The sequence below is a fragment of the Nostoc sp. genome (assembly GCF_036916735.1).
In the GTDB taxonomy this organism is placed as follows: Bacteria; Cyanobacteriota; Cyanobacteriia; order Cyanobacteriales; family Nostocaceae; genus Nostoc.
The window spans coordinates 57,672-115,342 of record NZ_JBALFV010000101.1 but is presented as its reverse complement, the minus strand read 5'-3'; the positions used below and the strand labels follow the sequence as shown (position 1 = coordinate 115,342).

General features: G+C 41.0%; 42 protein-coding genes and 1 pseudogene. 22 read left to right on the top strand and 21 right to left on the bottom strand.

The genetic code is table 11. From position 1 onward, the window contains the following. Window positions 1-312: 312 nt before the first annotated feature. The 13 genes and pseudogenes from V7L20_RS23990 (at window position 313) to mnmE (ending at window position 13,715) form a co-directional block, all read left to right on the top strand. A complete protein-coding gene (locus V7L20_RS23990) occupies window positions 313-621 on the top strand; it encodes a carbon dioxide-concentrating mechanism protein CcmK (RefSeq protein WP_012410633.1) in 309 nt (102 codons plus the stop codon). Window positions 622-712: 91 nt separating this feature from the next. Beyond that, window positions 713-1,057, top strand: a complete 345-nt coding sequence (locus V7L20_RS23985) for a carbon dioxide-concentrating mechanism protein CcmK (RefSeq protein WP_039748664.1) — start codon at window positions 713-715, stop codon at window positions 1,055-1,057. 7 nt (window positions 1,058-1,064) lie between these two features. Continuing rightward, window positions 1,065-1,367 (top strand): EutN/CcmL family microcompartment protein, encoded by a 303-nt coding sequence (locus V7L20_RS23980; protein ID WP_334746484.1) that lies wholly within the window; start codon window positions 1,065-1,067, stop codon window positions 1,365-1,367. 100 nt (window positions 1,368-1,467) lie between these two features. Then, window positions 1,468-3,132: pseudogene (locus V7L20_RS23975) on the top strand (ribulose bisphosphate carboxylase small subunit); the annotation flags it as partial. 90 nt (window positions 3,133-3,222) lie between these two features. Beyond that, window positions 3,223-3,480, top strand: a complete 258-nt coding sequence (locus V7L20_RS23970; protein ID WP_334746657.1) for a ribulose bisphosphate carboxylase small subunit — start codon at window positions 3,223-3,225, stop codon at window positions 3,478-3,480. A 129-nt stretch (window positions 3,481-3,609) separates the two neighbouring features. Further along, window positions 3,610-4,392, top strand: a complete 783-nt coding sequence (locus V7L20_RS23965) for a transferase (protein WP_334746483.1) — start codon at window positions 3,610-3,612, stop codon at window positions 4,390-4,392. 52 nt (window positions 4,393-4,444) lie between these two features. Further along, entirely contained in the window at window positions 4,445-5,233 is a 789-nt protein-coding gene (locus V7L20_RS23960) for a BMC domain-containing protein (protein WP_334746482.1), read from the top strand. 250 nt (window positions 5,234-5,483) lie between these two features. After that, complete coding sequence (locus tag V7L20_RS23955) at window positions 5,484-6,425, top strand: LysR family transcriptional regulator (protein ID WP_334746481.1); 942 nt, start codon at window positions 5,484-5,486, stop codon at window positions 6,423-6,425. Window positions 6,426-6,600: 175 nt separating this feature from the next. Continuing rightward, on the top strand, window positions 6,601-8,226 hold the full coding sequence (locus V7L20_RS23950; RefSeq protein ID WP_334746480.1) for a mucoidy inhibitor MuiA family protein: 1,626 nt from the start codon (window positions 6,601-6,603) through the stop codon (window positions 8,224-8,226). Between the two features lie 1,072 nt (window positions 8,227-9,298). Next, entirely contained in the window at window positions 9,299-9,823 is a 525-nt protein-coding gene (locus tag V7L20_RS23945; RefSeq protein WP_334746479.1) for a hypothetical protein, read from the top strand. A 23-nt stretch (window positions 9,824-9,846) separates the two neighbouring features. After that, window positions 9,847-10,980, top strand: a complete 1,134-nt coding sequence (locus V7L20_RS23940) for a GUN4 domain-containing protein (protein ID WP_334746478.1) — start codon at window positions 9,847-9,849, stop codon at window positions 10,978-10,980. Between the two features lie 278 nt (window positions 10,981-11,258). Then, entirely contained in the window at window positions 11,259-12,200 is a 942-nt protein-coding gene (locus V7L20_RS23935) for a GUN4 domain-containing protein (RefSeq protein WP_334746477.1), read from the top strand. A 75-nt stretch (window positions 12,201-12,275) separates the two neighbouring features. Beyond that, window positions 12,276-13,715: a tRNA uridine-5-carboxymethylaminomethyl(34) synthesis GTPase MnmE gene (gene mnmE / locus V7L20_RS23930; protein WP_334746476.1), complete on the top strand. Its 1,440-nt coding sequence runs from the start codon at window positions 12,276-12,278 to the stop codon at window positions 13,713-13,715. A gap of 95 nt (window positions 13,716-13,810) precedes the next feature. Here the strand turns inward: mnmE and V7L20_RS23925 are convergent, their stop codons facing one another. The 6 genes from V7L20_RS23925 to V7L20_RS23900 all read right to left on the bottom strand — a co-directional run bounded on the left by V7L20_RS23925 (window position 13,811) and on the right by V7L20_RS23900 (window position 20,057). Further along, on the bottom strand, window positions 13,811-14,377 hold the full coding sequence (locus V7L20_RS23925; protein ID WP_334746475.1) for a Uma2 family endonuclease: 567 nt from the start codon (window positions 14,375-14,377) through the stop codon (window positions 13,811-13,813). A 47-nt stretch (window positions 14,378-14,424) separates the two neighbouring features. Next, the gene (locus tag V7L20_RS23920; RefSeq protein ID WP_334746474.1) at window positions 14,425-16,005 is read right to left on the bottom strand and encodes a DHA2 family efflux MFS transporter permease subunit; all 1,581 of its coding nucleotides are present in this window, start codon (window positions 16,003-16,005) and stop codon (window positions 14,425-14,427) included. Window positions 16,006-16,103: 98 nt separating this feature from the next. Then, on the bottom strand, window positions 16,104-17,357 hold the full coding sequence (locus V7L20_RS23915; protein ID WP_334746473.1) for an MFS transporter: 1,254 nt from the start codon (window positions 17,355-17,357) through the stop codon (window positions 16,104-16,106). 354 nt (window positions 17,358-17,711) lie between these two features. Further along, window positions 17,712-19,184 (bottom strand): HlyD family secretion protein, encoded by a 1,473-nt coding sequence (locus tag V7L20_RS23910; protein WP_334746472.1) that lies wholly within the window; start codon window positions 19,182-19,184, stop codon window positions 17,712-17,714. Between the two features lie 161 nt (window positions 19,185-19,345). Further along, window positions 19,346-19,813, bottom strand: a complete 468-nt coding sequence (locus tag V7L20_RS23905; RefSeq protein WP_334746471.1) for a MarR family winged helix-turn-helix transcriptional regulator — start codon at window positions 19,811-19,813, stop codon at window positions 19,346-19,348. A 76-nt stretch (window positions 19,814-19,889) separates the two neighbouring features. Further along, complete coding sequence (locus V7L20_RS23900) at window positions 19,890-20,057, bottom strand: hypothetical protein (RefSeq protein ID WP_334746470.1); 168 nt, start codon at window positions 20,055-20,057, stop codon at window positions 19,890-19,892. Window positions 20,058-20,287: 230 nt separating this feature from the next. Between V7L20_RS23900 and V7L20_RS23895 the strand changes: the two genes are divergently transcribed. Then, window positions 20,288-21,007 carry a hypothetical protein gene (locus V7L20_RS23895; RefSeq protein ID WP_334746469.1) on the top strand — a complete coding sequence of 240 codons (720 nt, stop codon included), beginning with the start codon at window positions 20,288-20,290 and terminating at the stop codon, window positions 21,005-21,007. 40 nt (window positions 21,008-21,047) lie between these two features. Here the strand turns inward: V7L20_RS23895 and V7L20_RS23890 are convergent, their stop codons facing one another. Then, window positions 21,048-22,709, bottom strand: a complete 1,662-nt coding sequence (locus tag V7L20_RS23890; protein ID WP_334746468.1) for an ArnT family glycosyltransferase — start codon at window positions 22,707-22,709, stop codon at window positions 21,048-21,050. 137 nt (window positions 22,710-22,846) lie between these two features. Between V7L20_RS23890 and V7L20_RS23885 the strand changes: the two genes are divergently transcribed. Further along, window positions 22,847-23,491: a class I SAM-dependent methyltransferase gene (locus tag V7L20_RS23885; protein WP_334746467.1), complete on the top strand. Its 645-nt coding sequence runs from the start codon at window positions 22,847-22,849 to the stop codon at window positions 23,489-23,491. A 1,649-nt stretch (window positions 23,492-25,140) separates the two neighbouring features. On the opposite strand, the gene V7L20_RS23880 is transcribed toward V7L20_RS23885, so the two are convergent. The 3 genes from V7L20_RS23880 to V7L20_RS23870 all read right to left on the bottom strand — a co-directional run bounded on the left by V7L20_RS23880 (window position 25,141) and on the right by V7L20_RS23870 (window position 29,327). Then, the gene (locus tag V7L20_RS23880; protein ID WP_334746466.1) at window positions 25,141-25,965 is read right to left on the bottom strand and encodes a zinc-dependent peptidase; all 825 of its coding nucleotides are present in this window, start codon (window positions 25,963-25,965) and stop codon (window positions 25,141-25,143) included. Window positions 25,966-26,460: 495 nt separating this feature from the next. Next, on the bottom strand, window positions 26,461-28,407 hold the full coding sequence (locus tag V7L20_RS23875; protein ID WP_334746465.1) for an Hsp70 family protein: 1,947 nt from the start codon (window positions 28,405-28,407) through the stop codon (window positions 26,461-26,463). Between the two features lie 14 nt (window positions 28,408-28,421). Continuing rightward, the gene (locus tag V7L20_RS23870) at window positions 28,422-29,327 is read right to left on the bottom strand and encodes a hypothetical protein (protein WP_334746464.1); all 906 of its coding nucleotides are present in this window, start codon (window positions 29,325-29,327) and stop codon (window positions 28,422-28,424) included. A gap of 277 nt (window positions 29,328-29,604) precedes the next feature. Here V7L20_RS23870 and V7L20_RS23865 point away from each other — a divergent pair, with 277 nt between their 5' ends. Continuing rightward, complete coding sequence (locus tag V7L20_RS23865; RefSeq protein ID WP_334746463.1) at window positions 29,605-30,396, top strand: SAM hydrolase/SAM-dependent halogenase family protein; 792 nt, start codon at window positions 29,605-29,607, stop codon at window positions 30,394-30,396. 596 nt (window positions 30,397-30,992) lie between these two features. Here the strand turns inward: V7L20_RS23865 and V7L20_RS23860 are convergent. After that, the gene (locus V7L20_RS23860) at window positions 30,993-31,316 is read right to left on the bottom strand and encodes a hypothetical protein (RefSeq protein WP_334746462.1); all 324 of its coding nucleotides are present in this window, start codon (window positions 31,314-31,316) and stop codon (window positions 30,993-30,995) included. Window positions 31,317-31,587: 271 nt separating this feature from the next. Between V7L20_RS23860 and V7L20_RS23855 the strand changes: the two genes are divergently transcribed. From V7L20_RS23855 to V7L20_RS23840, 4 genes are all read left to right on the top strand, one after another. Beyond that, complete coding sequence (locus V7L20_RS23855; RefSeq protein WP_334746461.1) at window positions 31,588-31,881, top strand: hypothetical protein; 294 nt, start codon at window positions 31,588-31,590, stop codon at window positions 31,879-31,881. 416 nt (window positions 31,882-32,297) lie between these two features. Further along, window positions 32,298-33,740 carry an ATPase domain-containing protein gene (locus V7L20_RS23850; protein WP_334746460.1) on the top strand — a complete coding sequence of 481 codons (1,443 nt, stop codon included), beginning with the start codon at window positions 32,298-32,300 and terminating at the stop codon, window positions 33,738-33,740. 78 nt (window positions 33,741-33,818) lie between these two features. After that, a complete protein-coding gene (locus V7L20_RS23845; protein WP_334746459.1) occupies window positions 33,819-34,079 on the top strand; it encodes a hypothetical protein in 261 nt (86 codons plus the stop codon). Between the two features lies 1 nt (window position 34,080). Then, a complete protein-coding gene (locus tag V7L20_RS23840) occupies window positions 34,081-34,941 on the top strand; it encodes a sensor histidine kinase (RefSeq protein WP_334746458.1) in 861 nt (286 codons plus the stop codon). A 287-nt stretch (window positions 34,942-35,228) separates the two neighbouring features. Here the strand turns inward: V7L20_RS23840 and V7L20_RS23835 are convergent, their stop codons facing one another. After that, window positions 35,229-35,972, bottom strand: a complete 744-nt coding sequence (locus V7L20_RS23835) for a response regulator transcription factor (RefSeq protein ID WP_334746457.1) — start codon at window positions 35,970-35,972, stop codon at window positions 35,229-35,231. A gap of 157 nt (window positions 35,973-36,129) precedes the next feature. Between V7L20_RS23835 and V7L20_RS23830 the strand changes: the two genes are divergently transcribed. Next, window positions 36,130-37,194, top strand: a complete 1,065-nt coding sequence (locus V7L20_RS23830) for a YheT family hydrolase (RefSeq protein WP_334746456.1) — start codon at window positions 36,130-36,132, stop codon at window positions 37,192-37,194. Window positions 37,195-37,306: 112 nt separating this feature from the next. Here the strand turns inward: V7L20_RS23830 and V7L20_RS23825 are convergent, their stop codons facing one another. After that, window positions 37,307-37,474, bottom strand: a complete 168-nt coding sequence (locus tag V7L20_RS23825; RefSeq protein ID WP_334746455.1) for a hypothetical protein — start codon at window positions 37,472-37,474, stop codon at window positions 37,307-37,309. Between the two features lie 41 nt (window positions 37,475-37,515). Continuing rightward, window positions 37,516-37,785 carry a hypothetical protein gene (locus tag V7L20_RS23820; protein WP_334746454.1) on the bottom strand — a complete coding sequence of 90 codons (270 nt, stop codon included), beginning with the start codon at window positions 37,783-37,785 and terminating at the stop codon, window positions 37,516-37,518. Between the two features lie 558 nt (window positions 37,786-38,343). Here V7L20_RS23820 and hetI point away from each other — a divergent pair. Then, on the top strand, window positions 38,344-39,063 hold the full coding sequence (hetI, locus tag V7L20_RS23815) for a 4'-phosphopantetheinyl transferase HetI (RefSeq protein ID WP_334746453.1): 720 nt from the start codon (window positions 38,344-38,346) through the stop codon (window positions 39,061-39,063). A gap of 192 nt (window positions 39,064-39,255) precedes the next feature. Here the strand turns inward: hetI and V7L20_RS23810 are convergent, their stop codons facing one another. From V7L20_RS23810 to V7L20_RS23780, 7 genes are all read right to left on the bottom strand, one after another. Beyond that, window positions 39,256-40,059: an SDR family NAD(P)-dependent oxidoreductase gene (locus V7L20_RS23810; protein WP_334746452.1), complete on the bottom strand. Its 804-nt coding sequence runs from the start codon at window positions 40,057-40,059 to the stop codon at window positions 39,256-39,258. Between the two features lie 610 nt (window positions 40,060-40,669). Further along, window positions 40,670-42,184, bottom strand: coding sequence for a thioester reductase domain-containing protein (locus tag V7L20_RS23805; RefSeq protein WP_334746451.1), 1,515 nt, complete (start codon window positions 42,182-42,184; stop codon window positions 40,670-40,672). Window positions 42,185-42,186: 2 nt separating this feature from the next. Beyond that, window positions 42,187-43,863: a PfaD family polyunsaturated fatty acid/polyketide biosynthesis protein gene (locus V7L20_RS23800; RefSeq protein ID WP_334746450.1), complete on the bottom strand. Its 1,677-nt coding sequence runs from the start codon at window positions 43,861-43,863 to the stop codon at window positions 42,187-42,189. Window positions 43,864-44,092: 229 nt separating this feature from the next. Continuing rightward, window positions 44,093-48,844 (bottom strand): PfaB family protein, encoded by a 4,752-nt coding sequence (locus tag V7L20_RS23795; protein ID WP_334746449.1) that lies wholly within the window; start codon window positions 48,842-48,844, stop codon window positions 44,093-44,095. Window positions 48,845-49,210: 366 nt separating this feature from the next. Then, complete coding sequence (locus tag V7L20_RS23790) at window positions 49,211-50,938, bottom strand: SDR family NAD(P)-dependent oxidoreductase (RefSeq protein ID WP_334746448.1); 1,728 nt, start codon at window positions 50,936-50,938, stop codon at window positions 49,211-49,213. 113 nt (window positions 50,939-51,051) lie between these two features. Further along, on the bottom strand, window positions 51,052-56,454 hold the full coding sequence (locus V7L20_RS23785; protein WP_334746447.1) for a beta-ketoacyl synthase N-terminal-like domain-containing protein: 5,403 nt from the start codon (window positions 56,452-56,454) through the stop codon (window positions 51,052-51,054). Between the two features lie 281 nt (window positions 56,455-56,735). After that, window positions 56,736-57,005, bottom strand: coding sequence for a hypothetical protein (locus tag V7L20_RS23780; protein WP_334746446.1), 270 nt, complete (start codon window positions 57,003-57,005; stop codon window positions 56,736-56,738). Window positions 57,006-57,671: the final 666 nt, after the last annotated feature.

Here is a 57,671-nt window from a genome sequence, read left to right as displayed (position 1 = left end):
TTGTCCTCCCTCCCCAGATAAAATTACCCTTGGTTATGAATCTCGTTTTGTAAATGTGATAAAGAAATTATAAAGCATAAGTGCCTCCTCTAGGAATCAGTGAACTTTTATTGCTTAGGAGGACAGATAAATTTTTGTTAAGTTTTTTAAAACTTTCTTATCATAAACTATTATAGTAATTTATATTGCCAGGAAGGCCAACCTTTCCTATGCTTAATTTGGAAGTGTTTTCTTAGCTATTAAGATAAAGCTCTCCCCGTCAAAAATTTCAAGCGACAGTACAGATTGGATTAATATTGTAGGAGTTCTGCGATGCCAATTGCAGTTGGGATGATTGAAACGAAGGGCTTTCCAGCAGTAGTGGAAGCTGCTGATGCGATGGTGAAAGCCGCCCGTGTGACTTTAGTAGGGTATGAAAAAATTGGTAGCGCTCGCGTCACCGTGATAGTTAGGGGAGATGTATCGGAAGTACAAGCTTCCGTAGCTGCTGGGGTTGAAGCGGCAAAAAGAGTCTTTGGTGGTGAAGTGTTATCTACTCACATCATTGCTCGTCCTCACGAAAACCTTGAATACGTCTTGCCGATACGTTACACAGAAGCAGTGGAACAATTCCGTACTTAAAAGCTGTTTAAACAAAGTAATTAACGCTCTTTGCCTAATTGAGCATCACTTTTGTCCAAGGCTAAAAACTTTGAAATAGGGATTAAAACTAATGTCAATTGCAGTAGGAATGGTTGAAACGCTAGGCTTTCCAGCAGTAGTGGAAGCTGCTGATGCAATGGTGAAAGCTGCCCGTGTTACTCTAGTAGGCTATGAAAAAATCGGCAGTGGTCGAGTTACCGTGATTGTTCGGGGTGATGTGTCGGAAGTACAAGCTTCTGTAGGTGCTGGTGTTGAATCAGTCAAGCGAGTCAACGGCGGACAAGTGTTATCTACTCACATCATTGCTCGTCCTCACGAAAACTTGGAATACGTCCTACCAATTCGTTATACCGAAGATGTAGAGCAATTCCGGGAAAATGTAAATGCAATTCGTCCTTTCGGTAGAAGACCGTAATTAAAGAATGCAAGTCGCCAAAGTTCGCGGCACAGTAGTTAGTACACAAAAAGATCCAAGTCTTCGAGGTGTCAAACTACTGTTGTTACAATTAGTGGATGAAGACGGCAACATCCTGCCACAATACGAAGTAGCAGCAGATATTGTAGGAGCAGGAGTAGATGAGTGGGTACTTGTCAGTACTGGCAGTGCCGCTCGTCAAGTTATTGGCAATGAACAACGACCATTAGATGCAGTGGTAGTAGCGATCATAGATACAATTCACGTTGAAGATCGCCTCATTTACAGCAAAAAAGATCAATATCGATAAGTCATTAGTCATTTAGTCATTAGTCACTTGCTCTCGACAAAAGACAAATGACAAAAGACAAATGACAAATGACAAATGACAATACAGGAGGAATCTCGAAATGGCAGTCCGCAGCACGGCGGCACCTCCAACCCCGTGGTCGAGGAATTTATCTGAAGCCCAAATCCATGAAACAGCCTTTGTACATTCATTTTCCAATCTGATTGGAGATGTACGCATAGGTGCAAATGTAATCGTTGCTCCGGGGACTACGATTAGAGCGGATGAAGGCACACCTTTTTATATTGGTGAAAACACTAATATTCAAGATGGTGTTGTGATTCATGGATTAGAGCAAGGTCGAGTCATTGGCGACGATCAAAAGAAATACTCGGTTTGGGTAGGTAAAAACACTTGCATTACCCACATGGCTCTAATTCACGGGCCAGCTTATGTAGGAGATAATTCCTTCATTGGCTTTCGCTCTACGGTGTTTAATGCCAGAGTGGGTGCAGGTTGCATCGTGATGATGCACGCTTTGATTCAAGACGTAGAGATTCCCGCAGGTAAGTATGTACCTTCGGGAGCGATAATTATCAATCAGCAGCAAGCTGACCGCTTGCCAGATGTGCAAGATCAGGATAAGGACTTTGCTCATCATGTGGTTGGGATTAATCAAGCGCTGCGAGCTGGTTATCTTTGTGCTGCGGATAGCAAATGTATTGCACCAATTAGGGATGAGAACACTAAATCTTATACAGGTAATGGTGTTACTGTTTTAGAGCTAGAAAGGAGTAGTGAAGTGTCGAGCAATAGCTTGGGTGCAGAAACAATAGAGCAGGTGCGCTATCTATTGGAGCAAGGGTATAAGATAGGTACAGAACACGTAGACCAGAGACGGTTCCGCACGGGTTCTTGGACTAGTTGCCAACCAATTGAACCGAGATCCATTGGTGAAGCGATCGCAGCATTAGAAAGCTGTGTCAGAGAGCATAGTGGTGAGTATGTCCGCCTATTTGGTATTGACAAAGATAGACGACGTGTGTTAGAAAACATCATCCAACGCCCGGATGATGATTTTAAACCAGCTAGCAATTTTAAGGCTCCGGCTAGTAGTCATAGCAATGGCAGCTACAGCAGTAGCTACAGCAGTAATGGTAATAGTAACGGCTCTAGCAGTGGCAAAGTTAATGGCGAAACTGTAGAACAAATCCGCCATCTGTTGGCAGGTGGTTACAAAATTGGCATGGAACACGTAGACGAGCGCCGTTTCCGCACTGGTTCCTGGACTAGCTGCAAGCCAATTGAAGCAACTTCCATCAATCAAGTAATTTCTGGCTTGGAAGAATGTATAGAAAGCCATCAAGGCGAGTATGTGCGTTTAATCGGCATTGATACCAAAGCCAAACGGCGGGTATTAGAGAGCATAATTCAACGTCCAAATGGTCAAGTAGCCTCCTCTGGTAGTCAGAAATCATTTACTAGCAGTGGGAGCTATGCCAATACTACGGCAACAGCTACCAGTAACCATTTGAGTAGAGAAGTTGTAGACCAACTCCGGCACTTATTGGCTAGTGGGCACAAAATTAGCCTTGAACACGTAGATGAAAGACGCTTCCGTACAGGTTCCTGGACTAGTACCGGTCAAATTCAAGCCTCCTCAGAAAGAGAAGCGATCGCAGCCGTAGAAGGACACCTTGGCCAATACCAAGGGGAATATGTACGCTTAATTGGTATTGACCCCAAAGCCAAACGGCGGGTATTAGAAACAATTATTCAACGTCCAAATGGTCAAGTAGCTTCCTCTGGCAGTCAAAAATCTACTACTAACAGTGCGCCTTATGCTACTGCTACAGCAACAGCTACCAGTAACCGCTTGAGTACAGAAGTTGTAGACCAACTCCGACAATTATTGACTAGCGGCTCTAAAATTAGCCTTGAACACGTAGACCAACGACGGTTCCGTACAGGTTCTTGGACTAGTACCGGTCAAATTCAAGCCTCCTCAGAAAGAGAAGCGATAGCAGCTGTAGAAGGACACCTTGGCCAATACCAAGGGGAATATGTACGCTTAATTGGTATTGACCCTAAAGCCAAGCGTCGGGTATTAGAAACGATTATTCAACGGCCTTAAAAAGTTAGGAGTTAGGAGTTAGGAGTTAAAAAAATTGTTAATTCATAACTCTAAACTTAAAATTTCTAACTCCTCACTTTTAATGAACTCCTAACTCTCTATTTTCCGGCTTCTGAGGTTAAAATTTCCATGTCTGTGCCGCTACTGCGCCTCAGCAATAACTTTGATTCTTACATTAGTGGTGAGGTGACTATTCATCCAAGCGCAGTACTTGCACCTGGGGTGATCCTCCAAGCGGCTGTAAACAGCAAGATCATCATTGGGCCAGGGGTCTGTATTGGGATGGGAGCAATTCTCCAAGTCCATGAAGGAACCCTAGAGGTAGAAGCAGGCGCAAACTTGGGAGCCGGTTTTTTGATGGTTGGCAAAGGCAAAATTGGCACAAATGCTTGCATTGGTGCAGCGACAACAGTTTTTAACTGTTCAGTTGATCCTGGACAAGTAATTCCACCTGGTTCAATTTTAGGAGACGCTAGTCGGCAAATTGCCCAAACAGCCGAAACAAAAGAACCAAAACCATTTACGAATAACCCTACGGCTACAAGTGCGCCACCGCAGAAGGAAGAGGAAAATGGCTTAAGGGGAGTTAAGCAAAAGGAAACCTCCTCAACTAACTTCTCTACTTCAACTTTTGTGGATTTCAAACAAAATAAGTCGCTTTCTTACTTTAAATCTCCAGCCACTCCAGAAAGCCAGCCTCCTCCTGTAGAGGAACCCGCCAATGATCCTGACTCCACATTGCAACAAACCGTCCGAGAGTCTACAGAACATGACTCAGACCCCAATCAGCTAGCTACAGAATCCTCTAACGGTTTCGGGACTCAAATTTATGGGCAAGGGAGCATAAACAGGCTGTTGACTACACTGTTTCCCCATAGACAATCATTGAGCGACCCAAACTCTGACGATTAGTCTGAGTAAGTGTTAATTGTAAGTTGTTAGCGATTATCTGGGAAAGTTCATAATGGAAACATCTAATCAACGGTCTATGATTACCAGACAGCGAGTGAGTAGTCAAGAAACCTTCCAGGACACTGCTTTGGGTTTAGTTTCTACCCGTAGCTTTCCAGCAATAGTTGGAACAGCAGATATGATGCTCAAATCAGCAGGGGTTCACCTAGTTGGGTATGAAAAAATTGGTGGCGGCCATTGTACTGCGATCATCCGGGGTGGAATTGCTGATGTGCGTCTTGCTGTAGAATCTGGTGTCCAAACGGCTGAACAGTTTGGTCAGTTGGTTTCTAGCTTGGTGATTCCGCGACCTTATCCTAACCTAGATATAGTACTTCCTATCACAACTCGTTTTACTAAATTGATGGAAGAGGGAAATTACAGCCGTCTGAGTAATCAAGCAATTGGCTTGGTAGAAACGCGAGGATTTCCAGCGATGGTAGGAGCATCTGATGCCATGCTTAAAGCTGCTGATGTTCATTTAGCAGCTTATGAAAAAATTGGTGGAGGATTGTGTACAGCGATTATTCGGGGTTCCGTAGCAAATGTAGCAGTAGCAGTGGAAGCGGGAATGTTTGAGGCAGAACGCATTGGAGAATTAAATGCAGTAATGGTAATTCCCCGACCACTAGACGAAATGGAGCAAACCTTGCCATTAGCAAGTTGCTGGATAGAAGAACGTGAACCGTTAAACTTACCAGTGAATATTAAAGAACAAGTTGCCGAAATTGAGGTACTAAGATTACCAGATTTGACCAAGCTACCGACAAAAATTGCCGAAGAATTATGGAATGATGAATGATGATAGATGAATTTGGGAAAATCATCATTCAGCATTCATCGGGAAGTGGAAGGAATCTTACGCTTTTCTTGTTGTTCTGATAATAGCTTCTTAAATCCATAAATAAAATACTTTTCTTTTAATAGAAGTAATAGAGTTTTGTCTATAATATATAAAACTCATAACTTTCTATGAGCATCGCTATAGCATTTGCAAGTGTTTAGTAATCTAGTTTTATATCGATGAATAGCTATATACAGGAGAACCATCTTTGAAGCAAGCGACGCTGCACCAGTTAAAGGTATTCGAGGCTGCGGCACGGCACAGTAGCTTTACTCGCGCTGCTGAGGAATTGTTTCTCACTCAACCTACCGTTTCGATGCAGATCAAGCAACTAACAAAATCGGTAGGTTTGCCATTATTTGAGCAAGTAGGGAAGCGGTTGTATCTCACCGAAGCAGGACGGGAATTATTTGCTACTTGTCGGCAGATTTTTGAAAATATAGCCCAGTATGAAATGAAGGTAGCAGATTTAAAAGGGCTAAAACAAGGTCAATTACGTTTGGCAGTGATTACAACAGCAAAATATTTTATCCCACGTTTGTTAGGGCCGTTTTGTCAACTTTATCCAGGGATTGATATCTCGCTGCAAGTAACGAATCACGAGCAAATCTTGGAACGGATGAGTAATAATCTGGATGACTTATATATTATGAGCCAAGTTCCAGAGAATATGGATGTGACTTATGAACCATTTTTAGAAAACCCTTTGATAGTTTTTGCACCAGTTAATCATCCGTTATCTAAGGAAAAAAATATTCCGATCCAACGCCTGTCTAACGAACCTTTTATTATGCGGGAACCAGGTTCAGGAACTCGTCGCGCCGTCCAAAGTCTATTTGAAGAAGAAAGCGTTACAGTAAAAGTCAAGCTGGAATTGGGAAGTAACGAAGCAATTAAACAAGCGATCGCAGGTGGTTTAGGAATTTCTGTTTTATCCCGTCATACCTTACTATTAGACGCTTCAGAGTTTAGCATTTTAGATGTACAACACTTCCCCATTCAGCGAAATTGGTACATGGTTTACCCATCTGGCAAGCAGCTATCGATCGTCGCTCGTGCCTATTATGAATATCTCCTGGGTGCAGCGAAGAATTTTGTAGAGCAAAACGCTGATAATGCTTCTAGTACGCTTGAACCAACTCACGGGTAATTCATAATTACGAATTACGTTAACGTAGCGGTAGCGAGTCCGCGATAGCGAAGCGTTAGCGACGCAGGAGCGTCGCGTCATTACGAATTACGAATTACCTAAAGGGGTTGACGGCTAGACCGGGAAGCATTGACAATTAACCAGCAGAACCATTAAAAATGGGGGAAAACTGGCAGTGGTTAACCCGGAAACACCGTCTTGGCGCAAAACAGTACAAAGCGAGATTGTAGCTGTTACCATGTATGCTGACAGAGCATTGGTTACACGGCGGGGTGTAGTTGATTTAACAGGAATTGAACAAGAACTAGTAATTAGCCCAGTACCAGAGATGGAAACTGAGTCTGTCAGAGTTAGTGGTACTGGTACGATAGGGGTGCGTTTGCTGGGAGTAAGTAGCGATCGCATCTACACCACTGAACCTGTAGCGGAGCTTGCACATTTAACAAGGCAAATTCAGCAGTTAGAAGCAGAAAAACGCCACCTGCAAGCTCAAGTAGATGCTTTAGCATTGCAGTCTAGTTTTATCGACGGGTTGCGTGAAAAAACAGAGGAACCCTTTGCACAGAGTTTGTCTCGGAAAAATCTCAGTCTTAGCGAAACTTTAGATTTTTTGAACTTTCTCGGAAGCCAGTATAGTGAGTATGCGATCGCATCTGGAGAGTGCAAAACTCAACAGCAAGAATTAGATAAACAACTACAAGCCCTCCACACCTCATTGCAAATAATCCAAACACCCCATCCTAAAGAGAGTTTTAGCTTAATTATAGGAGTTGAAGTTGCAGATGAAGGTGAGTTTGAGTTAGAAGTATCATATTTGGTGAATCGTGCCAGTTGGACTCCGTTATATGACTTGCGCTTTAGCACCACCAGCGATATTGTACATCTGAGCTACCTTGCAGAAATCACTCAAAGCACCGGCGAAGATTGGATTGGTACAAATCTCACCCTTTCTACCGCTAAACCGGGATTAGGTACACTCCCACCCAAACTTGAACCCTGGTATATTGATGCTCCACGTCCACAACTGTTACGACAACGACGATTTGCTGCCCAGCCACCACTCCTACCTACCATAGCAGAACCGCCTGCTTCTGTTCCTAGAGCAGATTGGCAAGAACAAGATGAAGTTGCAGAGGATAGTCTGATTCCAGCAGAAACCATTACAGCAGAAGTATCCAAAGAAGGGAGTATAGTTACCTTTAAATTGAATAGTGGCGGTAACATTCCCAGTGATGGCGCACCTCATAAAACTACAATTTTTAATGATGATTATCCTTGTAGCTTCGATTATTTAGCAATGCCACGCTTGGTAAGCTTTGCTTATTTGCAAGCTAATGTAAAAAATAATCCCAACGGTGCAACTCTGTTACCAGGCAAAGCAAATATTTTCCGCGACAATGTTTTTATTGGTACAACTCAGTTAGATAATATTGCACCAGGGCAAGAATTCAAACTGAACTTAGGGATTGATGAAGGCTTGAAAATTGAGCGTGATTTAGTTGAACGTCAGGTAGACAAAAGATTGATTAGCAACCAACGCCGGATTACTTATAGTTATCGTTTGTTCATTACTAATTTATTAGAGAAAGAAGTAAATCTGGAAGTAACTGAACAATTGCCAGTTAGTCGCAACGAGCAAATTAAGGTGCGCCTCAGCCGCAGCAATCCGCAAATTCAACTTGGTGAAATGGGGATTTTGGAATGGATTTTAACGATTTCACCCCAAGAGCGACGAGAGATATATTACCAGTTCATTGTTGAACATCCGCCTGAGTTAATGGTTGTTGGATTAGATATTTAAACAACGGAGGCTGGGGAGGTTGGGGAGGCTGGGGAAGTGAAGAGGTTAAATTTAAACATAGCGTTTGGCGATCGCAACTAAAATTCTGTCTGCTGGATCTTTGTGAAACGTGCCTGGTATTAGTGTACTTGCGATCGCGATTATGAATGTATAGCCGTTCTTAGTTGGATGCAATACAAAATTATATCGTCGCGTGTAGGGGCACGGCACTGCCGTGCCCCTACAAGTGTATTGGATTCAACCGAGAACCGCTATATTTTGCCAACACTGGAGTCAAGTTGATAAATAAAACCAAAATCAGCGTAGGTTGTGGAGCCACTTTGCCCTTGTGGTTTCCCGACTTGTACCCCTGCTCTTAAGCAAGCTAGCAAGAGCGTCTCCCCTTTTACCAAAGCGAGAGGCTAGCGCCAAGGGACTACCCAACTACTGACTACCACCATTTTTCAGACACTGGCAATACTCAGTTTGTTTTAGTTATTTTTAAATTGTTTCTATATTGAATTCGGGCAGTGGTTTATTGAATTCGGGCAGTGGTTTATTGAATTCGGGCAGTGGTTTATTGAATTCGGGCGATCGTTTATTGAATTCAGGCAGTCGTTTATTGAATTCAGGCGATCGTTTATTGAATTCGGGCAGTCTTTTATTGAATTCAGGCGATCGTTTATTGAATTCGGGCAGTTGTTTATTGAATTCGGGCTGTCGAAAAAGACTAGTGCTGTCAACTTTGTGGTACGACAAATCATCTATTATATTTCTGGCAAAACGCAATACTATATTCGGCAGGTCTACCTGCTACATCTAGCAACCGCTTTGGGGGTGGATTCAGCTTTGCCCACTTCAGTACATTTGGGGCGCTTTGCTGTCCACTGCTTTTAAGCATTTTGTAGTAGTTGGCAAAACAAGTAGCAGATTGAGGATTAAGTAGAACGAGGTGAAAAAACCAAAGTGTGTAAAGATAAGTAAATACGTATAATGTGTCTACCGAGGTAACAGAGATATCGGCAGCCGTTTAAGGGTATTTCTAGCTCCAGAAGAAGATAAGTTAGTACTACCAAAATTTTAGTAAATTATTATGTGGTCTTGGTTAAAAGAGTTTTTAGGATTGAGAGAAGATTCTGCTTTCTTAAAGAAAGTATCCGTAAGTCTTCCTTTTGGGATTGGTTCTGCTGAGTGGGAAACAGACCCCGCAGAACGCAAAGCAGCATGGTCACTTTACATTGAACTGGTAACACGCATTGCTGTGCAACCTTTGGAAGTTGACACGGGGCTTGTACGTGAGGCTTTGAACTCTTTGTATAGCTTGTTTGGGGTCACACGCCAAGTCCTGAAAGAAGCCGGTCCAAATGTTGGTGCATCTCGTGAGTCAGTAGGAGGTATTGCGATCGCCGTCCTCAATAATGGTCTGCGTCCCTTCCTTGCAAAATGGCATCCACTACTGCAAACTTGGGAAGCGCAGCGCCCACCTCACCTGAGTCCAAAAGAGCACGAGCGCAATTGGTCTGAAGAGCCGAAGTTGCGTGCTGAGTTGGAATTGCTGAGAAGAGATTTGGAAAAGTATGCCCATGCATTGGCAATTATTGTAGGTGTAAACGAGTAGTAAAGAAAAGCTGAGGTATAATTATGTCCCAGTATAAGGTATTTATTTGTCATAACAGTGACGACAAGCTAGAGGTAAGAGAAATTGAACAGAAGCTACGCCAACAAGGACTTGAAACTTGGATGGATGAGAAGCATATCTTGGGGTTTGAGGATTGGAAGAAATATATAACAAACAATATTATTAAGATGGATGCTATTGCTGTATTCCTTGGTTCGTCAGGATTTGGAGAGTGGCAAAAAGATGAAATAAGAACCGTTTACGACGAAATCTCTCGGCGTAAAGAGAACGAACTACCTCAGCTTCGCGTAGGATTGGTAATACTACGAAACCGCAGAGGAACATTACAAGATATTCAGAACAAGTACTACAATTTACCGCAAGGGTGGTTATTTGATTATCAAATGGTTGATGTGCGTAAATCTGACTTTTCAATTAGAAAACTAATTGTAGCTATAACAGGACAGCCGTGGCAGGTATATGACTCTAATAATTTTCCTGATGAGCGCAATAATGTAGATTACACCAAACTCCGTGACTTGCTAGCAGAACAGAAGTGGAAAGAAGCAGATAAAGAAACTTTGGCTGTCATGCTTAAAGTAACTGGTAGAGAAAAAGATGGCTGGTTAGATTATAAATCTATCGAAAACTTTCCCTACAAAGACTTACACACTATTGACCAACTTTGGGTAAAATATAGCGATGGACGCTTTGGCTTTAGTGTGCAAAAGCGCATCTGGGAAAGCGTTGATGAAAACTACAAAGAGTTTGGCGAACTCGTCGGATGGAGATACGGAAGGGGAATTTTGGGAAATTGGCTCAAGTACTCTGATGTAACCTTTAATATCTATTATGCACCGGAAGGGCATCTCCCGATTGTTTTAAGAAAAAAGAGAGTTGGAGTAGTTTATCAAGAACTGAAACAGTTGATGACAAATTGGCAGAATCCAACGAGAATTACCTCCCAGCAATGGCAAAATTTCTGGCTCACATTAGAAAATGAATTGCGCGGAGAAATCGCCCGTGGGATTGCGAAATCTTTGGTAGGAGGCGATCCCTCGTTAAAATTCGACCCCTCCCGGATGAAAATTCTTTTATCTCACATCCAGACTTTTGAAAGTGTAATCGATGACGATGAGGGCATCCGAGTGCTATAAAGATTTATTACAATGCCCTTTTTCACGATATAATCAGCAATCCACCCATCCGATACCTGGCATTAAGCAGTCTTTAAGAGCGATGCCTGGAAACCAAGCTATCAAAAATCTACTGAGACTGATAACATCTTTCTGGAATAGTAACTTGTACATTTATAGATTTGTGCAGATACAATTTCTATAGAACCATCATCTCTAAAAAGCGATGCACTTAAGTGTACGCCAGTGCGTTGGCAATTATTGCTGGTGTAAACAAATAGATTTAGAGGTAAGTAATTATGGCATACAAACATGATGTATTTATCTCTCATGCAAGTGAAGACAAAGATAGCTTTGTTACACCTCTAGCTAAAAAGTTAAAAGACATAGGTTATGAGGTCTGGTATGATGAGTTTTCTTTGAGGCTGGGAGACAGTCTGCGCCGTTCAATTGACTATGGTCTTGCAAATTCAAAATATGGAATTGTTGTAATTAGTCCTAATTTCTTAAGAAAAGAATGGCCACAGCGAGAATTAGACGGGCTGATGGCAAGGGAAATAAATGGTTCAAAGGTCATACTACCCATTTGGTATGAAGTGAACTTTGATGACGTTTTAAGGTACTCTCCCACTTTAGCTGACAGGTTAGCAGTGAAGACTTCTCACGGGATGGATTATGTTGTAAGTAAAATTGTTGAAGTACTACAACAGCAATTTTCTGACACAACCGCTCCAAAGTATGAAGATATTACTCAACATTTATATACTCAGCTTGAATACTTTTTGAAGGTTAAAAACTGGCTAGAAGCTGATAACCAAACATACCGACTCATACTCAATATCGCTAAAAAAGAAAAATATTTAGATTATGACAGCATTAATAGTTTTTCTTGTCCGGACTTACGGAAAATAGACCAGCTTTGGGTTGCTAACTCAGACAAACGTTTTGGCTTTAGTGTGCAAAAGGAAATATGGATTAAGACAGGGAATAGCTTGGGTATCCAACCGCAAAACTGGACTGACAAAGATTCTAAAAATTATCTTCAGTTTGCCAAAGCAGTTGGATGGTATAAAGGAGATACAGACAATGAAATGAGAAATTGTTGGGCGAGTCGCGATCAAGTACTTAAGCGTATAGAAGAAAATGGTGGAGATATGGGGAGCCTACCGTGGCATAACTTTTTTAGTGAGCGATGGTTGCGGCGCATTCTCTCTTCTCGCGTTGAGGCTTGCCAATTGTAACCTTATATATAATACCTGGCACTTGTATGATTTTCACTCCTAACTCTTAACTCCTCATTTTGATCAAGAGCGCTCATGTCGGAACTCTTTGCCACTACTGGAACCATCGCTGCGATCGCTACTGCTGTTGTCCCCCAACAGGGTAGCGTTGGCATTGTGCGGGTATCGGGTTCCCAAGCAATGGTGATTGCCCAAACTCTCTTTCACGCACCAGGGCGGCAAGTTTGGGAAAGTCACCGAATTCTCTACGGTTACATTCGCCATCCCCAGACGCAACAATTGGTGGATGAAACGCTGTTGCTGATCATGAAAGCACCCCGTTCTTACACCCGTGAAGATGTGGTGGAATTCCATTGCCACGGGGGAATTATGGCAGTACAGCAGGTGTTACAACTATGTTTGGAAAATGGCGCGAGGTTAGCACAACCGGGAGAATTTACTCTCCGTGCCTTTTTAAATGGACGATTAGATTTAACTCAAGCCGAAGGTATTGCTGATTTAGTGGGAGCGCGATCGCCCCAAGCTGCCCAAACTGCCTTAGCTGGTTTGCAGGGAAAATTAGCTGATCCGATCCGGCAGTTACGCGCCAACTGCTTAGATATTTTGGCAGAAATCGAAGCTCGAATCGATTTTGAAGAAGACCTGCCTCCGTTGGATGATAAAGTCATAATATCAGAAATTAAGAAAATTGCCGCAGAAATAACTAGGTTATTGGCAACTAAAGACAAAGGTGAGTTGCTACGCACAGGTTTAAAAGTGGCAATTGTGGGGCGTCCGAATGTGGGTAAGTCGAGCTTATTGAACGCTTGGAGCCAGAGCGATCGCGCCATTGTGACTGACTTACCCGGTACAACTCGTGATGTGGTGGAATCTCAGTTAGTTGTTGGGGGAATTCCCATACAAGTGCTAGATACTGCCGGAATTCGGGAAACAACAGACCAAGTGGAAAAAATTGGTGTCGAGCGATCGCGTCGTGCCGCTAATGCAGCTGATTTAGTCTTGCTTACCATCGATGCTTCAGCCGATTGGACGCAAGGCGATCAAGAAATTTACGAACAAGTGCAACACCGTCCATTAATTTTAGTTATTAACAAAATCGATTTAGTAGAAGAAAGGGAAAGCAAAAATCTTCAATCCCAAATTGTTCGACTGAGCGTTCGCGCAGCGTCTCGTAGAGAAGTCGAAGTCCCAAATCTAAAATATAAAATTGTCACAGCAGCAGCCCAAAATCAAGGCATTGATGCTTTAGAAACAGCAATTTTAGAGATAATTAAATCGGGAAAAGTCCAAGCTGCTGATATGGATTTAGCCATTAACCAAAGGCAAGCAGCAGCATTAACTCAAGCGAAAATTTCTTTGGAACAAGTACAAGCAACAATTGCCCAACAGTTACCTCTTGATTTTTGGACAATTGACTTACGGGGTACGATTCAAGCACTAGGACAAATTACTGGAGAAGAGGTTACAGAATCAGTTTTAGATAAGATTTTTAGCAAGTTTTGTATTGGAAAGTAATTTATCTATAAATAGACTACCTTACAGCCAAGGTTTGAGCGTACTCTTTCTCCTAAACAACTCAATACTTTAGGAATTGACCTCGAAATATTAGATTAGGGTACTAATACTACATCTTCATATATTTCTGCGATCGCACACCGAAAATCAACGCTAGTTAAATGCACTTCTTCTTTCTCATAAGGGTAAAGTACCCAATGTCCTTCCTGATTGCGACGGAAGCATTCAACACTCATTTGGTCTGGTGAAATTAGCACATATTCTTGTAGTGATTTTAAGTGTCGGTAACTAGCGAATTTCTTGCCTCTATCATAGCTTTCTGTTGACTCAGAAAGCACTTCGATAATTAAACAAGGATGAGACTTAAAATATTCAGATTCTCTATCTTGTGGATCACAACTTACCATTACATCAGGATAAAAATAGCGATTTATCACATCAATTTGTACTTTCATGTCTAACATGTAGACACGGCAATCACTACCTCGGAGATGATTGCGTAATAGCATTGAGACATTCATGCTAACTGTGACATGAGCATCATTTGCCCCTGCTATTGCGTAGACTTGCCCATCAATATACTCGTGTTTGATTTCACTTCCTTTCTCGCCTTCTAGATATTCTTCTGGAGAGATATAGTACTCACTTTGGCTAATGACCATTTTAGTACCTTAGAGTTTTATCAAACATTTTAACTTATACAACAAATTTAATGAGCAACAGCGCCACCAGTTGCCTTGACCTTTTTAAGGAATAAAATAGCAAGACCACTAAGTAATAAGGCAATACCAATAAAATAGAAACAATCGTTAAAAGCCAGCACAAATGCTTCGCGGCGGACGATGTTGGATATAGATGCGATCGCCTGATTTTGTGCTGTACTTAAATCTGCTCCCTTACTGATAAAATACTGCGTCATTTGGTCAATTCGCTGTTGAGTTTCTGGGTTATATAAAGATACTCCATCACCCAATCTATTTGAGTGAAATTGCTCTCTATTAGTTAACAATGTTGCTAAAGATGCAATTCCGATAGAACCGCCCATATTCCGCATCATATTAAATAAACCACTTGCTGAACCTGCTTCTTTCGGACTTAATCCACCAGTGGCGATAGAACTAAGTGGTACCATAATTAAGGGTTGTCCCATTGCCCGCACAATTTGCGACCACCGTAACTGATCTAATCCTGTTTCATTAGTCATTCCAGAGTTCATAAATGCACTGATGGAAAACAAAGTCACACCAACAGCTACCATTAACCGCACATCAATACGTTGCATCAATTTGGGGATGAGGGGAATAATAAACAGTTGGGGAATACCAGCCCAAATTAACACTTCACCAATTTGTAACGCATTGTATTGTTGAATTTGGGCAAGATACAACGGTAAAATATAAATTGAACCATACAACCCTACTCCTAACGACACATTAACAACACTTGCTAAACCAAAGTTACGTCTAGACAAAAGTTGTAAATTAATAAATGGTTGCTTTCGAGTTAATTCTATAAAGAAAAATATCGCCAAAAAAATTACTGCAATTATAGTTAAGCGGACAATTAACGCTGAACCAAACCAATCTTTGCGGCTACCTTCTTCTAAAACAACTTGTAGGGAACCTAAGCCAATAGCCATTGCAATAATTCCCCACCAGTCACCTTGTTTCAGTAAATTAATTTGGGGTTTTTCTTGCTTAATTCCATACCAAACACCAGTTAGCATTAATGCTCCAGGAATTACATTTATATAAAAGTTGTATTCCCAACCAAAGTTTTCTGTTAACCAACCTCCTAATGTTGGCCCAATTGAAGGTGCAAAAACTGCACTAAACCCAAATGCAGCCAGTCCAACTGATTGCTTAGATTGGGGTAAAGTAGTTAATACAACTGTCATAGCAGTGGGAATTAATACTCCTCCTGTAAAACCTTGTAAGGCGCGAAATAAAATCATGGAATTTAGATCCCACGACCAAGCACAGCATATAGAAAAGAAAATAAATAGTGCAGTATTTACTATCAAATAACGTTGTAGAGAAAACACCCGTGATAACCATCCTGTTAAGGGAATTACCACAATTTCTGCTACGAGATACGCTGTAGAAATCCAAGAACCTTCTTCTAGGGTTGCTCCTAAACTTGCTTGAATATCTTGCAGCGAAGCATTAGTTATTTGAATATCCAATACTGCCATAAATGCACCAAGCATACTGGCTAATACACCAATCCAAGTTTTTAGTGAAACATTTTCTGGTGGTGCTTGCTGACCAATTACGCCTGTATTTGCCATAGTTTTTTCCTGTTTCAAACTTAAGTTATAAAAAATTTCTGATTAAATCTTATTGTTTTCTCTGCACAGCGAAATTAAAATATGATTCCTACTTAAACTTACTGAGCTTTAAAAATACCCTTTTGCTCATAAATTGGACGCATTATTTGCCTTAAAGCAGGCAACTGTCTGCTAAAAACTATCGACCCTAAAATACAAACTATACCATCAATCATCAAAGTGTTGGGAGCGCCAATATGATTAGCTAAAAAACCTCCCAATAAATTACCCACGGGAATCATCCCTAAAAATGACATTGTGTATAAGCTCATCAATCTCCCACGTTTGTCATCCTCAACAATTGTTTGTAAAAAGGTGTTGCTAGCAGCAATTTGGAGAATTGTACCTAAGCCAACAAATAACATTGTGAATAAAGAGAGTGGTAAAAATCGAGACAATGAAAAGGCAATTAGACCAATTCCTAAAATTGCTGGTGCTAAAGCAATCAATTTACCAATTCCTAAGATTGTTTGACGCGTAGTTAGATAAATACCACCAGTTAAGGCTCCAACTCCAGAAGCCGCCATCAAAAAACCCAAACTTTCTGCACCACCTTTAAGAACTTGTTCTGCAATAATTGGTACAAGAATAGTGTTTTGCAGCCCCATGAGGCTGACTAAAGCTGATAGCAATAAGATTGATCGAATGGGTGGGAAACTAAAGGCATATATAAATCCCTCTTTGACTTTCTGCAAGGGATTACCGTCAATTACTACATTTTTCCAAGGTTTAACTTTCATTGCTAATAAAGCGGCGATTACAGCAATGTAGCTCAAACCATCAAATAAAAAACAATAAGCAGTTCCAACCCTGGCAATTAATAAACCCCCGATCGCAGGACCAATTAATCTAGCACCGTTGATCGTCGTGGAATTGATAGCGATCGCATTGGCTAAATCTTCTCTGTGTTCAACCAATTCTGGCACAAAAGCTTGGCGGGCGGGTGCATCTAAGGCGTTAATAAATCCTTGCAACAAACTCAAGGCGATAATGTGCCATACCTGGATCGTATCAGTCAGCGCCAGCACTGCTAATGTTAACGATTGAATCATCGCCAATACTTGCGTACCAATTAAGGTACGATACCGAGAAAAGCGATCTACAAAGACTCCGCCAAAGGGAGCTAAAAAAAAGCTAGGAATTTGACTCGAAAATCCTACAACTCCTAGCATTAATGGAGAGTTTGTCAAGTCATAAACTAGCCAAATCGTGGCAAGTTGCGTCATCCACGTCCCAATTAGGGAAATACCTTGTCCGGCAAAAAACAGCTGGTAGTTTCTTGATCTTAAAGCAGGTAGTAGCGGTTTTTTCATATCAGGCTTGCTTTATACCAATCTGCTTTCATAAATATCATCTCACCTCATCTCTTACGCCTGTCTTTAGATGTATGAGAATGTCATAGGTAGAAAGAGGTTTTTCAATCTGTTTGTTGGCAATTTCCTATTAATGATGTCCGGTTGATTACCTACTAAACCCCAAGAAGCCCACCCTACCAAAGCTATGCTTTGTCTCCCCTTCCCACAGGCTCTTAAGGATTAGGGGTGGGGTTCTTTTATGGGTAATTTGAGGGACATGATATAGCAAAAGCCTTAGTGATTACGACATCAACAGATGATAAAACTTAGACACAAAAAGACTTTTCACCCAGTCCCCAGTCCCTTGCTATATTACTTGACTTCTACAGCAACTTCCGCAGACATCCCCGGAGTAATCCGTAATTCGTATCCTTGAATGCTCTTTTGGTCAAAAACTATTTTTACTGGAATGCGCTGCACAATCTTGGTAAAGTTACCTGTAGCGTTATCCGGTGGTAATAAAGCAAACTGAGCACCGGAAGCTGGCGAAATACTGTCAACACGACCAATAAAGGTATGATGAGGAAAAGTATCCAGCTTGATTTCTACTGGTTCTCCTGGATGCATTTTTTCTAACTGAGTTTCTTTGAAGTTCGCAACTACCCAATAGTTGTTATCCACGATCGCCATTAATGGTGTTCCCGCTTGGACTCGGTTACCAACTTCCGCACTTTTTCTACCTACCCGTCCGGCACTAGGGGCAGTAATATTAACATAAGATAGTTGCAATTGTGCGTTTTTTAGCGATGCTTCCGATTGCGCGATCGCTGCTTTTGCTGCTTCATATTGGCTACGTTTGACTGTGGTATCTTGTCCACCTGCGGTAGCTTGTTGCAATCCTCCCTTAGATGCTGCCAATTTAGCTTGGGCGTTGGTGACATTTTCTTGCGCCTGTGCTAATTGAGACTGAGCTTGAGCTACACCAACTTTGGCAGAGGCTAACTTGGCTTGGGCTTGTTGTACTCCCTGAATAGCGGCGTTTTTCTGTGCAGTCGCTACATCATAAGCTGCCTTGGCTGTATCTAGCTGCTGGCGAGGAATCGCACCTGTTTTATACAATTCGTTGTAACGATTGTAATCTGCTTGGGCTTTTTCCAAATTCGCATTTGTTTGCGCTACCTGCGCTTGGGCGGCAGGAATCCCAGCTTGAGCTTCTTGTACTGCTGCAAGGGATGCGGGAATCCCAGCTTGGGCTTCTTGTACTGCTGCTTGTGCTGTAGAAATTGCTGCTACCGCACTGCTAACATCACCCTGTGCTTGAGTTGTCTTACCCGTGGTGGTTTGTGAACTTAAGGCAATATTTGCTTGGGCAGCTTGCGCCTGACCACGAGCATTTTCTAGGGCGGCTTGTGCTTGTTGTACTTGACTTTGATAGTCTCGTGGATCTAACTTCGCCAACAGTTGTCCTGGTTGCACCAATTGGTTATCATTCACAAGCACTTCACTTACAGTTCCGGCAATGCGGCTACTAACTTGGTGAATGTTTCCGACAACAGTGGCGTTGTCTGTTTCCTGATGGGTGGAGGCGTATTGCCAATAGTGATAACCAAAACCACTTGCGGCGATCGCACCCACGCCTAATGCAGCCAAAATTAAACCATTTGGTCTTTTGCGCTTCGGTGGAACTACTTTTTCTTTTTCTATCTCAGGTGTTACAACAGGTGCTTCTGCTGTTGTGGATGTTTTTGTTGTCACAGTTTCTAAAGTCTCTGAATCAGGAATCAATTGTTTTTCTAAAACTGGGGTTTTGTGTCCGTTGCGTCCGTTAAAAGTATTAGCACCCATGATTATTACCTCGTTTATTCGTTCAGCAAATTGATTGATAGTCTTTTATTTAGAATGCGTAGTATTTAGGTAAAAAATTATTTTTTTTTTAGTATGCGTACTATTATCTCAAAATAAATCTTTACATCACTTCCCCCAGTCGGGTGATTATGGGATCATCTTTAGGAGAGATTAGCGATCGCCCGATTCAAGATTTGGGAAAACAGTTCTCGGTCAGCAAAGGAAATACCTTCCATCGCTTCATCACGCACTGCTGCGGCAATTGGGGGTAGAACAGTTTCTAGTTCCTTACCTGCATCAGTTAGCCAGATTCGCCAGATGCGGCGATCGTGAGTGTCGCGTTCTCGACGCACCAAGCCGCGCTCTTCCATCCGATCAAGTACGCCTGTTAAAGTCCCTCCTACTTGTTTGAGTTTGTCCCCAATACTAGAAGTTGGTAAACCATCTTCTTGCCATAAACAGCACAACACTAACCAGTGAAATGGCGTTAGACCAAAAGGTTCTAGCCTATCTGTAAACTTGCGACTGAGCAGTTGTGAGACCAATTTGATTCTGTAGCCCAAATTGTATGGTGCCAGATTTTGCTGCCACGAATCTAAAGCTGGAGAGTGATTAGATGTAGAAACCATTTAGCAAAATACTTAGTATGCGTACTATTATTATAACTGGATTAATTTTTTTAGCAATAGTTGCTTGACATCTGTCTTAGGGAATAAATTCAATCAACTGGTACTCTTTGACAGTGCCGATAATGCGGTGAGGTCGAGATAATTTAGGAGATTGATCAGCATATATCCAAGCATAGCTCAAAGCTGGTATTTGGGAAATAGAGGCTACTTGTTGGGGGTGAATAGAAAGATAGAAATTAAGCAATACTTTGGTTTTAGCGTCTATTTACACATCGTAGGTAGGACGAGATTGAAGAATTGAAGCGATCATTCTCTCGTTACCCCCCTGAACGCTTACGATGATTTGTCACATTTCAATTTCTATTCCAAACCCAGCACATTGCACAAGTTATAGCCGAAATATGACATGGGAAAACGACACCCACCCTTTTAACTTAACCTAAACAGTTCGGCTTTGTAATAGCTAGTTTAATAATGTTTTTTACTGCCCATGCCTTAGCTTTTAAACTGCACTGGCCTAGCCGTTACACACATCATACTTTTAGGATGGTACTTGCTATTGCAGCAGCAATCTCTATAATCTTGATTTTAGATGCTACATTTCGATGGTCAAGAGAAAACGGGAAACAATTTTTCATTTTGGGAACTATTATAATCCTTGGTGCAGGACTCGTTTTTTACCCTAGCAGCTTCAGCTTAAAAGTTTTTCCTAAAACCCTTTATGTAGAGGGTAAAGTTACAACATTATATAATTTTTTGCAAAAGCAACCGCCAAATATTGTCATAGCCTCTACTTCTGAAGAAGCAGATAACATACCTATTTTTGCTCAAAGAACAATTTTAGTAGGTAAAGAATATGCTTTACCTTTCCATACAAAATATTACGCTCAATTTAGTAAACGGATGATTGACCTTCTTAATGCCCAATATACTGAAGATATTAATCAGGTTAAAGACTTTATCCAAAAATACCATGTAACTTTTTGGTTATTAGAACGTTCTGCATTCCATTCAGAATATATAACTAAAAACACTTGGCTACAACAATATCAGCCAGCAGCACAACAAGCAAACGCAAATTTACAGAAAGCTTTACCTGTTTTAGCGACATTAATGAACTCTTGTGCTGTTTTTGAGACTGATAATTTAGTCCTTCTCAAAACAGAATGTATTAAAGTAGTAACGAAGACTTGAACAGAATCTCCAATTATAATCAAAGGTTTTTCCATCTGTTTTATGGAATAAATTGTATTAACTGATACTCTTTGACAGTGCCGATAATACGGTGAGGTCTAGATAATTTAGGGGACTGGTCAGTATAGATCCAAGCATAGCTCAAAGCTGGTATTTGGGAAATAGAGGCTACTTGTTGAGGGTGAATAGAAAGATAGAAATTAAGCAATACTTGGGTTTTCGGGTCTATTTGCACATAGTAGGTAGGATAAAATTGAAGAATTGGGGCGATCGCACTTTGTTGTAAAAAACTTCTTAAAACAGGGTTATAGTCACTTAAAAGCCCTATGCTACCCGTCGTGGCCAAAGCCAGCCAACAAGGAATTAACCAACCTGCAATCCAATAACGGGCTGTGAGAAACTTCTTGCCAAAGTGGTAACGACTAATCCATACCACAGGTAAAATTAACCAACCCAAACCCATAGTCAAGCCAATAGTTGCATACTTGCGGATGTCAGAATCACCCCAGCTAAAAACACCAATACTCACTATTACAAGTAAAACACCGAACCCACCAAAGCTATAACTAAGATTTCGGGGAAGATTATTATTTGTAAAAAGGCTTGATATTATATTACTTTTACCTTTTTCAAGAGGTAATTTAGGGGTAATTCCTGTCTGGTAAATACGACCTAACCATTCTAAGCCCACAGATGCAAACAAAGCTATGAATGGATAAATGCAAAGACTATAGTGAGGGAGACGAGTGCTAAAAAGACTAATTTCACAAAATAAGACAATTGGAAAGCCAACTAATATTAACTGATAACGAGGAATAGGACGACGGACAGTCAAAAACAAACCTAAAAATCCGAAAAAAGCCCAAGGAAATGCTTTGAAAAGAATATTCCATAAATAAAACAGCCGATCATTTTTATAATTATTCTCAGAACCTAGCTGCACAACAAACTTGAGCAACTCCTCAAAACTCCGATTTCCGTAGTGCAGCCAGCTTAACCACAGCCAAACACAGGTAGGGATTAAACCTACAAAAAAGCCTAAATACAAAATTGGGTTAGTAAGATGATGATGACGGCGATGCTCCCAAATTAAATAAGGGAATAAAGCTATAATTGGCAAAAAAATCATAAAGCTTCTGACTAAGAAGCCTAAACCTAAACTTAAACCAGCTATAAAACTCCAACAATAGCGATATTTAGGATATGATTCCGCTTTTATTAAAGATAAAATAGCTAAAAGTACCAACAGAACCATCGGTACATCAGGTGTACTTAAACGAGAGTATTGCAGCCATAAAAATTCCACACTTAAAATTGCAGCAGCTAGCCAACCTAATTTTTTACTTAGCATACTTTTGCCGATTTCATACACCAGCCATAAGCTGAAAATACTAGCAATCATACTAGGAATACGCGCACTAGTATCACTCATACCAAACATCTTATAGAAACTGGCAATTATCCAATAAGGCCCAGGGGTTTTATGATGTGCTTTTTCCCAAGGAGTTATCCAATTACCAGAATCAAACATCAAACGCGCACGCGAAGCGTAAAGTGCTTCATCATGTGCCATCAGACTATTATGCCCAGAAGTAAATAATAATAAAGGCAGTATCCAAACTAACAAACTTAAATAGGGCAATGAGCTGACTAGGCGAATTTTTCGCCAAATACGCTGGAATAAGTGTAGTTTATATAACATTGAATTGATACAATTGAATGCTGTTATTTAGACTCGTTTATGTGTCCTATTGTCATTAAAATATGTTACATAGTGTTTGTTGAAAAATATCCGAAATTGCCGCAATTTTCCGAAAAAGTATTCCAAAACAGAGATTTATGCAGTTAAGACCGAATCAACGCCTGAAATTAGACGACACAGACGATAAGCTGTTCTATGCTTATCCCCGCTTTGTTACCCATGTAGATGAAGGATTTATTCAACAGCTAACGGATTTATACCGCGATCGCCTCAAACCCAACATCCGCATTTTTGATATGATGAGCAGTTGGGTGTCTCATCTACCAGAAGAGATGCAGTTTGCCCATGTGGAAGGACACGGACTCAACGCTGAGGAATTAGCACGAAATCCCCGCTTAAATCATTACTTTGTGCAAAATCTTAACGAAAATCCCCAGCTACCTTTACCAGATGAAGATTTTGATGCTGTTCTCAATTGCGTATCTGTGCAGTATGTGCAATATCCAGAAGCAGTATTTTCTGAAATTTACCGCATCCTAAAACCCGGTGGTGTCGCAATTATTAGTTTTTCTAACCGGATGTTTTTTGAAAAGGCGATTCAAGCTTGGCGAGAGGCTTCAGAAGCACAGCGAGTTGAATTAGTCAAAGCTTACTTTGCATCAGTTCCAGGATTTACAACCGCAGAAGTTATAGTTAATAAATCAACATTACCAAATTTATTACAGTGGTTGGGTGCAGGTGGAGGAGATCCATTTTATGCCGTCATAGCTTACCGAAGTTAAGCCAAATATTCACTAGTAAAATGTCTAATCCCTCTTTTGTCACTTTCGGCAGAGAATAATCTCAAACCCTTGTTTTTACGTTTTTTTTGTAACAAGGTAATTTCAATGAAAAAATAGGGATGTGATCGCTCAATTCTTGATTATGTCAGAGTCTCAAGATAAGGATAATATTTTTCTCTCCCCAGAGTGACAAAAGAGGGATTACTATTCAGCATTACAAATGCTCTTGGACGTTTCAAAAGTTAATATAATCAAAACATAATTCCTATAGTTATGTTTTAGAAACAAGCTGTATCGCCTTGATTTTTTAAATTAATTCATATAAAATTTGAATTAAGTAGATTAGGTATTGACGGCTTAGTTCTACTAATAAAAGTAAGTGAAGGACAACTATAACTAAACCTACACTCTGCTAAGGCTAGGGTATGTCTACAAAGTAAAATTTGTGAATATTTTTTACTATAAACTAATAGCTTGCTGGAAAAGAAAGACGTACCCTTGAGGTAATATTCACAAGCACAAAATCATTAATTTTTTAGGTTGTAGACACACTCTAGCGCCATTCGTCTCAATCTCATAACTTTGATGGAGAACATCATGTCAATCGCAAATACAAGTCAATCAAAGAAGCTAATGACTCTGATTCCTGCTATTCTTTTTGCTGTTGCATCGTGGCCAAATAATGCACAAGCTGCAGTGGCGCCATCTTGTGTTAGCCTTGTACAGTCGAAACGGGTAATACGACACGCTCCTGATAGAATAGTAGCCACAGCTACGAATAGTTGCAGTGGAACACAACGTTTTCGTATGATATGGGCTTTTGCAGCAGATGGTTATTGCCAAAGCATTCCGCCTCGTGGTTTCTTCACAGAAGAAAGGGACATCGGATTCCCTCCCGCACCTAAAGTGAGCGAATTGCGAAAATGCTGATGAGGCTTACATAAAAATCTAGACGTTGGTGAATTGTAACTGGAAGCATAACCCTCTTCTGTCACTCTCGGAAAACAATAATCAAAGCTAAATTCTGAGACTTTGATTTAATCCTGGTTTGAGGCTTTATTTCCTAACAGAAACTAAAATTTCTAGACAAAAAGCCGAAACTAAAGCTTCGTAAACGTTTGGACGATTGGATTATCCCAAAGTGACAGAAGAGGGATAAGCTCTGACGGGGTGACACGAAGCTACAAAGCAGACTAAATATAGGTCTTGTTGAGAATACCTGACCTATCTTTTTTTACCGCAAAAGGCTCACACTCTTCTCTTTTCTCGCCTTTAGCCCCTTTGTCACCCCTTCAGCCATTTAACTTCTGTCTTAAATTTCTTTTTACTCTGCTTCATAAACGTAGCGCCCGCCGTTTTTAAGGTCATACAATCCCTTGCGGCTGAATCAAATGTTTGAAATGACGTTGTCTAACTTTACCATCTGGCTGGGCAAGCTTGTATCAGCAATCAAAATTATACCAATTCTCCAAAATATAACTACACATGGACAGCAGGGGGCAGGGAGCAGGGGGAGAATTATCTGTAGTCAGGATTTAGAGAAATGGTATTAGTATATTACCTAACTCCACTTCAATATTCTGAAATTAAATCTAGTAATTCAAGGTTTTGAAACTTCTTTTTTATGCATAATTTAAGGATTTATGTTTTTATGCCCATTGCACAGGATCTAATTGATAGTAACGTTGTAGTTGCTCATAAAGTGCCGGATATTCGGATAACAATTGGTGCGGTTTCTCAAAGAATGTCTCAGTCGCTACGGCGAAAAATTCTGCGGGATTCGTTGCGCCATAGCTGTCCATTACCGTATTTATACCTTGGAGAACATCATTACAAAGTTGCTGATATGCTTCTGTCATTACCTTTGCCCATATAGTATAGTCTGAGTTGCTTCGCAGTATAGGAACTCCTTCAGCTTTCCCATCTTCTTGATCCAACTGATGGGCAAATTCATGAAGCACAACGTTACGTCCATCCCTCCAATTATTAATGTCTTGTTTGACTTGTTCCCAAGACAGTACTACTTGGTCATTTGTCCACGATTCGCCCAGTCTCGCCACACGCCTTTCTTCAATAACATATTTTCCGACAGAAGTTGTTTCCTGAACAAAATAAGCGTTGGGATACACCAGAATTGAACGAAGTCTGGGGAAGTACTGTCCATGTTCATTTAATAGAAGTAAACAGGCGACAGCAGCAAGAGTCAGTTTCATTTCCTCTGTTACCTGTAATCCTCTACAGCCAATAAATTGCTTTTCTTCTAAGAACACTTGAATATGTCCCTGAAGTCGTCTGATTTCATTGGGAGAAAGACATAGATAAATAGGAAGATTATTCTCAAGAATCGCATTCCATAATGGCGGTAAAGGACGATGCTTGAAACGGTTTCTTCGCTTTTTAACTAGAATAGGATTGATTAAAATTCCTGTGAGAATAAGCCCAATGATGAAAAAGACAACTATTGTTTTAATCATGAATTTTTGAGTATTTTATATATTTAATTCACTGACTTTTGTTTCTAAATTCAGCTTTTTTTAATAATGAAAATAGTGCAACTTGTAGGCGCAACAGCTTACCAATTCTTTATGAAGATGCACAGAATATTAAACGAACTGCCCTTCGGGTGACGCTCCTTCGTCGCTCTAAGCGTACCCCTGCTCTTAAGCAAGCTAGCAAGAGGTCTCTAAGAGTTGCTATACCGCACTACTTGCCTACGGCACGCTTTGCGAACGTGGAAGCAAGCTAGCAAGAGCGTCTCCAAGAGTTGGCTTTACGCTGCCCTAACACGAGTCGTTTACGGTGGGAAACCCGCCTACAGCGCTGGTTCACCAAGTACGCAAAGAATTGAGAGTTACTGATTTAGTGCAGCTTTACATAACTTGTATAAATTAATACAATTTTTATCTTTGTTACATTTAGGCACTGCAATAACAATTTATAAAAACTATCTTTACTGCTATATATCACCGTTATTGGATCAGAATTATGCAAGATTGAACTTTGGTAGAAAGGGTTTTTTGCAGCCCTTGCTCAACTTTGCTAATCAGTTTATCAAAAGCCTCTTGATCTGCTGTCAATTGTTCTTGAAGAACTTTCTCTAACTCAGGCTTTATTTGCTCACACATATCATCGATTTTTTTGTCACTCAAAAAACTAGAACGAACCCAACTAGGTACATCCACATTTGTCTTGATTACTTCTTGAACACTCTTGCGATTTAGCTCCATTCCTGCGGCCATAACCGAAGCCCCATATACTAGTGCAATAGGCCAGGTTAAATGTCCAGTTAGTATGAGAGTGATGATGCTAGCTACAGTGCCTCCACCAATTACTACATTGACAATAAAGCCCACTGTCTCAGCCAAAATAGCATCTCCAATTCGTAACTCTGGGTTAACAAAATTTGGGTCAATACTATCCTGGAACCTTAAGCTGCTTCTAGGTATCTGAAACTTTCGACAGATTGGATCGGTTTGTGCGGCTAAATCGGGTTGGATTTTATTGCTAAACCAAAAAGCGCATTGATGATTAATTATCTGCACGGCGCGTTCGTCAGAGACGTTGCCGGAGGCATCGCTTTTGAGCCACTGTTCTGCCCGACCGATCAAAGCTGTTTCCAAATCTGCTAAAGTCCGTATTTTGTTTTTTTGCCAATCTTTTAAACCTAATTTAACTGCATTGACAATCAAACCATCTGTCAAAGGCTTAGTTAGTGATTCGATTAACTCCGGGATATGCCTTTCAATCAAACCTTTAAGCTTGTTTGAGGTAAAAAGTTGGTTGACTTCTTCTTTAAAAGCAGCAGCACGCAGATCCCATCGTCCCACCCGTGCCAAACCCATTGCAATGCACCGTTCCGGTTCCGGATCGGGGCGAAGCAGCGTTTCTGGTTCGGGAAACATTTCCTGACAAAGAACGTGCGTGAACTTCATCCGAGATGCACCGCCGGTCATCAGCACAAGTTTCGGTACGATTCCAAGTTTTTCCAGCTTTTCTTTTGCCTCCTTTAAAGAGTCACGAAATGATTTAATCCAACTATGATGCTCCAGTTCCGGTAAGGGCTGGTTTAAGATTTCCTCCATCATCAATTTATTGACTTGGGGAATAAAATAAATCTGTTCGTTAATCGACTCAAAGCCACGCGCAAAGGATTCAGGATCGCTGTATAGCTGTTCATTAGAAAAGTAATCTTCTTTAGCTTTGCGACAAGCAAGTTCACAACGAGCTTGGTGGTGTGGATATTCCTGAAATACTTTTTTGAGTAATGCTTTTTGTTCGTGGTTCGCGAGAGTCTGGGCAAAAATAGCTTTGTCAATTAAGGATGCACCTAAAGTATTACTCCCGAAATCTATCGGGATCTCTTCTAAGCTTTTAACCAGAGTAAAATCTGTGGTTGAAGAACCAATATCGACAATTAGCACCGAGCCAACAAGTTTGTCATACTCCAACTTCCCGGCTTCTTTAGCTTGCATGAAAGCAGCCCGCGATTCAGGTACAACATTTAGTTGGGGAATACCAGCTTCTTGAAGTAGCTTTTGGTATTCGGTGCGATCGCTAACTGACCACCCGGAAGGGCAACCTATGTAAAAATAGCTACCTTCCCCACCTTCTAGTTGTTTGCTTTCTTTTAAAAGGCGGTAGTAAGTTGCTACAAAAGTGCTAATTGTTTCCCGATATTTGGGATCGTTGTTGGGTTTTTGCTTGAAAGAAATTGTCAGTTGGGTAACGCCAGCTTGAATTAATGCTTGTTCGCCGACAAGATAACCAAGTTTGGGATGCCAGCCAAGAGCTGTAATTTGGTTCTTCTTGTTATTAATCTCCAGCATCTGCGGGGGTTCGATGCTTTCCACTATAGCTTTAGCTACAGCAGTTTCACCGTGTCCCAAATCAAAACCGATTGTTTCTAAAATTTCCATATCCTTATTATCTATTATTCTCTAGAAGCAGAATATGCTGGCTCAATTACCCTACCGCGCCGAATCAAGCGATCGCCTTTGAGCAAAGCCGGAGTTAGAGTTACGTGATCTTTGGTATCGGGGTCGATACTTGGCTCAAAGTCAAAATAGCCGCGATCGCTGTGCGGGTCATTTGGTCGGTAAATTTGAGCGCTAATTCCTTGAGACATTAAGATCTGTGGTAGAAGTTTTGCAAGTTCATAAGTCATTTGGGGTTTATCAAGTTTTGATGCGCCCATTAGCCTTTGGAGAAAATTTAATAACTCTGGTAGTTCTTCTATTGCTAAGTCGCCTTCATGTTTATTCCCTTCTTCTAATCTAGCTACTGCTAGGTCGATGGTGTTAAGAGCATCGCCAAGATGATCTAAAAATACTTGGCTATTAACCTGGAGAATAGGTTTAGGTAATTCCAATAGCTCTGAAGATATATAATTCTGCTGGTTGTTTGAGTCGAGTTGAAGTACAATTTCTACCCCTAGAAGTAGAGAGCTTAATAAAATAGCCATCCATGCACCTGGAGTAGTTTTAGTTAAAGAGAACAACGAACCTAAGATGCCTATATAAATTAGTCCTTTTAGCAGTTTTAGGATTAGTCTGCTAGAAAAAAACTTTGTATCTGAGTTAATAAATTGCTTTCGCTCTGTTGGAGCAACTTGAGAATAGTTAGCCGCAGCGAGAGTGGCAATGGATTGTCGCAAGGTATCTAGGAAAAAGGAAGCCAGACGAACTTGAGCCAAATTAAGCTTTTCAATGTAAATTTTTTCAAGATTATCGAGTCGGTTTTGAACCAACTTAACTATCTCCTCAATGTTGGTTGTATTATCAATATCTGTCTGGAGTTGGTTGCGTTCTTCGCTAAAAAGTGAAGTAATTGTTTTCATTGCGTTAAGTAAGACTTTAACATTATTGAATAGGAGGGAAATGAGCAGACAACTGCTTATTTAAACCTGGAATCACATGATGACTGATGTAATTAATCTCAGTTGTTTAGCTCCAGTATTTTTTGGCTAGAAAATTGCACTCAATGTTATCTAGAAATCTTGCATATAGTTGAGATCACACGTAGACTGCTGATGAGGCAGGTTCATTCTTGCCTTTGAAGGCCACCCATTGTCTAACCATTGATTGCAAATTACACCTATTAGAAGGAGGAGCAGAATGTTTATCTGCGTCATTGCAGACTACGGTACAGGAGATCCGGCATTTACAGAAGTCACACAACGTCTGTTGATGGCTTTTCCCCATGCCCAAATCCATTTGCTTTCAGTTCCAGCATTCAGTACCTTGGCAACGGGATTCTGGATTGCTCAACTAGGACTTAATCCTGGCCCTAGCGATCGCCTAATTTATCATAACTGTGCCCCTCGTCAGGATGATCCCGAAGCCCGTCGAGACAATGAAGGTGAAGGACTAACTTATGCCCTTTTATCCAATGGTGTAAAAGTAGTGGGTGTGAATGCAGGCTACACACTCTCCTTTATCAAAGACTATACAAAGGAGTTGCGAGTGGTCAACGTTTCTCGTGGTGGCTCGCAGTTTCGCTCACGAGATGTGTTTCCTCCGGCGGCTGCGGCGATTATGAATGAAGATTTCAGCCTTCTGGGAGATAGCTTAAAGAGTGAACAAATTCCAGATGTTCCACCAGATCGAATTGCCTGGATTGATGGCTACGGCAACATTAAAACAACTATTGGGGCGCATACACTTAACTTGGAACCTCAAAGCAAGATCGTGATCCGAATTGGAGATGTAGTCAGTGATGCAGTGTATTCTGATGGCAGCTTCAAAGTGTCTGAAGGAACTTTAGCCTTTGCGCCTGGTAGTTCCGGTTGGTCAAGAGGCGATTCAAGAGAACCATTGCGCTTTTTAGAACTGTTTCTACGAGGAGGGAGTGCTTGGGAGCGCTTTGGCCGTCCCCGTGTGAATCAGCAAGTTACTCGAATTGCGTGAAATCAGGTATTTGGCTTGTGTGTATGCATTTTATCAGCTATCTCAAGGCGATCGCACCCAAAAATTCTAGACGAATCATAAACTTCTAAATCAAATCCATTCTTCCACGCCCTATAGATAAGCACTATCTATGTTTATCTGTAGATATGAGCATTAACCAACTTTAGGGGTTTAAATCCCCGTCACAAAACGTAATTGCGAATTGCGAATTGTTTTAATGTTACTAACATTGCTCAAGTGAATTCTCTTGCTTGCCCAACTTATAGGAAAATAAAACCTTTTCGCTGATGAATAAATTGCCAACAGGCGCTTCAAGTATTAGACAATTAGGCTTATAGCATTGGTGAGAGGTTAAGGTAATTGCACTTTTGTCATTTATTGTTAACCTCTCATCAATGACTGCCACTGCTAAACAGCCTTTAATTATGTGTATGTTATATAGGCAAAAACTCTCAATGTATACTTTCAGAAGCCTTATATTAAACTCTCAAGTATGCGCCTGTAGAGATGTTGCAATGCAACGTCTTTACACAGCAAAAAGTCTTACCAATAACCTTAACTAAACGGTAGGAATAAGAGTTACAGAGAGTTATTGCCTAAATCATGGCTAAATTAAGGGAATTTAGCGTGATTTCATTTAACCAATGTTGCAAAAGCCCCTTCGTTTGATGGAGGTATACCGGGTAATTCAAGACAGTATCCAGCACCATATACTTTGATGCCGTCTTCAGCTTGACTAACATCGTAGCCAGCCATTTCCAATCTGCCTTGGCTGTAGCAACTTCCGCCTTCACGTTTGAGTGTTTCGCGCAGGCTGTAGCAACTTCCGCCTTCACGTTTGGGTGTTTCGCGCAGTCTGTAACAACTTCCGCTTTGGCTGTAGCAACTTCTGCCTTGGCTGTAGCAACTTCCGCCTTCATGTTTGGGTGTTTCGCGCAGTCTGTAGCAACTTCCGCCCTGACGTTATCAAAAGTAGCTGTAAATTACTGAAATTCTAAGTTTCTTGATAAAAATCAATAATTTTACGTATGACAACTTTTTAAACAATTGTCCACTATAGAGTTATGTAAATTTAAAAAATGAGTAATAATTATGGCAAGACCAAAACGTAATTAACGTATTCTTGGCAAAGCTGAAACACGTCTAGCAAGCATTAAATCTATCAATTCAAGTCTAGATGTCGGAGAGGGATTGTCAGTAAAAGATTATACTGTAAAAATCGAAGCTCTGCGACAATCTCTAGAAGCATATAATACCACCCTCTCCACTATTGATATTTTGCTAACCCAGATACTTGAAAATGAAGAAGATTTGGCAGACTATTCTGAGAAAATTTTACGTGGTATAGCTTATAAATTTGGTAATAATAGCTATGAGTATCAGATGGCTGGAGGTACTCGTAAAAGCGATCGCAAGCGTATCGTGCGTCAAAGTGTGGTTTCTGCTCTCGCTCAACCTGCTCCTACTGGTATGCAAATCAACTAGGATATCGCAATCTTCAATCATTAGTAGAGACATTGCATTGCAATGTCTCTACATCCAGAATTTTTACCCCTCCCAACCTCCCCGAACTCGCAAAGAGATGCCGCAGGCGGTGGGGTTCTTTCTATTCTGAGTTTTCCCGTTATCTTGTCGTGGAGGTATTGAGGCAGAGGACAGGAGGCAAGGAGGATTTGATTAGCAAACTTACCCATTGCAAAGGCTAGAACTTATTAATTTTAATGACTATCAGAATGAAATTGAGCTTTATATAATTAACTATGGTTGATGTATTCTAATTTTCGGTGAATGCAAGCTTGAACGGATCTTGCTCCTGATTGGTGCTTAAAACCAATGCAGTAGCAAGAGAATGCTATGCTGCGATTGAGTTGAGTTAGTAGGCAAAGGAAGACTGTTAGTAAATGTCCGAAAATCGATTGTCTTCGGGAATTTCAGGTTTAGATGAAGTTCTCTGTGGCGGTTATGTTCCACATCGCGCCTACTTAATCCGGGGTGGGCCGGGGGCTGGTAAAACAACACTGGGAATGCATTTCTTAACAACAGGGGCGACAAACGGCGAACAGGTTTTGTTCATCACGCTAGGAGAAACTGTCACCCAACTGAGGCGAACTGCCGAAGAACTGGGATTTAACCTACAAGACATTACCTTTCTTGACCTCAGCCCCACACCAGAATTTTTTACCCAAGTTCAGACTTACGATATTTTCTCACCAACTGAGGTAGAACGTGAACCTACAACCCGCCTAATTATAGAGCAGTTGGAAACCCTCAAGCCGCAGCGCATTTTTATTGATTCGATGACGCAGTTTCGCTACTTGGCAAGTGATACCTTTCAGTTTCGTAAGCAAGTACTGTCGTTTCTAAGATTTTTGGTAGAGCAAGGTACAACTGTTTTATTCACCTCAGAGAGTAGTCAAGAAGCGCCCGACGATGATTTACAGTTCATGAGTGATGGAGTAATCAATCTGGACTTTAGTCATGATGAGCGCACACTCTGTATTTCTAAGTTTCGAGGGAGTGGCTTTCAAGATGGGCATCATGCAATCCGCTTAACCAGTACGGGAATGCGAGTCTTTCCCCGGTTAATACCCCAAGATTATGGACAAGATTTTAATACTGAAGTAGTTTCCTCTGGCATCCTAGAAATCGATGAGTTGCTGCACGGTGGCATTGAGCGCAGCACGATTACTATCATTAGTGGCCCTAGCGGTGTGGGTAAAAGCACGTTGGGACTTCAGTTTATGAAAGAGGCAGCTGGACGGGGCGAACATTCAGTGATTTATACTTTCGAGGAAAGAAAGGAAACGCTGCTGCGCCGTGCTGAAGGCATCAATATTGCGGTTGGGGCGATGCAGGATAAGGGGACACTTTCAGTCGTGCAAGTGGAGCCGCTATATTATACACCTGATGAATTTGCTAACCTTGTGCGTCAGGAAGTAGAGCAACAACAGGCACGGATTGTGATGATTGATAGTATATCCGGCTATCGGCTTTCAATGCGCGGCAAAGACTTGATTAGCCACATCCACTCGCTATGTAAGTATTTACAAAATATGGGTGTTGCTGTGCTGCTGATTAACGAGATTGAAACAATTACAGGAGAATTCCGAGTTACAGAAATTGGGATTAGTTATCTAGCAGATACGATTGTATTTCTGCGCTACTTAGAAATGCAAGGCGAACTGCGGCGAACGATTGGCGTTCTCAAGAAGCGGATGACAGACTTTGAGAAAACATTGCGCGAATTTGAAATTAGTCGCTACGGAATTAAAGTCGGCAAGCCACTTACACAGCTGCGAGGCGTGTTGACTGGAGTGCCTGAAATGCTTAGGGATGAATTATGATAGCGTATCTATGTTAATTCAACCAGAGCCAGTGAAAAATTTTGGCGACAGTATTACCCGCAAGCAAGAGAACGAGCGATGAGTCGAATTTTAATAGTTATAGAGCAATCTGTAAATCGTCGCCTATTAGCAGAGTGGCTGGGTATATATTACGAGGTTGCGATCGCTGACTCAGTTGTGCAAGCAGGAAAAGCCGTACCCCTCTTATATGAGCCATTTGATTTATGCATTCTCGACGGCCCAGCACTGGATCGCCTCTGGGAATGGGTGGAAGCAAGAAAACACAAGGAGCAACCCGTTTTATTTATTGCCCTTTTTGTTGATTACAGCGCGCTCTGATGTGAAACTTTTGACACGGCATTTATGGCAAACTATCGATGAGCTAATTACAAAACCGATTGAAAAGCTAGAGTTGCAGGCACGAGTGGAAATGCTGCTGCGATCGCGGCGGCTCTCACTACAGCTTCAGACTGCATTAGAGCGAGAACGTGAACTCAGAGAACAAAAATCGCGTTTTGTCTCAATGGTTTCCCATGAATTTCGCAACCCATTAAATATTATTTATGGCTTCATTCGTTTGCTACAACAGCGCAACTTGTCTGTTGAACGGCAAACTGACTTTTACCAACGCATACTTGCTGCTGTTAGCCGCATGGTTGCTTTGCTGGATGACGTTTTGATACTAGGAAAATCTGAAGCGGATGGTCTAGCGTCTAATCCCACTGAGCTAGCAATTGAGCCGTTCTGCCAAAAATTAATTGAAGAAATCAAATTCACCGCACGCACTGGTCACACTATTAATTTCAATTGTGAGGATGAATGTGTCACAGTTCATATGGACGAAGCCTTACTGCGGCACATTCTAACCAATCTATTGTCTAATGCCATTAAATACTCCGCACCCAATAGTACCATTGAACTAAGACTCCAATGCAAATCACAAACCGTGATATTTAAAGTGGAAGATCAAGGCATCGGTATTGCTCCAGCAGACCAAGAACGGTTGTTTGAATCCTTTTATCGTGCTAGTAACGTGGGCAAAATTCCAGGAACCGGATTAGGGCTGATGATTGTTAAACGGGCAGTTGAGCGACATGGGGGAACGATTACGGTAAAGAGCGAAATTAATGTTGGGACAACATTCACTGTCACCCTACCTCTGGACAGTAAAATTTTTCACTTGACTCCAGAGCCTTATTAAGGTTTTATATCATGTCCGCTTAATTACCCATAATAAAATCACCCCGCCCGCCTTACGGCACACTTCCCGATGCCTTGGGGAGGGGTTTCTAGTATACTTTACGACTTTTCAAACATCCTCTAATACCCTTTGGATAAGATAATTTCTTTATCAATTACGCTTGTAGAGACGTTGTATTGCAACGTCTCTACACACCTCACAAATAACCTTAACTAAACGGTAAGGAATAAGAGTTTCTAAGAGTTCTTGCCTAAGTCATAGCTTAGTTAAGGGAATTTAGGGTGATTTCATTCAACCAATGTTGCAGAAGCCCCTTCATTTGCTGGAGGTACACCGGGTAACTCAAGACAATATCCAGCACCATACACTGTCTTAATATAGCGGGGATGGCGGGGATCTGGTTCTAGCTTGGTTCTCAAGTGGCGAATATGGACTCGAATCGTTTCTATGTCATCATCAGGATCGTAGCCCCAAACTTCTCTGAGGATTTCGCTGGGAGAAACCGTTTGACCGTGGCGTTGCAATAAGCAGTGAAGTAACTCAAATTCCAAGTGAGTTAATTTCACCGTTTCATTGAACCATATCGCCTCAAATCTTTCCGGAACCAGGGTGAGTGAGCCATAGTTGAGAATTTCACTATGCTTTGCTGCTTGGGGAATGCGGTCAGTACGCCGCAAAAGTGCCCGCACCCGCGCTAGCAGTTCTTCAACTTCAAAAGGTTTGGTGAGGTAGTCATCTGCGCCAGCATTGAAGCCCTCCACCTTATCCTGAGTTTGGCTTAAAGCCGTTAACATTAATACAGGAATCTCAGAGGTGCGATCGTCGCGACGCAGGCGTTGGCAAACGGTAAACCCATCTACTTTGGGCAACATCAAATCGAGCATGATCAAGTCTGGTTGTAGCTGGAGAGCCAGTGCTTGACCTTTGATGCCGTCTTCAGCTTGACTAACATCGTAGCCAGCCATTTCCAAGTTGACGGCAACTAGTTCTGAAATCGCTGGGTCATCGTCTATGACAAGAATCCTCGGCATTATTAAAAAATTATTACTACTTATTAAGGATAAATAACAACCTTTGATAGATACAAAGATTTTTGAATCAATACTAAAAAAGATTTTAAATCTTACATAAATATTAAGATTAAATGACTGTGAAATCAAGACTCAACTAAACGTAATCTTATAGTCTATGATGTGTTATACTCCCCCCTTCAATCCGTCTTGGTTTTTACAAAACGGTGTAATTATGACTGTACACACCGCTTTGTGGGGAAGCCGTTACTGGGAAACTACTAATCAAAACCCAGAACCGTCTTATCACGAAAAAATCTTTATAGGTGGGCAAGGTGTGCCAATTTTTGGCTTGGTCGCCATTCCTGAAAATGCTCATAGCACGATTATTGGTACTTATGGCATTACTGGAGAGTTAAAGACAGAATGGTCTTTGAGAGTGCTAGGACGTAAAGCCTACGCTCAAGGGTACGCTATAGTGTTATTTGATTGGCGTGCCCACGGTAAAACCGCCGACTTGTCGCCAACTCTGACTTCCGATGGACTGTATGAGGGGGAAGATTATGTTCGCATTGCCGCCGCCGTTAAGGCAATGGGATGTCCAGGAAAATTTTGGTTTACAGGATTTTCTTTAGGAGGGCAATTGACGCTATGGGCGCTGAAAGTATCTGGTGAAGTGATTAGAGAGCATGAGGATTTAGGACTAGAAGATAGCGATATTGGTGGTGGTATGGTGATTTGTCCAAGTTTGGATTCTGAACGATCGCTATCTTATCTAGTCACTAAGCCCTTTGGTAGATATTTGGAAACGCAGATTGCACGGAATTTAAAAAAACTGGCATGGCGAATACATGATGCTCATCCTGGAAGCATTGACCCAGAGGCGATTGAACGGGCAAACAGTATCTGGGGTTTTGACAATGAACTGGTAATTAACCGACTAGGTTTTCCTTCTGTGGAAGCATATTACCAAGCCAGCAGCGCTCTACAAATATTACCGCAAATATCAAAACCGACTTTAATTATCTATGCTGCCGATGACCCACTTTTTGACCCAGCCATCATACCTGATTTAGAAGAAGCTTGCGATCGCAATCCTGCAATAAATTTGTTGCTCACCCGTTACGGTGGTCATGTTGGCTATATGAGTAGCAAAAATTGCCAGCGCCAATTACAAGACCCTGATCCTTGGTGGGCGTGGAATCGGATTTTACAGTGGCTGGAGCAAAAGCGAACAGGGTAATAGGCGAGATAATATTCTGGCTATTAAGATACTCACGGATAAAGTCGTATTACTTGGAAGTCCAAAAAACTAAATAACTATTGTAATCGAGAGGATGGCATTGATTGAGAAGCTACCACAATATTATTGGTAAACCAGCAATAACAGATGCAATACCTGTCCAGAGAGTAAAGCGCTCAATATCTATTTCATCCAAAGCAACGCTCATTTGCTTAATTGCTAATAATAACGCTGTCAGTAGCAGTACAAAGAAAACAAGGTACTCCAAATTAACGATCATTTATCCTCACTATCTCTACAAAAAGTAGTCATAATAGGTTTTTAACAAGCTTTAGCATAGTTTTTTTGTTTCCAAGTTAACACTTTTTCAGAATAATTATTAACTAGTGATGAGATATCTACTTCAGATAGCCAAATCATAGTTTCATAACCAAATCGACCCATTTCTGGCTCTGGTCCCATAGGCATTTCCACCAAATATTCCCAGCTACCTGACTTAAATCGGTACTTTTTAATGATGCCTTCCCCACCTATAAAACTTACTATCTGACCATTATAAAACTTAGGTACTGGCAAAATACTTGCAGACATTCCCCGTAGTTCCTTTGAGTAACACTGTAATAGATAATGTTGTAGCTAAAAGAAAATTTGCTATTCTCTGTCAAGGGTTTTAACGTATTCTCTTTCAAAGGATTTAACCTAAAGTTAATAATCGTATATCTAGAGTAATAAATGGTGTATGTACATGTAGAGCAATAAATCACGATATTAGTCAGCAAAAGCGATTGCAGCTACCTGTAACTCAGTATTAAGTAGTTATGTTTACAGCCAAACTTAACATTTAACAACTCTTTTGGCAGATTCTAGGAGAAACAGGTGCTTTGCAAATTTACTAAAGCTTGATGAAAAAATTTAAGATAGCAAAAGCGTAATTATTCGAGTGCGGTTAGCTGGAACGCTGCCAGATTATAAGCGAAAAAGCTGTGTTGCGTGAATTCGCGAAGCGATAAGCCTGACGGCATGGCTACGCTTACCGCATTGGTCTAGCGCATAGTATAGTAGCGCTAAAGCATCAAACCAGATCCACCTATAATATTTGTCGTAATTAAATAAACTACTAAAGTACAATTCCCTTGACTTTTTGACTCAATGACCGCTTCTAATGATATTTGGCAACCTGCACCGACAGATTTAACTCTATTACAGGATGAGATTCACGTCTGGCGCATAAACCTTGACCAACCAGAACCACAACTGCAAAATTTAGCAGCGACTCTTTCCAGTGACGAAATGGCCCGTGCTGAACGATTTTATTTTCAGGAACATCGGCAGCGTTTTATCGCTGGTCGTGGTATCCTGCGAACTATATTAGGTCGCTATTTGGGTATCCAGCCCCGACAAGTGCAGTTTAATTATCAACAGCGTGGCAAACCAGTATTAGGAGATACATTTGCCGATAGTAAACTGGAATTTAACTTGTCTCATTCCCAAGGGTTGGGTTTGTGTGGAGTGAATTGCACTCGCCAAATGGGTGTAGACCTAGAATATATTCGCCCGATGTCTGATTTAGAAGCTCTTGCCAAACGTTTCTTTTTGCCGAGAGAATATAAAATATTGCGATCGCTATCTCCCAATCAACAGCAAGAGGTATTTTTCCGTTATTGGACTTGTAAGGAAGCTTATTTAAAAGCAACTGGAGACGGACTATCCCAATTAGAGCAAATTGAAGTGTCGTTGACTCCCACTGAAGCAGCCAAGTTACAGATAATTGAAGACTGGAGTCTTTTTGAACTAGTACCTGCTAACAATTATGTTGCTGCTGTTGCTGTAGAGAATTTTGGCTGGAACTTAAAGTGTTGGCAGTATTAATCTAATTTTAGTCATTTGTCATTTGTCATTAGTTTTTCTTCCCCAATGCCCAATACTTCGACTTTACCTCGGCTTTGCCCAACTCTACCAGAGGCTGCGCCTTAAGCGTAGCTATGCCACAGGCTTTACGGCTACCAAGAGGACAGGCTCGGCACAAGTCGCTCAGTACCAGTGCCCCATGCCCAATGCCCCCTACTTATCTTCCTGCATATTCCTTACAATTTTTGTCACTAGCTTTCTAGGTACAAATCTGACGCTTTTTGCAAGTATTTTATTGAGCAAACCTGGAATGACAATGGTTTTGCCCTTCATTAAAGCGTGAAAACCAATTTCGGCTACTGTTCGTGCATCCATCATCCTCTTACCCTTGAGCAACTTAGAGTCAGCCATCCCCGTTCTTTCATGAAAAGCAGATGCGGTTGAGCCTGGACAAAGAACTGTCACAGTGACACCTGTACCTTCTAATTCATTAGCGATCGCTTCTGAAAAAGATAAGATATAAGCTTTAGTAGCAAAATAAACCGCCATCAAAGGTCCTGGTTGAAAAGCAGCAGCTGAGGCAACGTTTAATATTTTACCTTCGCCTTGGTTTACCATGTGTTTCATAAATAGCTTAGTTAAATGAGTCAGACACACCAAATTTACCTGTAACATTTCCAGTTCAGTAGCTAGGTCTGTTTCGTGAAATAATCCATAAATACCAAATCCAGCATTATTGACCAGCACATCAACCTCAATATTGGCGAGTTGTAACTCTGCAAAAATTTCATCAGGAGCGGTTGATATAGATAAATCCTTAACAATTGTTTTGACAAGATTTCCAAATTTATCTTGGAATTTAGCAGCAATTTCTACTAGTTTTAACCCGTTTCTGTCTACTAAGACCAGATGGTAATCATGAGCAGCAAAAATACATGCTAATTCGTAGCCAATTCCAGCGGCTGCCCCGGTAATAAGAGCAGTTTGTTTACCCTGACCTTGATGTGTTGTGTTCATGTAAGAATGTTGGTGAATTCAACTTGATGAAGCTGTATTGCATCTACAGTGGTTCTTGCTCTACAATTAAGTTTGTATGCGTAATATCTGAACCAACAATAAATATCTTGACTTATTACTTTTTCAGTTGCTTGTGAAATGCATTGAATAGATGTAGCAGTCCAAAGGTAAATTTAGGATTTATGCATTGAAGAAGTTGGGCATTAAAGAAGTTCGGTTATTTCAAACTATTAGCGATAACTTTTGATTACTCACAAAAGCCAGTAAGTAAAATCAAACTTTTATGCCTGCCTGACACTAACCATTCTATCCTCAATTGCTTCTGTCAAAGGGTGAATCCTAAAAATTTACATGATTGAGCATGAAAAAACAGGGCAATTATATTGCCACTGTTACATATGAGTTGTTCCTGGCATCTAAAAGATTGGCTATTTAGTAGTACTGAGTTTTAAAAAAAGGAGTAAAAAAAATTATTTTGTAGGAGAGCCAGTGCGTTGCGGAGGCTCTCTTGGTTATAGCAACTGGCGTTGTGTACAGCTTCTGTAACGCACCAAAAGTATCCAGGATGGTGCATTACATTTCTGACGCACCCTACGAAAGTTGTAAATTCTTAAGCGATATTTAAGAAACCGCTTTGAATTAAATAGGCAGTATAAGTCATGAACAATTGAGAGTCAATTGAAGGACAAGCAATAGAACTACCTGCTAGTGCATGGAGAGTATCTTGGCAGCTAATACGGGGTCTTCTAGCTTGCAAGTACAAATCAGGAATAGTCAGTTGTTCATCAGACCAGCGTTCTAGTAAAAATGGTCGTAGAGTGTACAAAGGATTATCTACAGAGGACACATTATTGATTAACTCTGATTGCCATTTTTCATAAGGAATCATCTCAACTGAATAACCAAAAGAGCGTATCCAATCAACTAATATTTTCAAAGAGACAGGTTGAGGATGTTGTAAATTGAAAGCTTTACCTATAGATTCTTTTTGCCTTGATAGATAAACAATCGCTTTACTTACATAGTCCACAGGTGACATATCTAACATATAATCTACATTGGGAAAACTTCCCATTTGTAGACATCCCTTGACCATCAGATTGATAAAGTCATGTGTATTACAAATGCCTGTTTTGCTATCACCTGAAATCAGTGGTGGTCTATGGATAGTTACAGGAAGTCCACGATCACGAGCAATTTTGACTAACTTTTCAGCTACCCATTTAGTTTGAGAATAACCAAGATAAATACCTTCCCAATGATTGAATTCATCCTGTTCTTTAACAACCTTACCAGCATAGGCAGTGGATTCAAAAACAGCCACACTAGAAACGTAATGTACAGGCTTGACTTTAATTTGACAAGCCAATCTCAAAACTTCCTGTGTTCCTAAAACATTGGCTGCTTTCAGTGCAGAATATGGAAAAACATAATTCAATAAAGCACCACTATGATAGATAGTATCAATATTGGTAGCTAAAAATTGAAACTGTTCCGAACCAACACCTAACAATGGCAAAGATAAATCACCAACAATTGGAATTATTCGGAAGTTAAATTCTTCCTGCCAAATTGCATATTGTTGCAGATTATTTTGGAGTTTGCTTTTGCCTTCTTCGGCATTAGCAGCACGCACTAAGCAATAGATATCCGCCTTAGTTTGTTGTAATAATTCCCGGATGAGAAAAGCTCCTAAAAAGCCTGTTGCTCCAGTTAAAAAGATGTTCTTAGGTTCACCCACAAGCACATTAGATGCAGCACCGGGATGGATGGTGGGGTCAAGAACAGCCTCAGCACTTAAATCTAGAACAGAGGGTGCAGTGTTGGCATTAGAGGTTATAACTCCTGTATCTTGAATCAGTGAATCTTCTTGCACTTCTTCAGCTAAACGCCGTGAAAGAGCTTCAATATTTGGGTAATGCCACAGAAGCAATGGAGATGGTTGAAATCCTAGCAACTTTTCTAAGTTACTTACTAGAACCATTGCTTGGGCTGAATCCAACCCATAGTTTTCTAAATGTTCTTTGACATCTATTTCATCAGTTGCAACTTCTAGCAACTTAGCTAAGTTAGATACCAAAAATATTTGAATATCGTTTGCTGTGAAAGACTGTTTTATAGTCATTTTTAAATCTCCAACAATGATGTAGAACGAACAGGGTGATATTGACTGTAATAATCAGAAGTTTGCAGCCCTTGAATTTTCAAATTTTGGACACGATACAAAAAGGCTGTACCAGTCATAATTTGATTAGCAACATCAACTACCTGACGATTATTGGGTTCAGACAGATAGGAACCACGTACCCAGTCATTGAAACCGCCCATTGCCGGGCCACACCAAATTTGATAATCGACTTCTCTACCTTTTTCACCAGAACTAGACCAGCGAGAAGATAATCCTAGATACCAACGGAAAATCAACGCCATTTTTAGTTTAGGATTATTCACTGCTTTCCCAAGTTTTTCAGGATTCTTTTGGGACAAATAAGCCGCAGTTCCTTCCCATACTTCAGCAATAGTTTTGCGAAAAACTTGTTTTTCTAATTTCTCTCTTTCTGCCAAAGGAATCTCTTCAATGGAATCATAAGCGCGATAGAGTTCAAATAATTTTTGCGCTCGCATGGGGAACATTGTACCCCGTTTGAGAACTTGCAATTTGACTCCCATTTCAAACATATCTGCTGCTGGGGCCATAATCATATCAGCCATTTCAGCTTGGGCTAATAACTTTTTAGTATGTTCACAAGCCCCAGATTCAACGCATGACTGATTGATTGAGCCGGTCATAACATAAGCAGCACCCATCATAAAAGCCGCTAATGCTGATTGAGGTGTCCCAATTCCACCTGCTACACCGATTCTAATGGGTGTATGATAATGATATTGTGCTTGAATTTCATCCCGCAAGGCAATAATAGAAGGTAATACACAAACCAGAGGACGGTTATCTGTATGACCTCCAGAATCAGCCTCGACGGTAATATCATCAGCCATCGGAACTTTGGCTGCAAGAGTTGCTTGTAACTCAGTAATTAATCCTTCTTCGAGAAGTTCTTTGAGTATTCTGGCTGGTGCTGGATGTAGAAATTTAGTAGCAACTTCTCGGCGAGAAATTTTGGCAATGATTTTATTTTTAATTTCAATTTGATTAGCGTTATTCAAGCCCAATCCAGCAACACGATAATAAACAATGTTGGGCGTCAAGTCGAGAAATGCAGATGCTTCTACTGTTCTTACTTGATATTTGAGGTATAAATCTACAGCCCGGCGTTCAATCGCAGGTTCATTGGGACTGTGAATTAAATTAAAAGCATAAGGTCCTTGAGGTAAAGCTTCTTGAATGCGGTTAATTGCTACTTCCAAACGTTCTGGAATTAAACCACCTGCACCAAAGGAACTCAAAATTTGCTCTTTTCCCAGCGCAATAACCATTTCTTCGGAAGCAATTCCACCAGCCATTGCACCAGTAGCATAGGCATATTTCACTCCGTGAGAGGAGAGGAAATTAGGATCTCCAAATTGTTGAATGCGGATTGGTGCTGCAAATGTTAGCAGTTCTACTTGTGCTGTTGTGCCATTATCACCAGGGGATAAATAACCCTCATTAGTGACACCGATTTTTCCGGCAACTTTCACGATGTAGCAGGGTTTATTTAATACCATCAATTTATCTTTGATGGTTTGTTTTTCAAAAGATACAGTTTCTAAAGAACCTTTCCAAACCTGGTTTTTGTTATAAGACCAGGAAGAGAAATTAAGGCCATTATCGTGTTTACTTAGTACCGTATCTACGGTTGTCACGGCAGTTATCCCTCGGATTACAAGCAATGGATGATAAAAGTTGAAGGGTGTAGACTTTTTATAGGAGTCTAAGTTTTATTTTTTTACGAACTGCAGAGGCGCAGAGAAAACAGAGGAAGAGAGTAATACCAATTCTCTAGGAAGATGCACGTAATAATTATTAAACGAACCGCAAAGTGCGCTAAGGGCGGTAAGGAAGAGAAAATTTAGAGAGAATTGGTATGAGATATTAAGATTCGTCGTTAAGCAAGTTTTGGGCGCAAGCTAGTTGTAATTGAATTATTTCGCTCATTTGTTGACTGTAATCTTGTCTAGCTTGTAAGAAGGCGGTGTGTGCTTTAGTTATCTTGGAGTTATTAGCATTGAGCTTTTGATACTGAGTCTTGTTTAAATCGAACATGCTAATGATGCTACTAATTTTTTTAGTTATGACGGGTGGGGAAGAAAGAGGAATTGGCTGTTGAATTGCACTTGACTCAGAAGATTGTAATTGTTCTCTCGTTTCAAAAACGTTATCAATGATATTTTTCGGCTTTACTTCTTCTGGCTGAGGCAAGATGCTAGGGGAGTAATTTTCTTCTTGGGTAATTTGGTTGGAAGTGTTAAAATAATCTGTGATTTCAGATTGTTGGTGATTAGGTATGTTTAAATGCGGTTTTTTGAAGCGTTCACTCCTAAGATACCCAGCGAAATCTTCAACAATTTTACGATTTTCTTCGCTCAAAATTGTAGCAAAAATTGCTTTTCCACCCAAGATAACTGTTCTCAATGTTGCTTTATTTGAATTAGCAGTTTCTTGGGCTTTGCTATACAGTGGCGATAAATCCAAGTTCACCTGATGACTGAGTAGTTTTGCTAATGCTTTGACTATCGAAGCATGGTCATCCATTCCTCTACGATTCAGAGAAACTGTAATATGTTCTTTGCTACTGAGGATTTTATCAATCCATCGCGAACAGACACTACCAGCGCCCGCTTCTAAAAATATTCGGACTCCATCGCTGTAGACACGATTAACTAATTGCGGAAAATCAAGTTCTTGGCACAATCCTTTGGCGATATTGTGAGCAATGGAATCACTTTCAAGTGTAATCGGTTGATAATCGGCGGCAGAATAAAACACAATACCGGGAAGATTTTGTGATGGTAAGGTGTTTACCTTCTTGATTTCCTCGTACTGCGATCGCATTGCTTCACAATGTATCACATGGTCGAAGGGAGCGGGGAAAGCGTTGCAACTTAAAGTTGTAATCACTCGCTTACAGGCGGCATCATCACCAGCAATTAATACTTCTTCTGGTGTGTTGATTTGAGTTAAGTAGACGTGATTCTCATATTTCAGGCATTCTCTAACTTGAGATGGAGTAGCCATGAGAACATAGGTATTCCAAAAATTGCTGTTTGGTGAATCTGTTAATCCCCAATATTCACGCACAGCATTTTTCGGACCAGATAACTTATCGCCAAACAGAGGAGATGAATTTAAATTGCTACTTCCACCAGAAAAATTGCTCCAAACTCCTTGGGCAGACATCATGCTAGTTTCGCCGAGGCTATAGCCAAAGACACATTGCGGTTTGACTTGGAAATCATCTCGAATAATTGTAGTAATCAGTCGAGAATAAGCAATTTCTGTTTCAAACATTGCTAGGGAATCATCTAAAAATTCTTTTTCAAGAGTTTCTAGTTGCCTGGTAGAAAATTTCTGCAAGCTTCGGGGATAAAGTCGCTGATGAATTTCGATAGCACGATTAGCAAGACTATTGAATATCGTGTCATCGTAGACTTTTGGGAATAAGCGGAAGAGATTCTGACCGATACCCACATAAGAATTGACAGCTGCCGGATAAACGTAAGCTAATGCTCCAGTTTTACCCAATGGTTTAGCTGTGAAATAGCTTCCTATTGGTGTTTGCCAATCTGTGCCGTTCTCAAAGGCATTATTTACACCTTTGCGAGCAGATTCAATTTCTTTAAATAGTTCTTTTTTGTTACGTCCAGTGATTGATAAGACGTATTTTGCATCAGAGTGTCCTTCAAAATTAGCGAATGTTTGGCTGGCGGTAGCCGATAAAGAGGAACTTTCTTCGATGGTTTTTTGAAGATTGTTTAGTAAATCTGGTATGTTGGAGCGATCGCTAACTGCGATCGGGAACAGATGATAAGGTATTTGCTGCAAATATCTGTTGTCCCGTTCTTGTTGGCTGGGTTCTTCTGATAAGATTAAATGGGCATAACTCCCATCTATACCCATGTTATTAATTGCTGCTAATCTGCGTGTAGCGCCTTGATCGATAAACCAAGGTCTTGATTCCATTGCCACATAGAAGGGACTACCTGACCATACTTGCGGTGTTTTGACACCAGACCATTTGGGTGTGCCAGGAATATACCTGTAATAAAGACACAGAGCGGTTTTAATTAAGCTAGCGATTCCCGATGCTGTATAGGTGTGACCGATATTGGCTTTGATGCTGCCCAATGCACAATGTAAACCATTGCCCACTTTGGGATAAGCTTGCAGTAAACCTGTGATTTCTGCTTCATCCTCCTGGGAAACGCCACTACCGAAGACTTCCACATAGTTAACCTCTGTGGGTTGAATGTCTGCCATCTGGAAGGCTTGTTTGCAGACATTGCTAATAATTGAAGCATCAGGTTTTACCAATCCGTTACCCAAAGTAGAATTACCTTGTGCAAAACTCATGGCATCAATTACTGCATAGATGCGTTCATCATCTTCCTTAGCAGCTTCGTAGCGCTTGAGGACGATAGCACCCGCACCTTCGCCAACCGTCCAGCCATTAGCTTGTTGGTCATAACCCAACGTATTGACACCTGTATTAATTGGGGCAAATTGACTGCGGAACAAGACATTTTCTACACCACCGGCTAAATCTACTGCACCCACAACCACCGCGTCTACTTCTCCGGTGGCGAGTAGCATTTGAGCAACTTCCAACGCTTTGAGGGCAGAATTTTCGCCAGCGCTGACGGTGAATGCAGGGCCTGTGAAGTTCCACAAAGCAGAAATCCGGCTTGCCATGATGTTGGCGATGTGGCTTACATATTCGCCGATTTCTACTGGTTGATGAATGCTATCTTTGACAATGGTTTCTAGTTGCGCCAGTTGTTCATCAGGTAGAGAAATTCCTTGGTTGAGTAAGCCGTCCTTAACCTGCCAAGATAGATTCCATCTTTGCTGTAACTGATGCACAGAGAATTCTGTCTCGGCGGCGACAATCACTGCCACATTGCCACCCTCCTGTAGTTTGGCATCTTTCACGGCGCGATCGCTAACCTTTAGGAGCAATAATTGTTGTGGGTTTAATTTCTCTATTTCATTCGGTGGAATTTTACACGATAAAGTATCGATTTCAAAATCTTTGATATATGCCCCTGCTGGTGCTTTTCCATCTGCTAAACCGTACTCTTTCAAAATACTTTCTTGATTTTCTATACCATGCCATCTTTGAGGCGGTAGAGAAGTAAAATGCTGTGTTCCATCATAAATACTACGTTCAAAAGCATCTAAACCATTACAGTTACCAAAAAAGGCATCCATGCCAACAATGGCAACTTTGGTAGGTGGAACAGGTGGAATTGATTCAACTGATTCTGTTGTAGTTCCTTGTTCTAAAATCAAATGAGAATTAGTGCCGCCAAAACCAAAAGCGCTAATAGCTGCCCGTTTAATTGGTGTGTTATTATTAGGCCATGTTGTAGCTGTTCTAACAATTTTGTCGGCAGAAATTGTACCTCTTTCTGATGTTAAAGGTTCAGAAACATTCATGGTTGCTGGAATTACACCATGAGACATACTCAAAATCACTTTAGTCAAGCCAACCATGCCAGCAGCAGTTAGCAAGTGACCAGTATTTGCCTTAGCAGAACCTACCAGAGGCGCAGCTTGATTTTGACCAAAGAATGTTTCGATGGAATTGAATTCAGTTGTATCTCCTAGCAATGTGCCGGTGGCGTGACACTCTAGATAATCAATGCTTTTGGGACTAAATTTTGCCTCATTATAGGCTCGTTCAAAAGCTAAGGTTTGTCCTTTAGGATTAGGGCTGAGTAAATGTTTACCTTTGCCATCATTCGAGAGTCCATTACCGCAGATAGTTGCGAGAATATGATCACCATCTCTAACGGCATCAGAATATCTTTTCAGCATCACCATCCCTACACCATCGGCGGGAATTAGTCCTCTAGAGGACTTATCTAAGGGGCGACTAATACCGTTTTCTGCATACCCTTGAACACCGGAAAATAACATCCGCACAAATAGGGAATCTGCACAACTGATGGCTCCAGCTAGCATAACATCGGCTTTGTGTGACCATAAGTAATGAGATGCTAGTTTAATCGCATAAAATGATGATGAACAAGCAGCATCGAGACATAAATTAATCTGTGATAGAGATAGAGCTTGAGCAACTATAGATGCTGGTAAACCAGATATCATCGCATTGTATAAAGAGGCTTTAGTTGCACTTTTGAAAGCAGCTAAATCAAAATCTTCATACTGCAAAAGTTCTCTTACAGCAGGTGCGATCGCTTGCTGGTAAATTGGAGAGAACAATTGATTAGATAATTTTGTTGGGAATGATAAATTACCTAAAATTACGCCGCATTTTGCAAGAACATTTTGATTACCCCAATAACCACTTTGTATAATTGCTTGTTTAGCGGTATACAACGACCATTTAAAGGTATTATCTAAACCCGCAACAAATTCTGATGGTAGATTGTATTCAGATGGATTAAACTGGAAGTTACGGATGTACCCGCCTTTGAGGGAATAGGTTTTGTCTGGTGTACCTTTGACTGGATTGTAAAATATTGTCGGATCTACTCCGATTTCTTCGACGGTTGCAGAGGATGTGGAATCTTTTTGATTAACGAGGTTTTGCCAGTATTCTTCAGGATTCTTTGCATCGGGGAATAGGCATGATAATGCGATGATGGCTATTTTTTCCACGATTTATATGCTCCGAGTTTGGGTATTTAGCAAGAGATATTTAACAGGTAGGATTTACGCTGTCCCCCAAACTTTGAAGTGGCGGTTGCTAAAGAAATAGCTCACGCACAAGGAAAAAAAGTGTACAGAGAAGAAGTTGAAGATTACTAGTACAGTGCGGCGGAAATAAACAACCCCTTCGGGTTCGGCAGTTCCTTATGAGGGAAACCCTCAAGACCGGACTGCCTCACCATTCCAAATCAACGAAATGCTTACGCTGTACTCATTTTGACTTTTGACCCTTCGACTACTTCGACTTACCTCGACTTTGCTCGGCACAAGTCGCTCAGTACAAGTGCGCTCAGGGTCAACTTTTGCCTTGCGGTACTAGCTTCTGAGTAATTTCATTGACCAAATAATTGCTTTTGCTCCGAGTAGACGTGAATAGACTTGTCCTTCTCGATTGTGGATGATAAAGTCGGCGGTTACACTACTGGGTGTTTTGGCTTTCACTTCACAAGAAACGTAAAAGGGTTCATTGTGTGGTGTGGCTGCAAATTGTTCATATTTTGCTACTTGTCCAGGTAAGCAACCTTCTTGATGAAAATGCTGTGTCCAAAGCCAGAGTGCGTGCATACTTAGGTCAGTTGTATATGGGTTTACCCATTGAACTGGAAATTGCCCTTGTTGTTTATCTGAGATTTGTTGCCATAGACATTGTGTAGTAATTTTTTCTGTGGTGATATTTAGAACTTTTTGGATTTCTTGAAAAGAGGGGCCATGAAATAATGTAGTTTCTCCATTTTGATAAAAAGATTTGCCAGTGAGAGTGATGATATTATCTAGTTCTAGATTCACTGCATCATAAATTGGGATAGTGGGTATTTCTAGTAATAGTTGGATTTTGGCACTGAAATGATAAAATGTTTTTCCGTTGGAATTTTTGCTCGATATTTTGGTATTGAATGTAATCTGTTGAGCATTAGTTTTAGAAATCTCTTCAACATCTAAAATATATTCACTTGTCAGACTTTCATTAAAAGTAATTCCTTTCAAGATTTTGAAATCTTGAGCAGCAAAAAATCTATATCCTGGATAAAGTTGTTCGCAAGAATCAATCATCCATGATAGAGCGCATGTAGCAGGCAACACTGGAGAACCAGCTATCACATGATCCAATAAAAATGGATTCTCTTCAACTGTCAGTCGGCGGCGCATCCGATAGGTGCATAGTTCAGAATCTAACTCCCTAGCCAAGGGTACTAGGGGGCTACCAATGACAACTTGTGTATTTTCTCGATAGGTGGGATGCAACTCGTTGACTAACATTTGTGTCCCAGCTTCTACGGAAATCACTTCGATTCCTCGTTCAGCAAAAGCCTTTTTAAGTTCTGGTGACACCATCCCACTATCCCAAGCTCCCCAATTAATTGCCACTACATGACATGAAGGATATTGTTGTTTGAAAATATGCCCTGATTTATTGAGAATTTCATTAGCGATCGCATAATCAGACTGCCCAATATTTCCATAAAAGCCTGTTACAGAAGAAAACAAAACTAAATATTGAAGTTGACTAGGATTAACACAAGTAAGTAAATTTTCCAATCCTTGCACTTTCGCGGTGTAAACTTTTTCAAAATCCTGTTCTGTTTTCTTTTCAATTAACTTATCAGCTAAGTTTCCAGCGCCGTGGATAATTCCTGTAATCGGTCCAAGATGTTGCACAGCATTGGCAAGTTTTTCTTGTAAAGCTTGCGTATCTGTGACATCGACGCTAATATATTCTGCTTTAGCTCCAGTTTTTTCAATTGCTGCTAGAGTCTTTTTAATCTCGCGACTGGAGGTAATTTTGTTATATATCTTTTGCACATTCATGGGTGTGGGCTTCTCTCCTTGAGAAAGAAGATTTTCCATGATGCATTTTTTCAATGCTGATTCATCACAATCTTGAGCATAATATGGCTCGGTTTCTAATAGTTCAGAGCGACCGAGGAGAATAAATTTGCCGGGTTGTTGTTGGGCTAATTTGATAGTACACTCAGCCGTAATCCCTTTTGCACCGCCGCTCACAACAAAGACAGATGATGGACTAAGCTGGGCTGTTTGTGTCATAAATCCTCGTAAATACCTGCATAATTTTGGTTTTTTCTTCCTCTGTGTCCTCTGCGCCTCTGCGGTTTTTTTTAGACGAACCACAGAGACGCACAGAGCGCGCACAGAAGAGATTAATCAGCGATGAGGGTGACTCGTCCTTGTGAGCCATAGCCAACTTCACTGATATAAAGGTTGGGGTCGTGAAGTTCGGCGATGATGTTGTGTACTGACTGTTTAGCGTCAAGTCTGGGGCTTAGGTCGATCGCACGAGTGAATACTTTTGGCCATTCCCATCTCAGGGTTTTGGTTAATCCAAATAAACCAGCGCCGATCGCACCGAAGTTAACTTTGTAATCTAACCCGAAGGCTCCATCGAGGTGAGCAACTGTGCAGAAACAACTACGTCCATGCTTTGCGGCTTCGTTTAAGGAAGGTTTGAGGTGTTTCGCCATCAAAAATACGTGCTTGACGATCGCTTTTTCTTGTTCGTTATAAGAAATACTTCCGGTATGATTGCTTACAAACATCGGATGGAGATGGATGAAGGCCCCAATCGCTCCGCAGTGAGATGCGATCGCTTGCAATTGTTGTTGGAGATGTTCTTCACTCAAGTTTGCTAAGGTGACGCGGGTTACTCCTGTGGGTAAGGGCGTTTGTTGGGCAATTAGCGATTGGGGAAAGCTGATAACTACTACTTTCCAGCCTTTCTCGATTAGGGATTCGGTTAATTTATAAGTGGTGAGGGAACCATCATCGGTGATTAAACCAATGTGTCCCTCTGCTAACGTGAAATCCAAATAATCAGGCTGTGCTAGGTTTTTGAGTTTGACTGGATGGCGCTGGATATTATGCTCTAATTCCGGTGGCTGCTGGACAAACTCAGGCTGATACTTTTTTTTTTCACCTCCAGCTAACTGCTGTAGGTAATCGACTATTTGACCGATGGTGCGGAGTTCTCCCAGTTCTTCGATATTTGGTTTGGGTAAGTTGGGGTACATTTCTTGCATCGCCCCTAAGATTTCCACCCGTTTAATCGAGTCAATCCCTAAATCAGCCTCCATGTCCATTTCCAGTTCCAGCATCTCGACTGGATAGCCAGTTTTATCACTGGTTATGGCTAACAGGGTTTGACCTAAGTCTGCAAAGTCATCAGTTACAACTAGTTCTGTCTTGAATGCGACAACTATACTTGGTTCAGGTGAAGTGACTACCTCAACTACGGGTACAGTCTCTACTACAATCTCGGTTGCTTGTTGTACTTCGTGAATTGCAATTTCTACAGAAATACTTCTGGAAGCCTGAGATTGCAGATACTCTACAACTTGACCGATGGTGCGGAGTTCTGCCAGTTCTTCAACGTTTGGCTTGGGTAGGTTGGGGTACATTTCCTGTAGCGCCCCCAGGATTTCTACCCGTTTGATCGAGTCAATCCCTAAATCGGCCTCCATATCCATGTCCATTTCCAGCATCTCTACTGGGTAGCCCGTCTTGTCGCTGGTGATGGCTAAGAGATTTTTATCCAAGTCAACAATATCGATGATTGCGCCGGATACAGGTGCAGCAATTATGGATGCTGGTTCTGGGCTGAATACAACAATTTCGTTGACTGGGAGTGAGCTAATTTTGACTACAACCTCGCTTTGAGGTTCTACTACTGGGATGGGTGGCTCGGCTACAGGCTCTACTGTCTCAACACTGGGGAAATGGGGAGTCGGAAGTAGAGACGCGATTGATCGCGTCTCTGAGGATACAGGAGTTTCAACTACAGGCTCTACAGCAGGCGGCAGAGGTTCTTGGATAACATTTAAGCCATTTTTAGCTACAGGCTCAGTTATAGGCAAAGGCTGGCTTTCTACTATCTTGGTAGTAGGAGGTACGGGTGCATCACTAACAGTCGTTTCTGTGGTGAACGGAGTGAAATTACTGATCTCTGTTAGTTGAGTTACTCCCTCACCAGAGATGATTTGAGAATACTCTTGCTGTATGAGTTGGAAAAAGTTTTTGGTATATTCCAACTGCTCTTGAAGATATTGTTCATGGATGCGTAGGGTTTCACCTTGTTGGGAGTGAAACTGCATCATGCTGCGCTCTAAGCTTTCCATGACAACTAGCTTCATTTTGGCAGTTTCGGCTGTTGATTTACTTTCACTCAACAAAGAATTCTGCTGCTGCATCAGTTGGAAGAATGCTTTAGCGTATTCCATTTGATGGTTGAGATAAGTACCGTGAACTTGTAAATTATCAGCTTGATTTTCCTGGAACTGTGTCAGGAGGTATTCTAAACTTGCTAAAAGTTGTTGGTAATTTGTAAGTTTTTCTGGCGTTGGTTGCATCTTAGATTCCTGGGCTGGTTGTGAAAGGGTCACAGGATTCATTTGTTGCTCTGGTTGGGTGATGACACCGTTCATTGTTGGGGTAGATTTTTTATGTCCGTTAGTCTCGATCGCAGCCAGAGGTGGTGTTACACCTGGGCTGCTAAATAAAGGAGCTGCATCAGGATATTCGGGGGTGGGTAATGTGACTTTATGCCCATCTTGCAAAGCTAGAGCAAAGGCATGTTTCGTTTTTTCGGATCTGTAGTTTATCCCGTTTAAACGGACATTTAATGTCTTCTTTGTCTCAATTGGGGGGATGGTTTGGGGAAGTTGGTAAGGATCGAGGTTATTCAAAGCCAAACCAATCACACGCAACTGCACAACTGCTTCTCGTAAGGAGCGATCGCTATTCTTTTGAGTGCTGGGGTTCAAAGATACGGTAATATGAGGGCGATCGCCAAGGATATCTTTGACTAAGTTGGTGAGAATTCTTCTCGGCCCAAATTCCACAAAGCAAGTACCACCCGCCGCATAGATATTTTCAATTTCTTGTTTAAACAGCACTGAATTAGAAAGGTGCGTTTCCAGGATTTTTTGAATACCTTGGGGTTCTTTGGGATACTGCTTACTGGTGACGTTGCTGTAAACAGGGATTTTGGGACTTTGGAATTTGACAGACTTAGTAGCGATCGCAAAGGATTTCTGAGCAAAGGCGATTAGCGGTGTATGGAACGCTGCTGATACAGGTAGCAATACAGCCGTATATCCTTTCTCGTGTAAAGCGTCTCTGACTCTGGCTATTTCTGCGGTGGGGCCAGCCAAGACAAATTGAGTCGGAGAATTTTGATTAGCGATCGCAACTTGCGGAAAATGTCTGATTACTGCTTCGACTTTGCTGATGTCTTCTTTGACAGCCAACATACTACCTGCATCATGATCCGGATCTTCGGGTGCAGCCATTGCTTGACCCCTAGCTTTCACCAAGAACAGGTAATCTTCGGTACTCAAAACACCCGCAGCCCATAACGCTGTCAGTTCACCAAAGCTATGTCCCGCCACAAAATCTGACTTGAACCCAGCTTGTTGCAGGATGCTATACATCCCTGCACTCAACACCCCAATAGCTGGTTGAGCATATTCTGTGCGTTGTAAGGCAGCAATTTGGACATTTTTTTCTGCCTCTGCAAACACAGGATGAGGAAAAACGATTTCTGACAACGGCTGCAAATTATCTTTGAGCAACAGGCTATCCATATAACCATGAAGACGGCGCATCAAAGGAAAATTCATTACCAGTTCCCGGCCCATCTCCAGGTATTGCGAACCTTGACCGGAAAATAGAGAGACAACTTTTCCGCCCAACTCCATACCAGAGGCGCGGTAATAAATCCCTTGGGGATGCTCCCAAGATGCTGCTGTTCCTTTGTGTTTTAGCCAGTCAATGCTAGTTTGCAGCAACTTGCAAGCTTCTTCGAGATTCTCAGCTACAAACCCAAATCTGGCAGCAGAGAGGGGAATTTGTGGCGATTTGCACTCATTGACTAATTGTGCGTAATGTGCGTTGCCTTCTGGCGATCGCAACTTACCTAAAATCTCTTCCGATTTGCTCAACAATTGCTCTAATGTCGGAGCAAACAACAGCACTTCACTAGCTGCACCGTGTAAGCGGTAAGCATGGTTTTGGTCGGCTTCATATTCTTCCAAAACAACGTGATAGTTAGTTCCGCCAAAGCCAAAGGAACTCACACCTGCGCGTCTGGGTGCTTCCCCTTCTGGACGAATCCAAGGTCTGGTTTCGGTATTCAAATAAAAGGATGAATTTTTAATGTTGAGTTTGGGATTTGGCTCAGTGATGTTAATTGTCGGCGGTAATACTTTGTGATGTAAAGCCAAAGCAGTTTTAATCAAACTCGCCGCACCCGCAGCCGCTTTTGTGTGTCCGATTTGTGATTTCACACTACCCAAAGCGATGTGCTGCTTTTTGTCATCATGTCCATCAAAGAAGTCTTTTAAAGAACCGAATTCTGTCGGATCTCCAGCCATTGTGCCAGTACCATGTGCTTCCATTAAACCAACAGTCGCAGGAGAGAAGCCAGCATCTTCATAAGCACGTTCTAAGGCTTTAACTTGGCCTTCTTTGCGAGGAGCATAAATACTCTTATAACGCCCATCGCTGGAAGTACCAATACCTTTAATTACGGCATATATTTTATCGTTGTCCCGTTGAGCATCTTCTAAACGTTTGAGGACAATCATCCCGATACCTTCACCCAACATCATCCCATCCGATTTAGCATCGAAAGGTTTGACATTTTCACTAGGAGTAACCGCCGGTGTTTTGCTAAAGGATATGTAAGCCATGATGGTGTTGTCGGTATCAACGCCACCAGTCAGCATCATGTCAGAACGATGCTCAATTAGTTCGCTAATTGCCATTTTTAAAGCACCGAAGGAACTAGCGCAAGCGGCATCAACTACGCAATTCATCCCGCCAAAATTTAGGCGATTGGCAATTCGTCCGGCGACTACGTTAGCTAACATTCCAGGGAAAGCGTTCTCATCCCATTTCACATAAGCGCTTTTGATTTTATCAACAATTTTTTGCGTATCCTCGTCAGATAAACCACTGCTTTTGAGTGCTTTTTCCCAAATCGGATATTCCAATCTCGCAGAAAGTGGCATTCCTAATTGCTTGGCCATCGCCACGCCTAAGATTACCCCAACCATCTCGCGATTAAACTCACGTTTTTCACCATAACCTGCATCTTCCATCGCTTCTTTTGCAACTAGTAAACTTAATAGTTGCGATACATCTGTGACTTCCAAAATGCTAGGTGGTATGCCGAATTCCATCGGGTTGAAATCTACTTCGGGAATAAACCCACCTCTTTTACAATAAGTTTTATCTTCAGTAGTTCTGGGATTCGGATCGTAATAATCTTCAATGCTCCAGTGGGTAGCAGGAACATCAGTAATACAGTCAATTTTATTTACTATATTTTGCCAATATTCCCGCAAATTTCTGGCTTGAGGTAATAGAGAAGCCATCCCAATAATGGCTATAGGATTATGTTGTAATTGTCTGTTAATTTTGTTGATTGACACTGATTTGTCTGATTTCATGTTTTTTTCCTCTATAGACTTCATTACAGCCTTTTCACAATTGTTGATAAGGCTCTCTAACTCCGCTAAGGCAGTATCAATCGAATAAGCAGACATAGGGCATAGTTAGTACTGTGGATTATGTAGCTACAGTAATTCTGTTGCCTACTAATTAATGAAAATCTCTTGTCTTGTAAGCAGGTAGCTATCCTATCTGTGCTAAATGCTTATTTTTAAATCAACACCACACGACACATACTGCCTTGACAAAGCCTTAGATTTATAGGCGATTTTGGCACACTGCGATCGCGAAAAATTGTTATCCAACGCTAGACTTTTGATATTGTGGCAATAAGTCAACCAATTTTGGATTTTAGATTTGCAATTTTAGATTTGCGTTAGCGATAGCAAGTAACCGTACCCTTATAGGGAAGCAAGCTAGCAAGAGCGTCTCGTAGAGAGCCTCTTTCAGATTTGTTACACCAACAATGAGTAGAGGACGAACCAAAAAAATCCAAAATCCAAAATCCAAAATCTAAAATATTTTGAGCAATGGTATCCCACTGGAACAATAAAAACTGAAGAGTAGCTAAGGGAACAGAAACGCTCTTTTTGCCTGAAATCGTTTGATTATCTAGCCTCACCACAGCAACATAGCTGTTATTCATGACAACGTTCTGTATCTCGATCAATGTCATAGCCAGTTTCAACGTCCAGGATAATATATTTTATGGGATTTGACCCAGTAAAGTTGACAAGTTCGTTACAGAAAAGACACCACCTTTAATCTGATTTTATGCAAATTGAGAAAGTAATTAAACGATCATAAGGTAATGAATAAGCAGTTATATTTAGTTATTTTTAATTTTAAATTTTCAATTAAATAACTACTTTTTCTAACTGCTTTTCAGCATTTAGTTAATAAAAACAATAACACACTTTACATAAACTAAATCATTCCTTTAAAGTTATTTTATAAATAAACTTCCACTATTGGTTATGTGAATTATTACTAAAAGTTAGAATTAAAGTATAATTTGTGACTATATAAACGGTGTAAGATATTTTGTTATCTACGGGTTAGTCAAAAATTTGTGCCGGATTAAGTTAACAATGCAAATCTGTTGTCTAGTAAATAACAATTCCATGAATACATAGATAAATTGAATAACCATAAGTATGTTTTCTCAGAGAAACATCATAATTGAATCAAAGTTTTGGGTTATTTTTCAATATAAGTCAAGTTAAGACACAAAGCGGTTATTTATAAAGCAAATGTTAATTTTTAGTATGTTGCTTGGTAAACATAATTATGATTACATCCCTTAAAAGGG

What these genes read in the sequence shown, in the direction of transcription:
- V7L20_RS23925 (WP_334746475.1), bottom strand. Translation starts at nt 14,377, where the DNA reads ATGGTCATTAGCCAAAGTGAGTACTATATCTCTCCAGAAGAATATCTA.
- V7L20_RS23790 (WP_334746448.1), bottom strand. Translation starts at nt 50,938, where the DNA reads ATGACACAAACAGCCCAGCTTAGTCCATCATCTGTCTTTGTTGTGAGC.
- V7L20_RS23990 (WP_012410633.1), top strand. Translation starts at nt 313, where the DNA reads ATGCCAATTGCAGTTGGGATGATTGAAACGAAGGGCTTTCCAGCAGTA.
- V7L20_RS23960 (WP_334746482.1), top strand. Translation starts at nt 4,445, where the DNA reads ATGGAAACATCTAATCAACGGTCTATGATTACCAGACAGCGAGTGAGT.
- V7L20_RS23850 (WP_334746460.1), top strand. Translation starts at nt 32,298, where the DNA reads ATGTCCGAAAATCGATTGTCTTCGGGAATTTCAGGTTTAGATGAAGTT.
- V7L20_RS23845 (WP_334746459.1), top strand. Translation starts at nt 33,819, where the DNA reads ATGAGTCGAATTTTAATAGTTATAGAGCAATCTGTAAATCGTCGCCTA.
- V7L20_RS23870 (WP_334746464.1), bottom strand. Translation starts at nt 29,327, where the DNA reads ATGAAAACAATTACTTCACTTTTTAGCGAAGAACGCAACCAACTCCAG.
- V7L20_RS23835 (WP_334746457.1), bottom strand. Translation starts at nt 35,972, where the DNA reads ATGCCGAGGATTCTTGTCATAGACGATGACCCAGCGATTTCAGAACTA.
- V7L20_RS23780 (WP_334746446.1), bottom strand. Translation starts at nt 57,005, where the DNA reads ATGAATAACAGCTATGTTGCTGTGGTGAGGCTAGATAATCAAACGATT.
- V7L20_RS23935 (WP_334746477.1), top strand. Translation starts at nt 11,259, where the DNA reads ATGGCATACAAACATGATGTATTTATCTCTCATGCAAGTGAAGACAAA.
- V7L20_RS23945 (WP_334746479.1), top strand. Translation starts at nt 9,299, where the DNA reads ATGTGGTCTTGGTTAAAAGAGTTTTTAGGATTGAGAGAAGATTCTGCT.
- mnmE (WP_334746476.1), top strand. Translation starts at nt 12,276, where the DNA reads ATGTCGGAACTCTTTGCCACTACTGGAACCATCGCTGCGATCGCTACT.
- V7L20_RS23810 (WP_334746452.1), bottom strand. Translation starts at nt 40,059, where the DNA reads ATGAACACAACACATCAAGGTCAGGGTAAACAAACTGCTCTTATTACC.
- V7L20_RS23915 (WP_334746473.1), bottom strand. Translation starts at nt 17,357, where the DNA reads ATGAAAAAACCGCTACTACCTGCTTTAAGATCAAGAAACTACCAGCTG.
- V7L20_RS23865 (WP_334746463.1), top strand. Translation starts at nt 29,605, where the DNA reads ATGTTTATCTGCGTCATTGCAGACTACGGTACAGGAGATCCGGCATTT.
- V7L20_RS23890 (WP_334746468.1), bottom strand. Translation starts at nt 22,709, where the DNA reads ATGTTATATAAACTACACTTATTCCAGCGTATTTGGCGAAAAATTCGC.
- V7L20_RS23860 (WP_334746462.1), bottom strand. Translation starts at nt 31,316, where the DNA reads ATGAAGGCGGAAGTTGCTACAGCCAAGGCAGAAGTTGCTACAGCCAAA.
- V7L20_RS23820 (WP_334746454.1), bottom strand. Translation starts at nt 37,785, where the DNA reads ATGTCTGCAAGTATTTTGCCAGTACCTAAGTTTTATAATGGTCAGATA.
- V7L20_RS23785 (WP_334746447.1), bottom strand. Translation starts at nt 56,454, where the DNA reads ATGTCTGCTTATTCGATTGATACTGCCTTAGCGGAGTTAGAGAGCCTT.
- V7L20_RS23895 (WP_334746469.1), top strand. Translation starts at nt 20,288, where the DNA reads ATGTTTTTTACTGCCCATGCCTTAGCTTTTAAACTGCACTGGCCTAGC.
- V7L20_RS23910 (WP_334746472.1), bottom strand. Translation starts at nt 19,184, where the DNA reads ATGGGTGCTAATACTTTTAACGGACGCAACGGACACAAAACCCCAGTT.
- V7L20_RS23830 (WP_334746456.1), top strand. Translation starts at nt 36,130, where the DNA reads ATGATGTGTTATACTCCCCCCTTCAATCCGTCTTGGTTTTTACAAAAC.
- hetI (WP_334746453.1), top strand. Translation starts at nt 38,344, where the DNA reads ATGACCGCTTCTAATGATATTTGGCAACCTGCACCGACAGATTTAACT.
- V7L20_RS23920 (WP_334746474.1), bottom strand. Translation starts at nt 16,005, where the DNA reads ATGGCAAATACAGGCGTAATTGGTCAGCAAGCACCACCAGAAAATGTT.
- V7L20_RS23875 (WP_334746465.1), bottom strand. Translation starts at nt 28,407, where the DNA reads ATGGAAATTTTAGAAACAATCGGTTTTGATTTGGGACACGGTGAAACT.
- V7L20_RS23985 (WP_039748664.1), top strand. Translation starts at nt 713, where the DNA reads ATGTCAATTGCAGTAGGAATGGTTGAAACGCTAGGCTTTCCAGCAGTA.
- V7L20_RS23880 (WP_334746466.1), bottom strand. Translation starts at nt 25,965, where the DNA reads ATGATTAAAACAATAGTTGTCTTTTTCATCATTGGGCTTATTCTCACA.
- V7L20_RS23825 (WP_334746455.1), bottom strand. Translation starts at nt 37,474, where the DNA reads ATGATCGTTAATTTGGAGTACCTTGTTTTCTTTGTACTGCTACTGACA.
- V7L20_RS23905 (WP_334746471.1), bottom strand. Translation starts at nt 19,813, where the DNA reads ATGGTTTCTACATCTAATCACTCTCCAGCTTTAGATTCGTGGCAGCAA.
- V7L20_RS23940 (WP_334746478.1), top strand. Translation starts at nt 9,847, where the DNA reads ATGTCCCAGTATAAGGTATTTATTTGTCATAACAGTGACGACAAGCTA.
- V7L20_RS23965 (WP_334746483.1), top strand. Translation starts at nt 3,610, where the DNA reads ATGTCTGTGCCGCTACTGCGCCTCAGCAATAACTTTGATTCTTACATT.
- V7L20_RS23980 (WP_334746484.1), top strand. Translation starts at nt 1,065, where the DNA reads ATGCAAGTCGCCAAAGTTCGCGGCACAGTAGTTAGTACACAAAAAGAT.
- V7L20_RS23805 (WP_334746451.1), bottom strand. Translation starts at nt 42,184, where the DNA reads ATGACTATAAAACAGTCTTTCACAGCAAACGATATTCAAATATTTTTG.
- V7L20_RS23885 (WP_334746467.1), top strand. Translation starts at nt 22,847, where the DNA reads ATGCAGTTAAGACCGAATCAACGCCTGAAATTAGACGACACAGACGAT.